Source organism: Streptomyces sp. cf386 (assembly GCF_900103585.1).
In the GTDB taxonomy this organism is placed as follows: Bacteria; Actinomycetota; Actinomycetes; order Streptomycetales; family Streptomycetaceae; genus Streptomyces.
In genome coordinates, this window is sequence record NZ_FNHV01000001.1 from 1 (window position 1) to 57,095 (window position 57,095).

Annotated in this window: 50 protein-coding genes and 2 pseudogenes (1 of these 52 running past the window's edge); 24 read left to right on the forward strand and 28 right to left on the reverse strand. The window is 71.0% G+C overall.

What is annotated here, in order from left to right:
* A partial coding sequence (locus tag BLU79_RS00005; protein WP_143052437.1) for a transposase occupies positions 1-313 on the forward strand: 313 nt, incomplete at its 5' end.
* A 241-nt stretch (positions 314-554) separates the two neighbouring features.
* Here the strand turns inward: BLU79_RS00005 and BLU79_RS00010 are convergent.
* From BLU79_RS00010 to BLU79_RS00030, 5 genes are all read right to left on the reverse strand, one after another.
* Positions 555-776 carry a helix-turn-helix domain-containing protein gene (locus BLU79_RS00010; protein ID WP_093903458.1) on the reverse strand — a complete coding sequence of 74 codons (222 nt, stop codon included), beginning with the start codon at positions 774-776 and terminating at the stop codon, positions 555-557.
* Positions 776-1,267, reverse strand: a complete 492-nt coding sequence (locus BLU79_RS00015) for a DUF2975 domain-containing protein (RefSeq protein ID WP_093903459.1) — start codon at positions 1,265-1,267, stop codon at positions 776-778. The genes BLU79_RS00010 and BLU79_RS00015 overlap by 1 nt, the downstream gene beginning before the upstream one ends.
* A gap of 149 nt (positions 1,268-1,416) precedes the next feature.
* Positions 1,417-1,980 carry an SMI1/KNR4 family protein gene (locus BLU79_RS00020; protein WP_256333074.1) on the reverse strand — a complete coding sequence of 188 codons (564 nt, stop codon included), beginning with the start codon at positions 1,978-1,980 and terminating at the stop codon, positions 1,417-1,419.
* A gap of 132 nt (positions 1,981-2,112) precedes the next feature.
* Entirely contained in the window at positions 2,113-2,574 is a 462-nt protein-coding gene (locus tag BLU79_RS00025; protein ID WP_143052438.1) for a hypothetical protein, read from the reverse strand.
* Between the two features lie 66 nt (positions 2,575-2,640).
* Positions 2,641-3,225 (reverse strand): hypothetical protein, encoded by a 585-nt coding sequence (locus BLU79_RS00030; RefSeq protein ID WP_256333075.1) that lies wholly within the window; start codon positions 3,223-3,225, stop codon positions 2,641-2,643.
* Between the two features lie 46 nt (positions 3,226-3,271).
* Between BLU79_RS00030 and BLU79_RS00035 the strand changes: the two genes are divergently transcribed.
* From BLU79_RS00035 to BLU79_RS47985, 3 genes are all read left to right on the forward strand, one after another.
* Positions 3,272-3,808 (forward strand): dihydrofolate reductase family protein, encoded by a 537-nt coding sequence (locus tag BLU79_RS00035; protein WP_093903461.1) that lies wholly within the window; start codon positions 3,272-3,274, stop codon positions 3,806-3,808.
* Positions 3,809-4,098: 290 nt separating this feature from the next.
* Positions 4,099-4,569, forward strand: a complete 471-nt coding sequence (locus BLU79_RS00040) for a tyrosine-type recombinase/integrase (protein WP_177000810.1) — start codon at positions 4,099-4,101, stop codon at positions 4,567-4,569.
* Positions 4,570-4,858: 289 nt separating this feature from the next.
* A complete protein-coding gene (locus BLU79_RS47985) occupies positions 4,859-5,569 on the forward strand; it encodes a hypothetical protein (RefSeq protein WP_177000811.1) in 711 nt (236 codons plus the stop codon).
* A gap of 533 nt (positions 5,570-6,102) precedes the next feature.
* On the opposite strand, the pseudogene BLU79_RS00050 reads toward BLU79_RS47985, so the two are convergent.
* A pseudogene (locus BLU79_RS00050) lies at positions 6,103-6,273 on the reverse strand (transposase); the annotation flags it as partial.
* Between the two features lie 107 nt (positions 6,274-6,380).
* Between BLU79_RS00050 and BLU79_RS00055 the strand changes: the two are divergent.
* Positions 6,381-7,628: pseudogene (locus BLU79_RS00055) on the forward strand (MFS transporter); the annotation flags it as partial.
* On the opposite strand, the gene BLU79_RS00060 reads toward BLU79_RS00055, so the two are convergent.
* Positions 7,516-8,529: a TerC family protein gene (locus BLU79_RS00060; RefSeq protein WP_093903463.1), complete on the reverse strand. Its 1,014-nt coding sequence runs from the start codon at positions 8,527-8,529 to the stop codon at positions 7,516-7,518. The pseudogene BLU79_RS00055 and the gene BLU79_RS00060 overlap by 113 nt on opposite strands.
* A 266-nt stretch (positions 8,530-8,795) precedes the next feature.
* Between BLU79_RS00060 and BLU79_RS00065 the strand changes: the two genes are divergently transcribed.
* From BLU79_RS00065 to BLU79_RS00080, 4 genes are all read left to right on the forward strand, one after another.
* The gene (locus BLU79_RS00065) at positions 8,796-9,770 is read left to right on the forward strand and encodes an alpha/beta hydrolase (protein ID WP_093903464.1); all 975 of its coding nucleotides are present in this window, start codon (positions 8,796-8,798) and stop codon (positions 9,768-9,770) included.
* Between the two features lie 460 nt (positions 9,771-10,230).
* Entirely contained in the window at positions 10,231-11,223 is a 993-nt protein-coding gene (locus BLU79_RS00070; protein WP_093903465.1) for a helix-turn-helix domain-containing protein, read from the forward strand.
* A 254-nt stretch (positions 11,224-11,477) separates the two neighbouring features.
* A complete protein-coding gene (locus BLU79_RS00075) occupies positions 11,478-11,936 on the forward strand; it encodes a MarR family winged helix-turn-helix transcriptional regulator (RefSeq protein WP_093904151.1) in 459 nt (152 codons plus the stop codon).
* 83 nt (positions 11,937-12,019) lie between these two features.
* Positions 12,020-13,213 carry a CaiB/BaiF CoA transferase family protein gene (locus BLU79_RS00080; protein ID WP_093903466.1) on the forward strand — a complete coding sequence of 398 codons (1,194 nt, stop codon included), beginning with the start codon at positions 12,020-12,022 and terminating at the stop codon, positions 13,211-13,213.
* 69 nt (positions 13,214-13,282) lie between these two features.
* Here BLU79_RS00080 and BLU79_RS00085 read toward each other — a convergent pair whose 3' ends face one another.
* The gene (locus BLU79_RS00085; protein WP_093903467.1) at positions 13,283-13,990 is read right to left on the reverse strand and encodes an SDR family oxidoreductase; all 708 of its coding nucleotides are present in this window, start codon (positions 13,988-13,990) and stop codon (positions 13,283-13,285) included.
* Positions 13,991-14,092: 102 nt separating this feature from the next.
* Between BLU79_RS00085 and BLU79_RS00090 the strand changes: the two genes are divergently transcribed.
* Together BLU79_RS00090 and BLU79_RS00095 are read left to right on the forward strand one after the other, a co-directional pair.
* Positions 14,093-14,929: a helix-turn-helix transcriptional regulator gene (locus BLU79_RS00090; protein WP_093903468.1), complete on the forward strand. Its 837-nt coding sequence runs from the start codon at positions 14,093-14,095 to the stop codon at positions 14,927-14,929.
* A gap of 92 nt (positions 14,930-15,021) precedes the next feature.
* On the forward strand, positions 15,022-15,897 hold the full coding sequence (locus BLU79_RS00095) for a hypothetical protein (protein WP_093903469.1): 876 nt from the start codon (positions 15,022-15,024) through the stop codon (positions 15,895-15,897).
* A gap of 1 nt (position 15,898) precedes the next feature.
* Here the strand turns inward: BLU79_RS00095 and BLU79_RS00100 are convergent, their stop codons facing one another.
* The 9 genes from BLU79_RS00100 to BLU79_RS00140 form a co-directional block, all read right to left on the reverse strand.
* A complete protein-coding gene (locus BLU79_RS00100; RefSeq protein WP_093903470.1) occupies positions 15,899-17,956 on the reverse strand; it encodes a beta-galactosidase in 2,058 nt (685 codons plus the stop codon).
* A 51-nt stretch (positions 17,957-18,007) separates the two neighbouring features.
* Positions 18,008-18,823, reverse strand: coding sequence for a carbohydrate ABC transporter permease (locus BLU79_RS00105; RefSeq protein ID WP_256333076.1), 816 nt, complete (start codon positions 18,821-18,823; stop codon positions 18,008-18,010).
* Positions 18,823-19,710, reverse strand: a complete 888-nt coding sequence (locus BLU79_RS00110; protein ID WP_093903471.1) for a carbohydrate ABC transporter permease — start codon at positions 19,708-19,710, stop codon at positions 18,823-18,825. Before BLU79_RS00110 ends, BLU79_RS00105 begins: the two co-directional genes overlap by 1 nt.
* Positions 19,711-19,725: 15 nt before the next feature.
* Positions 19,726-21,066 carry an ABC transporter substrate-binding protein gene (locus BLU79_RS00115; RefSeq protein WP_093903472.1) on the reverse strand — a complete coding sequence of 447 codons (1,341 nt, stop codon included), beginning with the start codon at positions 21,064-21,066 and terminating at the stop codon, positions 19,726-19,728.
* An 81-nt stretch (positions 21,067-21,147) separates the two neighbouring features.
* A complete protein-coding gene (locus BLU79_RS00120; protein WP_256333077.1) occupies positions 21,148-22,146 on the reverse strand; it encodes a LacI family DNA-binding transcriptional regulator in 999 nt (332 codons plus the stop codon).
* Between the two features lie 137 nt (positions 22,147-22,283).
* Positions 22,284-23,153 carry a fructosamine kinase family protein gene (locus tag BLU79_RS00125; RefSeq protein WP_256333078.1) on the reverse strand — a complete coding sequence of 290 codons (870 nt, stop codon included), beginning with the start codon at positions 23,151-23,153 and terminating at the stop codon, positions 22,284-22,286.
* Between the two features lie 20 nt (positions 23,154-23,173).
* Positions 23,174-23,629, reverse strand: coding sequence for a (2Fe-2S)-binding protein (locus BLU79_RS00130; protein WP_093903474.1), 456 nt, complete (start codon positions 23,627-23,629; stop codon positions 23,174-23,176).
* A 21-nt stretch (positions 23,630-23,650) separates the two neighbouring features.
* Positions 23,651-25,729 (reverse strand): xanthine dehydrogenase family protein molybdopterin-binding subunit, encoded by a 2,079-nt coding sequence (locus BLU79_RS00135; protein WP_093904154.1) that lies wholly within the window; start codon positions 25,727-25,729, stop codon positions 23,651-23,653.
* A 151-nt stretch (positions 25,730-25,880) separates the two neighbouring features.
* Positions 25,881-28,766: an nSTAND1 domain-containing NTPase gene (locus BLU79_RS00140; RefSeq protein ID WP_143052439.1), complete on the reverse strand. Its 2,886-nt coding sequence runs from the start codon at positions 28,764-28,766 to the stop codon at positions 25,881-25,883.
* A gap of 160 nt (positions 28,767-28,926) precedes the next feature.
* On the opposite strand from BLU79_RS00140, the gene BLU79_RS00145 reads away from it, so the two are divergent.
* From BLU79_RS00145 to BLU79_RS00155, 3 genes are all read left to right on the forward strand, one after another.
* Positions 28,927-30,177, forward strand: coding sequence for a tryptophan dimethylallyltransferase family protein (locus BLU79_RS00145; RefSeq protein ID WP_093903476.1), 1,251 nt, complete (start codon positions 28,927-28,929; stop codon positions 30,175-30,177).
* A 75-nt stretch (positions 30,178-30,252) separates the two neighbouring features.
* A complete protein-coding gene (locus tag BLU79_RS00150; RefSeq protein ID WP_093903477.1) occupies positions 30,253-31,620 on the forward strand; it encodes a tryptophanase in 1,368 nt (455 codons plus the stop codon).
* A 49-nt stretch (positions 31,621-31,669) separates the two neighbouring features.
* Entirely contained in the window at positions 31,670-32,515 is an 846-nt protein-coding gene (locus BLU79_RS00155) for an SAM-dependent methyltransferase (protein ID WP_093903478.1), read from the forward strand.
* A 29-nt stretch (positions 32,516-32,544) separates the two neighbouring features.
* On the opposite strand, the gene BLU79_RS00160 is transcribed toward BLU79_RS00155, so the two are convergent.
* Positions 32,545-33,702 carry an FAD-dependent oxidoreductase gene (locus tag BLU79_RS00160; protein WP_093904155.1) on the reverse strand — a complete coding sequence of 386 codons (1,158 nt, stop codon included), beginning with the start codon at positions 33,700-33,702 and terminating at the stop codon, positions 32,545-32,547.
* A 238-nt stretch (positions 33,703-33,940) separates the two neighbouring features.
* Here BLU79_RS00160 and BLU79_RS00165 point away from each other — a divergent pair, with 238 nt between their 5' ends.
* Positions 33,941-34,483, forward strand: coding sequence for an AMIN-like domain-containing (lipo)protein (locus BLU79_RS00165; RefSeq protein WP_256333079.1), 543 nt, complete (start codon positions 33,941-33,943; stop codon positions 34,481-34,483).
* A 49-nt stretch (positions 34,484-34,532) separates the two neighbouring features.
* Here BLU79_RS00165 and BLU79_RS00170 read toward each other — a convergent pair whose 3' ends face one another.
* Positions 34,533-35,189 carry a GNAT family N-acetyltransferase gene (locus BLU79_RS00170; RefSeq protein ID WP_093903480.1) on the reverse strand — a complete coding sequence of 219 codons (657 nt, stop codon included), beginning with the start codon at positions 35,187-35,189 and terminating at the stop codon, positions 34,533-34,535.
* A 76-nt stretch (positions 35,190-35,265) separates the two neighbouring features.
* On the reverse strand, positions 35,266-37,056 hold the full coding sequence (locus BLU79_RS00175; protein ID WP_093903481.1) for a helix-turn-helix domain-containing protein: 1,791 nt from the start codon (positions 37,054-37,056) through the stop codon (positions 35,266-35,268).
* A gap of 172 nt (positions 37,057-37,228) precedes the next feature.
* Between BLU79_RS00175 and BLU79_RS00180 the strand changes: the two genes are divergently transcribed.
* The 5 genes from BLU79_RS00180 to BLU79_RS00200 all read left to right on the forward strand — a co-directional run bounded on the left by BLU79_RS00180 (position 37,229) and on the right by BLU79_RS00200 (position 42,426).
* Entirely contained in the window at positions 37,229-38,977 is a 1,749-nt protein-coding gene (locus BLU79_RS00180) for an FAD-dependent oxidoreductase (RefSeq protein ID WP_093903482.1), read from the forward strand.
* A 51-nt stretch (positions 38,978-39,028) separates the two neighbouring features.
* The gene (locus BLU79_RS00185) at positions 39,029-39,886 is read left to right on the forward strand and encodes an intradiol ring-cleavage dioxygenase (protein WP_093903483.1); all 858 of its coding nucleotides are present in this window, start codon (positions 39,029-39,031) and stop codon (positions 39,884-39,886) included.
* Entirely contained in the window at positions 39,883-40,965 is a 1,083-nt protein-coding gene (locus BLU79_RS00190; RefSeq protein WP_093903484.1) for a maleylacetate reductase, read from the forward strand. The genes BLU79_RS00185 and BLU79_RS00190 overlap by 4 nt, the downstream gene beginning before the upstream one ends.
* A gap of 57 nt (positions 40,966-41,022) precedes the next feature.
* Complete coding sequence (locus tag BLU79_RS00195) at positions 41,023-41,925, forward strand: YceI family protein (RefSeq protein WP_093903485.1); 903 nt, start codon at positions 41,023-41,025, stop codon at positions 41,923-41,925.
* Positions 41,926-42,027: 102 nt separating this feature from the next.
* Positions 42,028-42,426, forward strand: coding sequence for a luciferase domain-containing protein (locus tag BLU79_RS00200; protein ID WP_093903486.1), 399 nt, complete (start codon positions 42,028-42,030; stop codon positions 42,424-42,426).
* Positions 42,427-42,429: 3 nt separating this feature from the next.
* On the opposite strand, the gene ppk2 is transcribed toward BLU79_RS00200, so the two are convergent.
* From ppk2 to BLU79_RS00215, 3 genes are all read right to left on the reverse strand, one after another.
* On the reverse strand, positions 42,430-43,323 hold the full coding sequence (gene ppk2 / locus BLU79_RS00205; protein ID WP_093903487.1) for a polyphosphate kinase 2: 894 nt from the start codon (positions 43,321-43,323) through the stop codon (positions 42,430-42,432).
* Positions 43,324-43,374: 51 nt separating this feature from the next.
* Positions 43,375-44,112, reverse strand: coding sequence for a pectate lyase (locus BLU79_RS00210; protein WP_256333126.1), 738 nt, complete (start codon positions 44,110-44,112; stop codon positions 43,375-43,377).
* A gap of 413 nt (positions 44,113-44,525) precedes the next feature.
* Positions 44,526-44,990, reverse strand: coding sequence for an SRPBCC domain-containing protein (locus tag BLU79_RS00215; RefSeq protein ID WP_093903488.1), 465 nt, complete (start codon positions 44,988-44,990; stop codon positions 44,526-44,528).
* 100 nt (positions 44,991-45,090) lie between these two features.
* Between BLU79_RS00215 and BLU79_RS00220 the strand changes: the two genes are divergently transcribed.
* Positions 45,091-45,903: an amidohydrolase family protein gene (locus tag BLU79_RS00220; RefSeq protein ID WP_093903489.1), complete on the forward strand. Its 813-nt coding sequence runs from the start codon at positions 45,091-45,093 to the stop codon at positions 45,901-45,903.
* A 21-nt stretch (positions 45,904-45,924) separates the two neighbouring features.
* On the opposite strand, the gene BLU79_RS00225 is transcribed toward BLU79_RS00220, so the two are convergent.
* The 3 genes from BLU79_RS00225 to BLU79_RS00235 all read right to left on the reverse strand — a co-directional run bounded on the left by BLU79_RS00225 (position 45,925) and on the right by BLU79_RS00235 (position 49,270).
* Positions 45,925-47,253, reverse strand: a complete 1,329-nt coding sequence (locus tag BLU79_RS00225) for an enolase C-terminal domain-like protein (RefSeq protein ID WP_093903490.1) — start codon at positions 47,251-47,253, stop codon at positions 45,925-45,927.
* A gap of 83 nt (positions 47,254-47,336) precedes the next feature.
* A complete protein-coding gene (locus BLU79_RS00230) occupies positions 47,337-48,734 on the reverse strand; it encodes a gluconate:H+ symporter (RefSeq protein WP_371131787.1) in 1,398 nt (465 codons plus the stop codon).
* Between the two features lie 77 nt (positions 48,735-48,811).
* On the reverse strand, positions 48,812-49,270 hold the full coding sequence (locus tag BLU79_RS00235; protein ID WP_093903492.1) for a TIGR03668 family PPOX class F420-dependent oxidoreductase: 459 nt from the start codon (positions 49,268-49,270) through the stop codon (positions 48,812-48,814).
* A gap of 101 nt (positions 49,271-49,371) precedes the next feature.
* On the opposite strand from BLU79_RS00235, the gene BLU79_RS00240 reads away from it, so the two are divergent.
* On the forward strand, positions 49,372-49,827 hold the full coding sequence (locus tag BLU79_RS00240) for an archease (protein WP_093903493.1): 456 nt from the start codon (positions 49,372-49,374) through the stop codon (positions 49,825-49,827).
* A 100-nt stretch (positions 49,828-49,927) separates the two neighbouring features.
* On the opposite strand, the gene BLU79_RS00245 is transcribed toward BLU79_RS00240, so the two are convergent.
* Entirely contained in the window at positions 49,928-51,340 is a 1,413-nt protein-coding gene (locus BLU79_RS00245) for an RtcB family protein (protein ID WP_093904157.1), read from the reverse strand.
* 871 nt (positions 51,341-52,211) lie between these two features.
* Here BLU79_RS00245 and BLU79_RS00250 point away from each other — a divergent pair.
* Complete coding sequence (locus BLU79_RS00250; RefSeq protein ID WP_093903494.1) at positions 52,212-53,336, forward strand: CapA family protein; 1,125 nt, start codon at positions 52,212-52,214, stop codon at positions 53,334-53,336.
* A gap of 74 nt (positions 53,337-53,410) precedes the next feature.
* On the opposite strand, the gene BLU79_RS00255 is transcribed toward BLU79_RS00250, so the two are convergent.
* Positions 53,411-54,052 carry a phosphoribosyltransferase gene (locus BLU79_RS00255; RefSeq protein WP_093903495.1) on the reverse strand — a complete coding sequence of 214 codons (642 nt, stop codon included), beginning with the start codon at positions 54,050-54,052 and terminating at the stop codon, positions 53,411-53,413.
* A 304-nt stretch (positions 54,053-54,356) separates the two neighbouring features.
* On the opposite strand from BLU79_RS00255, the gene BLU79_RS00260 reads away from it, so the two are divergent.
* Positions 54,357-57,095 carry the 5' portion of a glycosyl hydrolase 115 family protein gene (locus BLU79_RS00260; protein ID WP_093904158.1) on the forward strand. Its footprint extends 162 nt past the window's final position, so only the first 2,739 of its 2,901 coding nucleotides appear in the window; it begins with the start codon at positions 54,357-54,359; the stop codon falls past the right edge of the window.

Sequence of the window (57,095 nt, forward strand, 5' to 3'; positions counted from 1 at the left end):
AACGAGACACGACCCCTACCGCGGCCGGTACTTCAAGCCTCAGCGCCTGCACGCGGACAAAGCCTACGACCGTGCCGACCTGCGCAGATGGCTGCGATGGAAGCGGATCGGAGTACGCATCGCCCGCAAAGGGATCGAATCCAGCGAACGATTAGGACGCCGCCGCTGGGTCATCGAGCGGACCATGTCCTGGTTGTCCGGCTACCGAAGACTCAGCCCCCGCTACGAACGCAATCCCCGCAACTACCTGGCCTTTCTTGGACTGGCCGCTGCCCTGTGCTGCTACAAACGGCTCGCCCGCCTCACCACGTAGGACACGGTCTAAAGGGGAACGCAAGACGTTCTCCCGCCCCGTTCAGGTGAAACAAGGCCCGCCAGCGGATTTGCCGGGCAACCCGGAAGGCGCCTGACAGCCTCCTGGACCGCGAGTGCCTCAACGTCAAGGAAGCAGAAGCCGAGAGGACCAAGCCCGCACACTCACCCCGGAACAACACGGACGACCAGGTCCACGTCTACGAGCAAATCGACTGCGAGGGCGGCGTGAAAAGGGCGCGTCATCCGCCTGCGGCGTCCTCGGCCTCCCAGCGCAGCAGGTCGCCGGGCTGGCACTTGAGTACCTCGCAGAGCGCGGCGAGTGTCGTGAAGCGCACCGCCTTGGCGCGGCCGTTCTTGAGTACCGCCAGGTTGGCGGGCGTGATCCCTACGCGGTCCGCGAGCTCGCCCACGGACATCTTCCGCTTGGCCAGCATCACGTCGATGTCGACGGCGATCGGCATCAGATCACTTCGTCCAACTCGGTCTGCATCTGCGCCGCCTCGACGTCGCGGGCGACGGCTTGGGCGAGCAGCATCCGCAGCACGAGCACGATGAGCGCGACCCCCAGGATGGCCACGCCGACTCCGCCCATGATGACGGTGACGCCCGGGTCGTCCCGCTGGCCCGGCGCATTGATGACCGTGACCGCGAACCACACGAGGGCAGCCGCCACCATCGCGCCGATCACGCCGTCCACGTACCGGAAGGCGGCGTGGGAGAACACGGTTCCGCGTCGCACCATCGTCACCAGCCGCCATACGCAGACCAGGGCGACCTGGACCGACACCATGCCCAGGATCGTGATCACGCGCAGTGGGGTCAGGGGGAGCGACCCGTCCTCCGGGTCGCTCCCGCTCACCAACGCCCACACCATCCCCGCCTGTACGAACACGGTGCCGGCGAGCATCACCACGAGCACGGCGCGCAGTGCACGCACTGTCAGCTTTCCCACGACCCATCCTTCCATCGAATGACAATGGGAATCTATCGAAATTCGATAGATGAAACAAGGGCTGGGATGGTGAGTGGTGGCAGGTTCTCGCGATGGCGGGACGCCGCCGTCTCTGCAGCGAGCCAGGTCGTCGGGAGCGGCCGACGGGGTCACTGCCCGGTCGTTCCAAGGGTCTGGTCGGCCGTTGCGAAGCGGTGCTCCGTCGGCTTCAGCACTTCGTAGAGGTGGCCGAAGTACTCCGTTTCCGCCGTTTTGGTGAGTACCGCCAGAAGGAAGGCGAGGCACCCCATGTCGTGGTGCTCCCACAAGGGGCCGCGCCCCTCGTTGTAGAGCACGGTCCAGTCGTCGGGGTGCTGACCGGGCCGCGCCAGCCAGTACAGGAACGCTCCCGTACCCTCCTCGAATGCCCACGGCAGGACCCTCGCCCCCGCCTCCTGCAGGCCGGCGGGCTTGTCCTCGAACTCCCACAGGTCGGCCAGGATCTCGTGCCGTTCCGTCATCTGCGCGTGCAGGTCGCAGTCGTCGTAGGCTGAGTCGGGGACGAGCAGCCAGATCGTCTCGTCGAAGATGCCGTCGCCGTATGTCTCGACGAGCTGCTTGTAGTCGGCGGGCAGAGCCAGCCCGAGGGCCTGCTCGGCTTGTGCCCAGTCCACCGCGGGTGGCGGACTGGCGGGCGGCGGGCAGAGGCGGACGAGCGCATCGAGGGCGACCATGGAACGGACGCTAGCGGGACACCAGCCGGTACCCGTGGGAGGGTCGACAGGCCAGGCGAAGACCGGCAGCGGAACCCGGCCCCGGTACGCCCCAAATACCGCACTGCCAAACCCTCAGCCAAATGACCCGGATCAGTCCCACCAGTTGAACATCAGCTCTCCGACCGTGCTGGGACGCCAGTAACGCATCTGTTCCAGCTCTGCTTCGGCGAGCTCGCTGGTGTCAGCCGAGGCCAGCGGCATGTCCAGTTCTCCGACATCCAGCAGCCGGAAACCGCTCAGCTCAAATGCGTCCGCCCACGCCGGTGGGGATATGAAGTCCGCCAGAGGCGCACCAGCCCGCGGAGGACTCGCCACGAAGGCAACGACCGGGAGTAGCTCGTGGGACAAGACGGTCCACCGAATGCCTGGGGCGGTGATCAGAACCGTATGGAAACTCGGCGTGACTCCGGCCGGAGTCACATCGCCGACCGTGGCCCGAATCGACCGGGCCACCGCATGGCACGCGGATTTGAAGGCCCCGACGTCCACCTGCGGCAACGGGTCATCGCCTTGCCCCCAGAACCCGGTGGCTCCTCGCGCGACACGGATCAACGAACGACTCGACTCTCATTCCGTCCGTCAGGTCTGACAAGGATGCCACGCGACCGGGCCGAGTGATCACGCACCGACTGGGCGATGGGTGGGCGGTCGGTCCGACGGTCCGAAGACCGGCGGCAGTTGCCGCCTCGTGGGGAATCGAGCCGGGCTAGTAGTGCGCCGATTGCAGAGGAAGCAGCCGTCCCAGAGCGGGAGCGCGCTGAGGACGCGGTGGCGCACGCACGAGGCCATCGCGGCCTCGTCCGGGCCGGGGAAGCCGCGTGCGGCGCTGCTGTCGGCGGGCGGGGTGCAGGACTCCACCATGGTTGTGAAGCGGTGCAGGTAGTCATGCACGCGGGGCGGGTGGTAGCCCAGCTCGCTCCAGCGATGTCCGACCGCCGCGAGTGCTGTGGCACGCAGCACGAAGTCCTTCGCGCGGGCGCGTTCCTGCTCCGTCGCACCCCAGTCGAACTCCGCCAGGTCGAACCCGACGGCACCGCGCCCCATGACGTTCTGGTCCTGCAGGGTCAGCAGCGCCGCGAAGCGGAAGTCCCAGTCCTCGGAGGCGAGATCGGACACGGCCACCATCAGCACGTCGATGAACACCGCGGTGGCGCCATTGGACAGGTCCAGGTCGTGGCTACCGCCGGAGAAGATGTTGCTCACCGACCTATGATGCGATCCCGGCCCTCCACCTGCTTGGAGAAGACGCATGACGGATGCGAGCACCGGCAAAGTGGTCGTGAACAGGGTGATGTCCCTCGATGGGTTCATCGCCGGTCCCGGCCACACGATGGACTGGATCTTCGAGCACATGACGTCGGCGACGTTCCCGGAGGTCATGGCGGCCACGGGCGCCATGCTCATCGGCCGGGGCACGTACGAGGTCGGCAAGCGCATGTCCGACGAGAACACCGACTACGACGGCGGGGCGCAGTTCGTCCTCACCCACCGCCCGCCCGACGAGCCGGACCCCAACGTCACCTTCCTCACCTGCGACATCGAGGAAGCCGTGGCCACGGCACGCCGCGCCGCCGGCGACAAGAACCTGGAGATCCTCGGCGCCGACGTGGCCGCCCAGTGCCTGCAGCGCGGCCTCGTCGACGAGATCCTGGTGTACGTGCTGCCGGTGCTGCTCGGCGACGGCGTCCGCTTCGCGCCGCCGGGCCTCGACCGGATCGACCTGGAACCGTTCAGCAACGTCCAGTCGGGCGGGGTCACCATGCTGCGCTTCCACGTGCGCAAGTAGGCACGCTCGCAACTACTGGCCTGCTGTCATGGCCCCCATCCCGTGGGGCAAGTTCCCCACTCTCGCTGAACATCAACTGGCCCGACGGTGGCTGCAGTTCATGGCGAACATCGGTCGGGCTTCCAACATGATCGACGCGTACGGGCGGGCGGTCGAGGACCACCTGCGGTTCTGTGCAGTTGAAGGCACGGATCCCGCACTGGCCGGTGCGGACACGGTTGCCGCCTGGATCAGGGACATGCCGTCGAGGGCAGTCGAGCCGCCGTGGCCGTCCTCCTCGGCAGGGGCTCGTGCGGCGCCTCGAGCAGGCACCTTGGATCCCCAACGAGGACGTCTGGCAGCGGATCCTCTTTGCGTGCGCCGAGCAGTCACTACGCAACCGGCTCATGGTCACGCTCGCCCATGACGGTGCCTTGCGCCGAGAGGAGTTGGTCCAACTCGATGTCGGGGACTTCGAGCACGCGCACCGCCTGATCCATCTGCGGGCAGAGACGACCAAGTTCCAGCGGGCCAGGGAAGTCGCCTTCGGCGTCACCTCGTCTCAGCTGTTCTTGGCCTACCTCAACGAACGACGCGGCATGTTCGGCCGTATCGACGGACCGCTCTTCCGATCCGCCTCCAACCGCAACTACGGCAAGCCGCTGGGGCCTTCCACCTGGTCAAAGACCGTCGAAGGCATCGCCCGCAGGGCCGGTGCCGCACGGCTGTCCACTCACACCTTCCGGCATCTGAGGCAGACCGATCTGGCCCGCGCCGACTGAACCATCGACCAGATCGCCCAGTACGCCGGCCACCGAGACTTGGCTACCACCATGCGTTACCTCCATCTGTCCGGCCGGGAGCTTGCTGCTCGGCTGCACCGCGCGTCCGCATCGATCAGCAGGACAGGGAGAACCTGCTGGCAGCACTGGCGGCAGTCCGGTGAGCGCGACCGAACGGCCAGCACCTGCCTCGCTTGCGCAGTACTGCGCCAAAACCGCTACTCAGAGCCCAGTTCTGACTGCAGAAGAACGGGCGGCCCTCGGCCGCCTGGCCGGGCTGGATCATCAGGTGATCCACGAGCGAAACCGTGTCGCTCCGGCCCGGCTGATCGATCCGCTGGAGGCGGTCTCGACTCGGTGGGGCAACGCGGTGACCGACTCGGCCCGCAACATGCTCCTGATGGAAGTCGGCCGACGCTCCCTGGCCTACTGGGCCTGGGACGAGCAGACCTGGACAGCATTTGTCGCCTCCGTCACGGGCGAGATCCGTCACCGGCGCCGGGCCCACCTGGTGGCCTGGGGCTACCTCTTCGGCGGACACCGACGACTCCACCGGGTCCAGATGCCCAAACTGCGCCCGCTGGCCGACTTCGTCTTCGGCCACGGGGCCGTCGATCCCGCGCTGGAGCAGGTCTGCACGCTGCTGGAACGCTGGGAGACCTCGCCGAAACCGCAGCCGGAGTCGGTCCGTTCCTCCGTGATCGAGGCCCTACTCAGCGCCGGCAGCCCGCACCTGAAGGACGTGACTCTGGAACTGGTGCAGGACCTGGACGCCGACCATCCCGTATCCAGTGCACGACGCCGCGGGTTCTTCGAGATGTCCCGGGTCCTGGCGGCCAACGGCTGCATTCCCGAGCCGTTGGTCAACGGGCACCAGCAGCGCGGAACGCGTCCGGAGACCGTGGCCTCGGTCCCGCCGGAGTGGTTGGAGCCCTGTCGGTCCGGGCCGGCCGCGACCCAGACCCCCGGATCATCGACGATGCCGCATGGGCCAAGCTGATGGCCGCCGGGCTGACGCTGACCACCGACGACTTGCGCGCATACGGGACCCCGCGGGCGAAGGCTGCCGGATGGCACGCGAACTCCTACCCGATCGAAATGATCCGTGCCCTGGTCGGGTGTGGTTGTTCGGCGGTCTACAGATGGACGAGATCCGTCGACTCGAACTCGAATGCGTCCGCTGGGACCAGGCCACCGACCCCGACAGCGGCGAGACCTACCGCGTCTGCCTGTTGCACATTCCGGCGAACAAGACGACGGCAGCGTTCTCCAAGCCAGTCGACCCCATCGTTGGTGAGCTCATCGACGCCCGGAACGTCCGCACCATCCAGGTCCTCATCGACCGTGAATCCATCCTCACGGGCGCTGCCGCCAGCGGCGAGCAGCCGTGGAAGTACTACGCCCTGGGTGAGGGCTACTGCTCTTACGACTTCTTCGCCAAGTGCCCCCACCGGCTGGCCTGCGCGCGCTGCCCGTTCTACGTCCCCAAGACCTCCAGCCGAGGCCAGCTCCTGGCCGTCAAGGACGGCATCGAAGAACTTGCCAGGTACAGCCCGTCGTGGCCACGAACAGGATCGCCGCGAGCACTTCGCGATCACCGTACCGTCGTCGACCACCGCCCTGCGGACGCACCGGAGCAGCCGGGACCACCCGCTGAAACAACTCCCACGGCCCGTCCGGAACCAGACGCCCCACCCACGCCATCACAACGGCCCGCCTAGTGATCAAGCCAGTTGAGACAGTTGAGACGACCTGTAAGCCCCCAGCTACATCCTTTGGCACCTTCCCGTCGCCGCCGTGTACTTCGGGCTATGACGGATCACGGACAACCGCAGACCACCTCGGCGATCGCGCTGCTCGCCTTCGCGTGCGGGGTCGCGGTGGGCAATGTCTACTTCCCGCAGGCGATCGGCCCGTTGGTGGCCTCGGGGCTGGGCATCTCCCCCGCTGCCGCCACCACGGTGGTCACCGCGACCCAGTTCGGCTACGCGGCCGGCATCTTCCTGCTCGTCCCGCTCGGCGACCGGCTGCCGCCCCGCCGGCTCCTCGTCACCCTCCTCACCCTGACCGGCCTCGCCCTGCTCGCCGCGAGCACGGCACAGGCGCGGATGCCGCTGCTCGCCGCCAGCGTCCTCGTCGGCACGGCCACGGTCATCGCCCCGCTCGCCGGTCCGCTGGCGGCCGGACTGGTGCCCGCCGAGCGCCGGGGAGTCGTCGGCGGCACCCTGCTCAGCGGCGCCCTCGCCGGCATGCTGCTGTCCCGCGCCGTCGGCGGCGCCCTCGGCGACTGGCTGGGCTGGCGGGCGCCGTACGTCCTCGCCGCCGCGCTCTCCCTCACGGTCGCCGCTCTGCTGTCCCGCCTGCTGCCGGCGCTGCCCCCGGCCGCCGCGACGCCCTACCCGGCCCTTCTCGCCGCACCGCTGCGCCTGCTGCGCACCGAGCCCGAACTGCGCCGTTCGTGCCTGTACCAGGCCACGGTGTTCGCCGGGTTCTCCGCCGTGTGGACGGGCGTCGCGCTGCTGCTCACCGGACCGGTCTACGGCATGAGCGCGAAGGCGACCGGGCTGCTGGCCCTCGTCAACGCGGCGACGATGCTGTGCACGCCGGTCGCGGGGCGGCTGGTGGACCGCCGGGGGCCGGACCGGGTCAACCTCGTGTGCTTCCTGGTGGTCGGCGTGTCGGCGGTGGTGCTGGCGTTCGGCGGGCTCGGCGGCGCGCCCGGGCTGACCGCGCTGGTCGTCGGCACGCTGCTGCTCGACGTCGGCATGCAGTCCGGGATGGTCGCCAACCAGGTGCGGATCTACGACCTCGGCGCGGACGTCCGCAGCCGCCTCAACACCGCGTACATGACCTGCGTCTACCTCGGCGGCACGGCCGGCTCATGGCTGGGCGCCCGCGCCTACGGCCGGTTCGGGTGGACCGGCGTGTGCGTGCTGGTTGCCGCGCTCACGGCCGTGGCCCTCGCTCGGCACCTGTGTCCAGGCGTGCGGCGTCGGTTCCCACGCGCTCCGCTGCCTGCTCCTGCGTCTTCGAAGCGCGCAGGCTGGTCACCGTCGTCACCGCCAGAACGAGCACGATGAAGCCGAGCGAGAAGGGGATGCTGATCTCGGGGACGTGGACCCCGGACTCGTGCAGCGCGTGCAGGACAAGCTTGACACCGATGAAGCCGAGGATGATCGACAGGCCGTAGCTGAGGTGGACCAGCTTCTTCAGCAGACCGCCGATGAGGAAGTACAGCTGCCTCAGGCCCATCAGCGCGAAGGCGTTCGCGGTGAAGACGATGTACGGGTCCTGGGTCAGCCCGTAGATGGCGGGAATGGAGTCGAGGGCGAACAGGACGTCGGTCGAACCGATCGCCAGCATCACGACCAGCATCGGGGTCATGATCCGCTTGCCGTTCTCGGTGATGAACAGCTTCGTGCCGTGGTAGCGGTCCGCCACGCCGAAACGCTTCTCCGCCATCTTCAGCAGCTTGTTCTCCTGGTACTCCTCCTCGTGCTCCTCCTTGCGGGCGTCCTGGATCAGCTTCCAGGCAGTCCACATCAGGAAGGCGCCGAAGAGATAGAACACCCAGGAGAACGTGGAGATGATCGCCGCGCCGGCCGCGATGAATCCGGCGCGCAGCACCAGAGCCATGATCACGCCGACCATCAGGACGCGCTGCTGGTACTGCGAGGGCACCGCGAATTTGCCCATGATCAGGACGAAGACGAAGAGGTTGTCGACGCTGAGCGACTTCTCGGTGATGTACCCGGCGAAGAACTCACCCGTCGGCTGCCCGCCGCCGTAGTAGAACAGGCCGAGGCCGAACAGACAGGCCAGCACTATCCAGACGATCGTCCAGGTGCCCGCTTCCCTGATGGAAACGTCGTGGGGTTTGCGACCGATGAAGAAGTCCACGGCGACCAGCGCGCACAGGGCCATGATGGTCAGCAGCCAGACGGAGAGGGAGACGTTCACGGGGTGTTACTCCTGGTGCAGGTGGGGGACTTGATAGCGTTGTCGCCTTTTGGTGATTCCTTCCACCTACGGCAGGTGAACAGAGAGTCATGTCCTGGCAATCTCCCGGACGTGAGGGAGCCACCCGCCGGACGGCGGGCAGGTTCCGCCGAACGGCGGCCCTCCGGTCGGGGGCGGGTACGCGGATCATGGCCGCAAGCTGCGGAGCTACAGAGTTACTGAGCCGCAGATCCGCTGCGCACGCGTGCCCCGTATGAGGAGAAGCCATGACCCAGGTCCCGCCACCGTTCGATCCGGAGCTCGCAGCCGCCCTGGAGCTCATCAAGGACGTGATCTCGCCGAGCCTGACGATGGACGAGATCGCCGACGTCCGTCAGGGTGCGGGGATCCAGATGCTGGCCGAGTTGGACCTGACCATGGACGGCTACTTCGACGTCGAGGACCGGGCGGTGCCCGGCCCCGGGGGCGCCCCCGAGATCTCCCTGCTGATCTGCCGGCCGGCCGGCTCTGCCGAGGCGGGCCCGCGACCCGTGATCTACCACGTCCACGGTGGTGGCATGGTCATCGGCAACAACCGGGTCGGTGTGGACGTGCCGCTGTCCTGGGCCAAGGAGGTGGACGCGGTCGTGGTGTCCGTGGAGTACCGCTTGGCGCCCGAGGACCCTTACCCCGCGCAGATCGAGGACGTGTACGCCGGTCTGGAGTGGACCGCGAAGCACGCGGCCGAACTCGGCGGCGACCCGCAGCGGATCGTCGTCGCCGGTGCCAGTGCGGGCGGCGGGCTGTCCGCGGCGCTGGCCCTGCTCACCCGGGACCGCAAAGGCCCCGAGCTGATCGGCCAGCTCCTGATGTGCCCGATGCTGGACGACCGCAACGACACCCCGTCCGCCCACCAGATGGCGGGCCTCGGCATCTGGGACCGTACGGCCAACGAGACCGGCTGGACGGCGCTGCTCGGCGCCCGCCGCGGCGGCCCCGACGTCCCCGCGTACGCGGCACCGGCCCGCGCCGAGGACCTGTCCGGCCTGCCCCCGGCCTTCCTGGACGTCGGCTCCGCGGAAACCTTCCGCGACGAGGCCGTCGCCTACGCCTCCCGCATCTGGCAGTCCGGCGGGGCGGCCGAGCTGCACGTGTGGCCCGGAGGCTTCCACGGCTTCGACGGCTTCGCCCCACAGGCGGCACTGTCGCAGGCTTGCCGGGCGGAGCAGCTGGGTTGGCTGAAGAGGCTGTTGGGGGGCTGAGGGGGGCGGCGGGGGGCTGACTTGAGGTGTGGGGAGGTGGGCGGGGGCGGGGGCCTTGGAGATCAGGCGGGTTGAGCCGGGTGGCCGGCAGGCTGTCGGGGTTGCCAGGGAATCTGCGGCGCTGAGCGGGGATTCGCCGACAGGTCCGCCGTGCTGAGCAGGGCCAGTCGCAGCCCTATGGCCGGAACGGGCCGAGGCAGCGGAGCCCGGCCCGGGAGCCTGCCTCGGCACGGCGGGAGCCGGTGCGCGGACGGCAGGGACGGCACCCACGGCACCGGCCATGGGCAGGCTCTCGGCCACGTGACTCGGACTCCCCCACCACGCTCCCCGCTCACTCCCACCACCCTCCCCGCTCACTCCCACCACCCTCCCCGTTCACTCCAGGCCCAACGACCCCTGACTCCCCCTCGCCTCAACCACGACCTCCCCATCCCCCACCCCCATACCGCACCATGGGCCTATGAAAGAGCTGGCCGGACGACTGACCGCGCTGGATCCGGACGCCGGGGCGGCCGTCAGGGTCATCGCCTACTTCGATCAGCTTGCCGAGGCACGGGCCGGGCTGGAGACGCTGGTGCGTGGGGCCGCCGTGCTGGCCGGGGTGCCGGCGCGGCTGGTGGACGCGGATCGGCGGGTGCATGTCCGGGTCGAGGCCGATGGGACGCGCCGGGAGAGCGGGGTGCCGGTGGATCCCGCCTGGCCGTCCGCCGCGCTGACGCCGGGCGGCGATCCGGCGCTGTGGCTGGAGCGGGCCGAGGCGGCGGAGCCGAGTGTCGTCGACGCGGTGATTCTGGAGCGGGCCGCCGGTGCCGTACGGCTCGTGCTCGACCGGACGCGCGGGCGGGCGCCGGCCGATGATCCCGCCCTGGCCGAGACCGTTCTCGACGCCACGGCTCCGGAGGCGGCACGGCTGCACGCGGCCCGCCGGCTCGGGCTCGACCCCGCCGCACCGGCCCGCGTCCTCGCCCCGCTGGACGGCCGCCCCCGTATCGTCCCCGCGCACCCGGAGGCCGAGGCGCCCGCCGGCCGAGTGGGCGTGGGTCCCGCCGTCCCGGTGCTCGACCTGCCGCGCTCCTGGACGCAGGCCCGCGTCGCGCTCCGCTTCACGGCCGAGGGCACCGCGCAGGACCCCGGCCCGGGTGTCGTCCACGCCGACGAGCTGGGCGGCATCGCGCTCCTCGCCGACCTCGTCGCACCGGGCGCCGAGCCGCCGCCCGACGTACAGGCCCTGGAAGCGGCTGCGGCTGCCGCCCCCTGGCTGCTCGCCACGCTGCACGCCGTCGCCTCGACGGTGAGCCTGCGGGCGGCGGCGGCCGAGATCAACATCCACCACTCCACGCTCCAGGAGCGACTGGCACACGCCGAGCACCTGCTGGGCTGGCCGCTGCGCACACCGCAGGGCAGGTTCAGGCTGGGCCTGGCGCTGACGATGCGGCACCTGGCACGGCCCTGACGGTAGTCGTTCCAGTAGGTCCAGCAGGCCCAGCAGGCCCAGTGGGTCCAGTAGGTCCAGTAGGTCCAGCCCGGGCGATCCTCAGCTCCGGCAGTGGAGCAAGTGCTTGCACGCGCGCTCTACACGCATTCGCTGGAAATTTCACGGATGCCCTATCCTGGAGGACACTGCCCGGGGCCTCCCAGGGCGCCCTCAGGACACCTCACCGGATCACTCACCAGGACACCCACATCGGGATGGAGGACACCGGCGCCATGACCGCCACGGACCCCGCGCTCACCGCCCTCGCCCAGGGCTGGTGCGCCCTCTCCCTGTTGCACGGGAGGATCGAGGCGCACATCGAGCGCGCCCTGCAGGCCGGGCACGACCTCAGCGTGCGCGAGTACTCCCTGCTCGACGTCCTCAGCCGCCAGCACGACGGCGAAGGCGGCCACCTGCAGATGAAGCAGGTCGCCGACGCGGTCGTCCTCAGCCAGAGCGCCACCACCCGCCTCGTCACCCGACTCGAGGACCGCGGCCTGCTCTCCCGCTACCTCTGCCCCACCGACCGCCGCGGCATCTACACCAACGTCACCGAAACAGGACTCACCCTCCTGGAAGAGGCCCGCCCCACCAACGAGGCCGCCTTGCGCGAGGCCCTCGACGAGGCCGCAGGGAATCCCGAACTGGCCCCGCTGGTACGAGCCGTGGAGACCCTCCGCGTCCCCGTCTGAGGCGGCCCGCAGCAGCCCGCCCCCTCGGCCTCCGAGGGGCCTCCATTGACGCGATCTCCGTCGTGGCCGTACACATGGCCCCTATGAGCGCGCCCCACCTCCCCCTGTCCGGCATCACCGTGGTCAGCCTCGAGCAGGCCGTGGCCGCCCCGTACGCCACCCGGCAGCTCGCCGACCTCGGTGCGCGTGTGATCAAGGTCGAGCGGCCCGGCGACGGGGACTTCGCCCGCCGGTACGACACGACGGTGCACGGGCAGTCCAGCTATTTCGTCTGGCTCAACCGGTCCAAGGAATCCCTCACGCTGGATCTGAAGGCCCCCCGAGGCCGGGAGATCCTGCACCAACTCCTCGACGGCGCCGACGTGTTCGTGCAGAACCTGGCGCCGGGTGCCGTGGACCGGCTCGGCCTGGGTGTCGAGGTGCTCCGCGAGCGGTGGCCGCGGCTGATCCCGTGCACGATCTCGGGGTACGGCACCTCGGGGCCGTGGGCCGACCGGAAGTCGTACGACCTGCTGGTGCAGTGCCAGACCGGACTGGTGTCGCTGACCGGCACCCCCGAGGAGACCGCGCGCGTCGGCATCTCGGTCGCCGACATCGCCGCCGGGATGTACGCGTACAGCGGCATCCTCACCGCCCTGTTCACCCGTGCCACCACCGGTACGGCCCACCCGGTGGAGGTGTCCCTGTTCGAGGCGCTGGCGGAGTGGATGGGCCAGCCCGCCTACTACACGCGGTACGGCGGCACCCAGCCCGCGCGTCTGGGCACCCAGCACCCCACCCTCGCTCCGTACGGCGCCTTCACGGCCGCCGACGGCAAGGAGATCCTCTTCTCCATCCAGAACGAGCGCGAGTGGGCCGTCCTGTGCGCCGAGTTCCTGGGGCGGCCCGAGCTGACGGACGACCCCCGCTTCGCCACGAGCTCCGCCCGCGTGGCCCACCGCGACGAACTCAACACGATCGTCGCCGAGCGCTGCGCCCGCTCCGACGCCGAGGAGATCCTCAAGGACCTGGAGTCCGTCGCCATCGCCTGCGCCGGGGTCAACGACGTCGCCGCGTTCCTGGACCACCCGGTCCTCGCCGCCCGCGGCCGCTGGGCCGACGTCGCCGTGCCCGGCGGTGCGGCGGTGCAGGCCCTGCTGCCGCCGGCCGACCTCGCGGGAGTGCCCTCGCGCATGGACCCGGTGCCGGGGGTGGGCGAGCACACCGAGGCGATCCTCGCCGAACTCGGCCGTACCGCCGAGGAGATCGAGGCCTTGCGCGCCGACGCCGTCATCTGAGAGCCCCGAAAGGGATCGATCTGAGGATCCCGACAGGGCTCGAAACCTATGGCCCGACAAGGCTCGGCGTCACCAGGGAATCGGTCCCTCGACGTCGACATAGCCGCCGGTCGGGCCGTCGGGGCCGATCTGTGCCATACGGACGATGATCTCCGCCCCTTGCTCGACGGTCTGCGTGCCGGTACGCCCGTTGAGGTCCGTGGAGGTGAAGCCGGGCTCGACGGCGTTGATCCGCATGTCCGGGAACGCCTTGGCGTACTGCACGGTGATCATGTTGACCGCCGTCTTCGAGGTCGGGTAGGCGATGGCCTGGTAGAAGTGGGCCGGTGAATCCGGGTCGGACAGCCGGGTCAGTGAGCCGAGACCGCTACTCACGTTCACCACGACAGGGGCCGGGGACCGCTGGAGCAGGGGCAGGAAGGCGTGGGTGACACGGACGACGCCGAAGACGTTCGTCTCGAACACCGTGCGCAGCTCGTCGGCGGTGGTGTCCGCGGCGGCGGGGATGCCGTTGTTCTCGCCCCGCACTTCGATGCCGGCGTTGTTGATCAGTACGTCGAGCCCGCCCTCGGCCTCGACGGTCTTCACGGCGGCCTGGACGGAGGCGTCGTCGGTGACGTCGAGGTGGACGAACCGTGCGCCCAGCCGCTCGGCGGCCCGGCGTCCGCGCTCGGGGTCGCGGCTGCCGACGTAGACGGTGTGGCCTGCGGCGACGAGTCGACGTGCGGTCTCGAAGCCGAGGCCCTTGTTCGCTCCGGTGATGAGTGTGGTCGTCATGCCGTACACACTCCTGCGCGGTGCGGCCCGCAGCCAGTCGTCGCGTCTTCCTGGGACCGGGAGTACCAGGCATGTGCCTGCCCGACCGTGTTCACTGGAGGCATGACAGCGACGGAACTCGGCCAGGCCCTGCGCCGCTGGCGCGACCGGGTCCCGCCGGAGACGGCGGGGCTGCCTGCGGGCGGGCATCGGCGGGCGGCGGGGCTGCGCCGCGAGGAGTTGGCGCTGCTGGCCGGGATCTCGGTCGACTACGTCACCCGGCTCGAACAGGGCCGGGCGAGCAATCCGTCCGGGCAGATCGTCGAGGCCCTGGCCCGGGCGCTTCGGTTGTCGACGGACGAGCGCGCGCATCTGTTCCGGCTGGCCGGACTGGTGCCGCCGGGCCCGGAGACGGTCCCCGCGCACATCACGCCGAGCGTGCAGCGCCTGCTGGACCGGCTGAACGGCACGCCCGTCGGGGTCTACGACGCGGCGTGGACGCTGCTCATGGCCAACCCCCTGTACGCCGCGCTGATGGGAGACCCGTCCGCCTGGCACGGCTTCGAGCGCAACGGCGTGTGGCGTGCCTTCCTCGGATCGGGCAGCCGGGTCCGACAGACACCGGGCGAGCGACGCGCGTTCGAGGCCGGGATCGTCGCCGACCTCCGCGCGACTGCGAGCCGGTATGCGTCGGATCCTCAACTGCGGTTCCTGGTCAGGGAGTTGCGTACCCACAGCGACCGGTTCGCCGAGCTGTGGGACACGGGCGCCGTCGGGCGCCACGAGGCCGGCCGCAAGGTCGTCGAGCACCCGCAGGTCGGTCCGTTGACCCTGGACTGCGACATCCTCGCCGTGGCCGGCAGCGACCTGCGTCTGATGGTCTACACGGCCGACCCCGGCACCGAGGACGCGGAACGCCTCGCGCTGCTCGCCGTGCTCGGCACGCAGTCGCTGGTCTGACCGAACGCGGCACCCCTTTCATGCGTCACAGTGTCGGGGCGTCCGCGACACCGCCCCTCCCGCGTACCCGTCGCCGTCCGTTCGGGGGATCCATGCGTACGACCGCTTCACGCACCGTCTCACGTACCGTCCAGTTGCTCATCGTGCTCGGCCTGCTCAGCGCCGGATGCGGCGCCGACAAGGCGGGTTCGAGCGAGTCCGAACCGGCGCCGAACACCCGGCCTCGTGCCCTTGAGGTCGCGAAGGCCTGGGACGGTTCACCGGCCGCCGACACCTGGCGCGAGGGCTACTACCCGATGGGCGACCCGGTCCAACTGCCCGAGGACGCCTTCCACAACGCCGCCGACAAGGAGGCGTACACCACCCAGAACTTCGTGCTGCGCGGCGACCTCCCCAAGACCCCGGAGAAGGACGCGAAGGTGCGGTGGCGGGACGGTGACTCGCTCACCCTGCCGCTCGTGGGGGCGCGGGCGGCGTACGAGAAACTGGGCGGCGACAACGGCTCCGGGCCGCGTCTGACCGTGACCGGGGCGAAGCTGGGCGAGATGACGCTGGCCACCAGCCGCGGCCCGGCCACCGTCCCGGCCTGGCTGTTCACGATCGAGGGCTACGACACCCCGCTGAAGCGCGTCGCCCTCGGCTCCTCGAAGCAGCCGAAGCCGCCCATCGGACCGGCCGGCTCCGTCAGCGGCGCGCTGTGGGACCTCGACAAGCTGGTCGAGGTGTCCGCCGACGGCCGGTCCGTCACCGTGCTGGCCCACCACGGGGCGTGCGACGACGGACCCGCCGTGGACGTACTGGAGACGGACGGCAGTGTGGTGCTGTCCGGTTACTGGGTCGGAACCCGGGACGGTGTCTGCACGCTCCAACTCCTCTCCAAGAAGGTGAAGGTCGCACTGGACCGCCCGCTCGGCGACCGGGTCCTGCTGGACGCGTTCACGGGCGCCCCGGTGCACGGCGCCGAATGAGTCACCGGCCCTGAAGGACCTTCACATCCCATGGTCCGAGCAGTACTTCGGTGGCGTACTCGGCACCGGAGAGGACATCCCGCACACCTTTGGGCACGGGTACGGTCACCTCCTCCCACGACCAGTTGTGCAGGAAGCGCACCCGGCGGCCGTCGCGGGAGCGGGCCGAGGTCGACGTCACGCTCGGGTGCGCCTGGCGCCAGGAGTAGTCGGTCGGGGTCGCCCACTGCAGCAGTGCCTGGGCGAAGGCCGGGTCCGGGACGGTGCCTACGTAGGTGATGCGGCCGGCGCCGTGCCGGTGCGTCGTGACGGCGGGCCAGCGTCCGAAGTGCGGGTGCTCGTAGGTCGCCAACTCCTCGGCGCCCTGCGGCTGGAGACCGTCGGCCCAGTGCAGGGCACGGGCCTCGGGTGGGAGAGCGAGGCCGCCGGTGCCGGTCACGGGCAGCGGGGCGTCCAGGTTGCTGAACTCGTCGTACGTCACCCCGGCCGCCTCGGCGAGCCGGGCGGGCTGCGCTTCGGTGCGGGCCCGCGCCTCCAGGTCGCCGTAGGCCGTGCGGGGGCCGAGCACCAGGTGGCCGCCCTGCTCGGCGTAGGCCTTCAGCCGGTCCAGGGTGGCGTCGTCGGCGGCGTAATAGGCGGGGACGACGAGGACGGGCGGCAGTTCGGCGCCGGGGAGTTGGCCGGGGTGGAGGATGCGGGACTGGAGCCCGGCATCGAAGGCGCCCCGGTAGAAGGCGTCGAAGAGCGTCTCGTACGACCGCTGGTCCGCGTCTCCGTCGGGTGCGGCCAGCGGTGGCTGCGCCTGGAGTGCCCACTTGCTGGGGCCGTCGTAGAGGAAGGCGACGTCGGCGTCCGGGGTGAGGGCGGCCACCAGGTCGCCGGCCTTCTCCAACTCCTTCCCCAGTAGGGCGAGTTCGCGGTAGATCCGGCCGGGGCGGCCATGGTGCGGGAGGATGCCGCCCCAGTAGGTCTCGGTGCCGAAGTGCAGGGTGTGCCAGTGCCAGTACTCGATCATCGAGGCGCCGCGCGCGATGAGCGCCCAGGCGGCCTGGCGGTACTGGCCGTCGTAGGCGGGGCGGTTGTTCCAGGGCCCGCCGATGGCCTGCGCGTTGGTCTCCGTGACCAGGAAGGGCTCCTGGCGGGAGGAGTACATGCGGTCGGCGCTACGGTACAGCGCCCAGGTGCCGTTGGTCGTCCAGTCCTGGCCGGAGCGGCCCCGGTCGGGCAGGGCGAGGGCGTCCTGCATGGTGTAGTACGGGTTGCCGGCGGTGAGGTCGAGCCGCTCGGTCAGCTTGTCGTCCTCGACGCCCTGGCGGTCGTAGGAGATGCAGGTGGTGACGAACTGGTCGGGGCGGGCGTACTCGCGCACGATCTCGGCCTGCCAGGCGATGAACTCGGTGGTGAGCTTGGCCTGGAAGCGCCGCCACGCCAGGTCGTACTGCGGCTGCGCGTTGCCGTCGGGGGTCCACAGGTCGGCCCAGGTGGACAGCCGGTGCGACCAGTAGACGAGGCCCCATGCGCGGTTGAGGGTCTCGACGTCGCCGTACCGCTCACGCAGTTCGTCGGTGAAGCGCTGGAAGACGCCGTGGTTGTGGAAGAGGTGCAGGCCCGGTTCGTTGTCAACCTGGAAGCCGATCACGGCCGCGTGGTCGGCGTAGCGGCCGATGATCTTGCGGATGATCCGCTCGGCGTGGAAGCGGAACGCCGGGTGGGTGAAGTCGACCTCCTGGCGGGCGCCCCAGCCGTGGCGCTCGCCGGTGCGGTACTCCCCCGCGATCTCCGGGTACTGCCGGGCCAGCCACGGCGGCACGGCGTACGTCGGAGTCCCGAGGATCACCGAGATGCCCCGCTCGTGGGCGCCGTCCAGCACGGGCTGCAGCCAGTCGAGGTCGAAGCGGCCGCTCGTAGGCTCCCAGGTCGACCAGACGGACTCGCCGACCCGGATCACGGTGAAGCGGGCCTCGGCCATCAGGTCGAGGTCGTCCTTGAGGCGTTCGTGCGGCTGGTACTCGTGGTAGTAGGCGGCGCCGAACAGGACCCGGGGTGGAAGCGCGAACATCCTTCTCCAATACGGTGGTTGAGTGTGCCGGAAGTGGATCGGGCAGTGGCGTCAGCCCTTGACGGCACCCGTGGACAGGCCTTCGAGGAGCTGTTTGCGCAGGACGACGAAGAGGGCGACGGCAGGGACGACGGCGAGGACCGCTCCGGCGAGGACGAGGTCGTACTGCCGTTGCTCCGACACGAACAGGGTCTGCAGGCCGAGCGGGAGGGTGTACTGGGAGCTGTCGGAGACCAGCACCAGCGGCCACAGGAAGCTGTTGTAGCTCTGCAGGAACTGCCAGACGGCGAGTGCGCCGAGCGCGGGGCGCAGCAGGGGCAGCACGATGGTCCGGAAGATCCCGAACTCGCTCGCCCCGTCGATGCGGGCGGCCTCCAGCACCGAGTCCGGGATGGACTGCACGATGTACTGCTGCATCATGAAGATCCCGAACGCGGGCGCCACCCAGGGCACGATCAGCGCGAACCACGGACTGCCAAGACCGGTCTTGACGAGGACCACGAACAGCGGCACGAGGATCACCGCGAACGGGATGGACAGCGAGCTGAACATCACGCCGAAGAGAAGCTTCTTCCCGGCGAAGCGGAACTTGGCGAAGCCGTAGCCGGCCAGGGCGCAGACGAAGACGGACACGGCGGTGGCGGTCAGGGCGACGACCGTGCTCATCAGGAACCAGCGCCAGAACGGCTGTCCGGAGAACAGGCGCTGGTAGTTGTCGAGGGTGAACGGGTCGGGGATCAGCCGCGGCGGGTAGCCGAAGATGTCGCCGCGCGGTTTGAACGAGCCGCTCAGGGCCCACAGAAGTGGGGCGAGGAAGGCCAGCGACAGCAGGACCAGTACGCCGTACAGAGGCACGCGGGTGCGCATCAGTTGGCCCTCCCGATACCGAGGAGTCGGTTGACGAGCTGGCTGAGCCCGAAGACGAGGACGAAGAGCACGACGGCCGCCGCGGCGGCGTAGCCGAACTGCTGGCGCTGGAAGGCGGCCCGGTAGATGAACATCGTGACCGAGAGGGTCGATTCGGCCGGTCCGCCACCGGTCAGCAGATACGGCTCCTCGAAGATCTGGGCCGCGCCGATGAAGGACGTCACGACGACGAAGGCGGTCACCGGCTTCAACGCGGGCAACGTGACGGTGGTGAAGGTGCGCAGGCGTCCGGCGCCGTCGAGGGCGGCGGCCTCGTACAACTCCCTCGGCACGTTCTGGAGTCCGGCGAGGAAGAACACGGTCAGGTAGCCGGTCCAGCGCCACAGCATCACCACCGCGATGCTCACCTTGGCCAGGCCCGGATCGCCCAGCCAGTCGACGCCACCCGCGCCGAACAGGGCGCGCAGCACCGAGTTCGCGAGGCCGAACTGCCGGTCGAAGACCAGGCCGAAGATGAGCGCGACGAGGATCGGGGAGACGACGACGGGCACGAAGTACGCCGTGCGCCACAGGTCCCGCACACGCAGGCCGCGGGTGTTGAGCGCCTGGGCGATCAGCAGGGCGGCGGGGACGACGACGCAGACCGCGACGAGCACGAAGACGGCCGTGTTGCCGAGGGCCCGGTGGAAGCTGATGTCGGTGGCGAGGAGGCGGTAGTTGCGCAGGCCCACCCAGTGCGGGGTGCCGAGGCCGACCCACTCGGTGAGGCTCAGCCAGAGGGAGACCGCGACGGGGACCAGCATGAACAGGACGTAGAGGAGATAGAAGGGCGAGATGAAGAGGTACGGCGCCCAGGACTTCTTCCGGCCGACTGCGGCGGTGGTCATGGTGGGTGGGTCCTCCTAACGGCCGGCCTGGTCGCGGAAGTCGGCTGCGGTCTGTTTCAGGGCCTGACGTGGGCTCAGATCACCGTGGTAGGCGCGCAGGAGGTTGCCGGCGAGGACGTCGTAGAGGATCGACTGGTCGGGGCTCTGGTGGAACGGGGGCACCTGGGGCAGCAGGTCGCGGTAGAGCGGGAAAAGCCGCTGGCCGCCGCAGAAGTCGTCCCGGGCGGTGCTCAGGCGGGGATCGTCGTAGACCGAGCGACGGGTGGGGAGGTAGCCGGTCTCGGTGAAGCGGCGGACCTGGCCCTCATGGGTGAGCCAGGTGCGGAACAGGAACTCCTTGGCGGCCCGCGTGTGGGGCTTGTCCTCGATGACGCCGAAGCCGGTGCCGCCCGCGGCGGCCGTGACCGCGCCGCCCCTTTCGAACCGGGGCAGGGCCTTGACCCGCCATCTCCCCTTCTGCTCGGGCACGTTGGGTGCCAGGCCGTAGTTCTTGTACCAGATGGCCATGGGCAGTCCGATGACCCGGCCCTGCTTCAGGGCGGTCTGCATGGCGGCCCCGTAGTAGTCGGAGATGTCGATGACGAAGCCGGTGCGCAGGCCCTCGCAGAGGAAGCGCAAGACCTCCTCGGCCTCCGGTGAGTCGAGGACGAGGTTCTGGTCGGCGTCGAAGAAGGCGCCGCCGCGTTGGTAGAGCAGCATCTGGAAGGACTGCACGACCTGGCCGGCGTCACTGCCGGCCGTGGAGACGACGCACATCGAGGCGCCGTGGTCGCGGTGGACGCGGGCTCCGTGTTCGGCGAACTCCTCCCAAGTGGGCGTGTCCTTGGGGAGGTTGTACCGGTCGAAGAGATCGTCCCGGTAGAAGTAGACGACCATCGGGGTGTCCGAGTCGAGGGCGTAGACCTTGCCGTCCTTGCTGAAGGGGGCGGTGCGGGCGGGCAGCAGGTCGTCCTTGAGGTCGGGGACGGCGGCGATGTCGTCGGTGAGGTCGTACAGCAGCCGTTCGGATATGTCGCCGCGGAGCATGCGCGGGAAGCTGCCGATCTCGAAGCCCACGAGGTCGGGGGTGCCGCGTCCGGCGACGGCCTGCGCGAGGAGCTTGGTGACCACGTCGGACGCTCCGGCGCGGGTGACCTTCAGGTGGTAGCGGAAGTCGGTGAGCCGGTCGGCCTCGGGGATGCCCTTCTCGAAGAAGGACTCGTAGCCCGGGTCGTGGGTCCACAGGGCGAGGGTGACATCGCCGGAGGTGAGGGCGGTGGAGCTGCCTCCTCCGCAGGCGGAGAGGACGGCGGCCGTGCTCAGTCCCAGGGCGCCGCGCAGGACAGCGCGGCGGGGCGGACGGGGTGGCGGGTACACACGTGACTCCTCACGTGGTGCGGCTACGGGGGTATGGGCGTGCGGCGGCGGTCCCGTGCCGCGCACGCGGGGGGGGCACAGTCAGTCGGAGGCGGGTCCGGTGGAGGCCCGTACGGTCAACTCGACGGCAGATTCGGGGTGTTCGGCAGCGGCCGGACGGCCCTCGATCAGGGCGATCAGGTGGTCGACGGCGCGTTCGGCGATGGCGGCGAAGTTCTGCCGGACGGTGGTCAGGGGCGGGGAGAGGTAGGCGGCGGCGGGGATGTCGTCGTAGCCCACGACGCTGACGTCGCCGGGGACGCTGCGGCCCGCCTCGGCGAAGGCGTGCAGGGCGCCGATCGCCATGTCGTCGTTGGCGGCGAACACGGCGGTGACGTCGGCGAGTCGGGCCAGCTGTCGGCCGGCCGCGTATCCGGCGGCCGGGCTCCAGTCGCCCTCCGTGGCAAGCGGTGGCTCGGGGGCGCCCGCTGCGGCGAGGGCCTCGCGCCAGCCCCGGAGGCGGTCGCGGGCGGCCCACCAGTTCTGCGGGCCGGGGAGGTGCCAGACGGTGCGGTGGCCCAGGGCGAGCAGGTGCTCGGTGGCGATCCGGGCGGCCCGGACCCCGTCGGCGCCGACGACCGCGCCCACACCGTCGGTGAGTTCGACGCCCTCGCCGAGGCTGATCACCGGGACGTCCGCGCTGAGTCGGAGCGGGGTGCCGTCGTCGATGGGCTCGGACAGCACGATCCCGTCGACGCCCTGCTCCAGCAGCGCCTCGACGGCGACCGAGACCCTCTGCCCCTCCAGGGTGCTGGCCAGGGCGAAGGAGTACCCCGCCCGCTGCATCGCCCGCTCCAGTGCGATCAGCAGCGTCGACGGGCCGTACAGGGCCGTGCCCAGCGAGACGACGCCGATGCGCCGGTAGCGGCCGAGGAGCAGGGCGCGCGCCGCGTTGTTCGGGCGGTAGTCCAGCTCCCGGATGACCCGGAGCACGCGGTCGCGGACCTCCGGGCTGACGTGCGGTTCGCCGTTGACGACCCGGGACACCGTCTTCTGGGAGACACCGGCGACGCGGGCGACCTCGGTCATCGTCGTCGCCATGGGAGCTCCCGGATGGTGGCGGGTTGATCGGCTGTTGACTACGTAGTCGGCTGCAAGGACATTCGCATGACCGCTGTACTGACTACGTAGTCATGCCAGTGTCGAGAGCCTGCGGCGTCCCGTCAATGGTTCGTGCGTCAACAAGTACGCAGAATCGTCCTGGCCGCCGTGAGGGCCTGGTCCCCGTAAGCGCTGCCGAAGAGGACGGCGTGCACCAGCAGGGGGAAGAGCTGGTGCAGGGCGATGCGTTCGGTCCAGCCGTCGGCCAGCGGTGCCGTCTGCTGGTAGCCGTCCAGGATCCGGTTCAGGTGGGGACAGCCGAAGAGGTGGAGCATCGCCAGGTCGGTCTCGCGGTGGCCGCCGTGTGCGGCCGGGTCGATGAGCCAGGCGTGCCCGTCGGCGCCCCACAGGACGTTGCCGTTCCAGAGGTCGCCGTGCAGTCGGGCGGGCGGCTCGGCGGGGCCGGCCAGTTCGGGGAGCCGCTCGCAGACCTGCTCGATGACGGGCGCCTCCGTGCCGCGGAGGGTGCCGTCGTCGACCGCGCGGCGCAGATACGGCAGCACCCGGTACTCGGCGTACCAGCGGGGCCAGTCGGGGCCGGTGACGTTGCGCATCGGGGCGAGACCGATGTACGCGTCCTCGGGGCCGCCGGGCGGTGGGGCGCCGAACGCGGGTGCGCCGGTGGCGTGCAGGGCGGCCAGTTCACGGCCGAGGCGCTCCGCCGCCGCGGGGCCGGGCCGGCCGGTGGCCACGCGGTCGGTGACCAGCCACTGCCCGTCGTGTCCGTGCACGGCCGGGATGCGGACCGTGCCGGCGTCGGCCAGCCAGCGCAGTCCCGCCGCCTCGGCCTGTGCGGCCCGGTCGCCGTCGCCGCGCTTGACCATCACCACCCGGCCATCGTCGAGGGTGACTTCGGTGAGCGCCCCGGAGTGCCGGCGTTCGCCGGTGGCGGGGAGTCCGGTGAACCGTGCCGCTGCGGCACTCGGGCCCTCGAAGGAGTTGTGCACGGCCATCAGGGTATTCCGGGTCAGCTGTCGGCGGCGGCCTTCTTGATCGCCTCGCGGATCCGGGAGTAGGTGCCACAGCGGCAGACGTTCTCGATCCGGTCGATGTCGGCGTCCGTCGGCCGGGGCGTCTTCTTCAGCAGGGCGGCCGTGGCCATGATCTGACCCGGCTGGCAGAAGCCGCACTGGGCGACGTCGCAGTCCAGCCAGGCCTGTTGCACCGGGTGGAGGCGGTCGCCGTCGGCCAGGCCCTCGATGGTGGTGACCTCGCGGCCGGCGCAGTCGCCGACCGGGACGACGCAGGGCTGTATCTCGTCGCCGTCGAGATGGCTGGTGCAGGCGCGACAGGCGCCCACGCCGCAGCCGTACTTGGGGCCGGTGACGTTCAGCAGGTCGCGCAGCACCCAGAGCAGGGGCATGTCGGCGGGGGCGTCGACGGTGACGCGTTTGCCGTTGAGGGTGAAGGAGTAGGAGGGCATCGGTACCTTCTCGGACGTGGCTCAGAAGTCGAGGGGGAAGCGGCGCGGCTTGGTGCCGGTGGCCCGGGCATAGGCGTTGGCGACGGCGCCGGCCGCGGCCGGGACACCGAGTTCGCCGGCTCCGCCGGGGTCGCGCCGGGAGGGCATGATGTGCGCCTCGAAGTGCTGGGGGGCATGTCGCTGGCGGGCGTAGTGGAAGTCGGCGAAGCTGCTCTCGCGGACGGCGCCCTTGTCGATGTGCAGCCCGGCGCTCAGCACGGTGGAGATGCCGTCGACGGCGGTGCCCATCAGCTGGGCCTCCAGTCCGCGCGGGTTGACGGCCGTTCCGACGTCGGCGGCCATCACCACCTTGGTCACCCGGGGGTTCTTCGGATCCTCGGCGTCGATCTCGACCAGACAGGCCACACAGGAGCCGTACTCCTCGTGCACGGCGACGCCCTGGGCGTGACCCCGCGGCATGGTCCGACCCCAGTCCCCGGCCTTGGCGACCTTGTCCAGTACGGCCTTCACGGCCTTGCTCCGCAGTGTCGTACGGCGGAAGGCGACCGGATCCTTGCCGAGGCTGCGGGCGGCGTCGTCGACGACGATCTCCTCGGCGGTGCGCACCGTGCCGGAGTCCACCGAGCGCCAGGCGCCGAGCGGTATCGCCAGGTCGACCGAGCCCGAGTTCCCGGAGAGGCGCCCGAAGTTGTAGAGGCCGCTGTCGCTGGGGAGTGGAGCGGCGGCACGCACGCCGCCCTGAGCGGACATGCCCTGCTCGGAGGACTCGTTGACCGAGGCCGTCGCGTGGGCGAAGGCCACCACTCGGCCCTGGGCGTGGCTGGCCCGGATCCGGTGGTGGGAGGCCGGGCGCATACGGCCGTGCCGGATGTCGTCGGCCCGGCTCCACATCAGCTTCACCGGCCGGCGTGCCTTCTTGGAGATCAGCGCCGCCTCGATCGCGGCGTCGTAGTTCAGCCGGCGTCCGAACGACCCACCGCCGCGCAGGACATGGACCCGGACCTTCGACACCGGCAGGCCGATCCTCGCGGCGATGTCCTCGCGCGCCGACTGCGGCGTCTGGGAGGAGAACCAGATCTCGGCGCTCTGGGCGCGCACGTCCGCCACGGCGGTGAGCACCTCCATCGGCGCGTGACTGACGAAGGCGAACTCGAACTCGGCCTCCGTCTGCGCCGATCCGCGCGGCGGGCTCTCCAGCTTCGGCACGGCGGCACGCAGCCGGGCGCGGATCTCGGTGTCGGAGAGGTTCGCGAGAGGGCCCGGCGCCCACTTGATCCGGAGCGCGTCGCGGGCCTGGAAGGCGTGGTGGAAGGTCTCGGCGACCACGGCCACCCCGCCGTCGATCCGGACGACCGCGTGCACGCCGGGCATGGCGCGGGCCGCCTTGGAGTCGACCGAGACGGCCTTCCCGCCGATCGTCGGCGGCCGGGCCACGACCGTCGGCTTCGCTCCGGCCACCGCGAGGTCTCCGGTGTACTTCGCCTTGCCGGTGACGATGTCACGGGCATCGATGCGGGTCGCGGGCCGGCCGATGACCCGGTGCTTGGACGCGGGCTTGGGGTCGGTCGACACGGCCGGGCGTGTGATCCGGGCGGCGGCCCTGGTCAGCGATCCGAAGGTGGCCGAGCGCCCGTCCGGTCCGAAGACCATCGTGTCCCGGGTACGCAGGGTCCGCGCGGGGACGTGCCATTGGCGGGCCGCCGCGGTCACCAGCTTGGCGCGGGCGGTCGCGGCCAGGTGCCGGGCCGGCCCGTACAGCGAACTGACCGAGTTGGAGCCGCCGGTGAACTGGTTGCCCTTGCTGCGGGCGTCCGCGAGCGGGATGTCGACGTCGGCGAGCCGGGCATCCAGTTCCTCGGCGATCATCATCGCGACGGCGGTCGTGACGCCCTGGCCGACCTCGACGCGCGGCAGCCGTACGACGACCCTGTTGGCCGGGGTGACCTCCAGGACCAGCATCTCCTCGTCGGTGCCGGTGACCAGGACGTCGGAGGCTGCACGCCCGCCGGCCGCGGTTTCCTCGGCGCCCTGCGCGGTCGAGCCGTCGCAGCCGAGCGGTGCCGCGACGGTCAGGGTGGTCGCCGCCAGCGAGTACACCACGAACTGTCGACGGGACAACTGACTGGCCAACAGACGCTCCTCTCCGAGAACCCGGGGTGGTTCGACCTGTATGAGGGGCGAGTGCACGCCGGGGTTGCGCCGGTTGGCCGCTGCATCGATCTCCGGCCGAGTTGCGAGTGCCGGCCGACGGTCACGGGCGGGCGGTGCAGGGCGGGCGGTAGTCGAGGCCGGGGAAGTGGCGGGACCACTGGGCGCGGCTGATGGGGACACGGACGTGCGCGCAGGCGTGGGCGCGTGCCCTGGACAGGTCGGTGTTCCAGATCTCGACCGTGTGGTCGTAGGTCAGGGTGACGATCGTGCCGTGTGCCGAGAGAGGGAGTACCGTCCCGAGTCCTTGCGAGAGAGCGGTCAGCGAGGCCCGTTCGACGGGGCGCGACCGGTTGACTGCCGCCCAGAGGCGTACCGTCCCGTCCTCGCCGGCGGTGACCACCATGCGGCCATCGGGGGTGAACTCCACTGAGGTGATCACGTCGGTATGGCCTTCGAGCCGGCCCAGCCGTCGGTGGTGGCGCGGGTCGGTCACGTCCCACAGGATCGCCGTGTGGTCGTCGCTGCCGGAGAGGAGGGTGCGGCCGTCCCGGCTGTAGGCGAGGGCGTCGACGAAGTTGTCGTGGCCCTTGAGAACGGCGATGGCATGCGCGCGGCGCGGGTCGGTCACGTCCCACAGGCGGACCGTGCGGTCGTCGGAGCCGGAGGCCAGCGTGGTGCCGTCGGGGCTGAAGGCGACCGGTTTGACGTTGAGGGAGTGGCCGATCAGTTTGTTCAGGAAGCGGGGGCCGGCCGGGTCGCTCACATTCCACAGGCGGATGGTGTCGTCGTAGCTGGCGGTGGCGACCGTATGGCCGTCCGGGCTCACGGCCAGCGAGAAGATGAGTTCGGTGTGGTGCGTGCGGGCCCTTGAAAGCAGGCGCGGGTTGTGGGGGTCGGTCACGTTCCAGAGCCGGATCTCGCCGTCCTGGCCTGCGGCGATCAGTGTGTTCCCGCGGGGGCTGAAGGCCAGCGTGAAGGCGCTGTCGATGTGGCCGGCGACGGTGCCCAGACGGACGGGGTGCTGGGGATCCGTCAGGTCCCACAGCCGGAGACCGCCGTCGTCGAGCGCCGTGGCCAGAGTACGGCCGTCGGAGGTGACGGCCACAGCGTGGACGAGCCTGTCCAGCGTGCGCGGCAGCATGCTGAGGAGGCCGTTGCGGGTGGCCTCGTTCGCTTCCAACCGGTGTGCGGCCAGCGCGAGCTGGGCGGCCAGCGAGCTGTCGCGGGTCCGCAGCGCAACCGAACTGTCGACGGCCCTGAGCGCGAGGGCGTGGTTGCGCTGTGCGGTGACGATCCGCTGGGAGCGCACGGCGAAGCCGGCAGCGGTCACGGCGCAGACGAGCAGGACGACGAGGGCGGCGACGAGCCGGCGCCGACGGCGGACCCGGTGGCGCGCGCGCAGAGCCTCCGCCCGCTCCGCCGATTCGCTCGCGTCGAGGAAGGCGCGTTCCCGGGCGGTCAGGGCCTCCTTCGGGAGGTCTTTCACGGCGGCCAGACGCACTCCGCGGTAGAGGGAGTCGGGATCGCGCTCCAGTGAGTTCCAGACGGCGGTGGCCTCGGTGAGAGCGCGGTGCAGGCGCAGTTGGTCCCGGTCCTCGCTCAACCAGCCGCCCAGGCGGGGCCAGCAGCGGATCAGGGCCTCGTGGGTGATCTCGACGTGATCCCGGTCGACGGTCAGCAGGCGTGCCCGGGTGGCCTGTTCGAAAACCAGCAGGGTGTCGGAGGTGTCGTCGAGTTCGTGGCGCGGTACGCGGCGTTTGGTGTCCTCGGTGCCCTCGCCCAGGGCGATGAGGCGCAGGAAGAGCCGTCGGGTGATCTTCTGCTGCATGTCGTTCAGGCCGGAGTGGAAGGCTTCGGCGGTCTGCGCGAGGGCGCCCTCGAAACCGCCTGCCGCCTGGAACGCGGCGAGGGTCAGGGCGTTGCCCCGTCGGCGGTGCCAGGTCTCCAGGAGCGCGTGGGAGAGCAGGGGCAGCGCCCCGGGCCGACCGTGGGCGTCGGCTGTGAGGGCGGCGAGGAGGGCGCCCTCGACGGTCAGCCCGGCGCGGGCGGCGGGCCGGACGATCGCCGCCCGTAGTTCGTCGGTGGTCATCGGGCCGACGGGGACATGGGCGTCGGCCAGGGCGTCGACGAGGGTGGGGAGCCGGGTGCAGTGCGTGTAGAAATCGGACCGTACGGCCAGGACGACGCGGCAGCGGCTGTCGGAGGTCTGCGCGGCGTGCAGGAGTGCGGCGACGAAGGCGTCGCGTTCCTCCGCACTGCGGCAGAGCGTGAACACTTCCTCGAACTGGTCCACGATGACGAGGAGTTCGTCGGGCGGATTCGGTGATCGGGCCAGGATCTGCCGCACCACACGGTGCAGAGCACGCGGCTCCGACGCGAGTTCGGCGTGCAGGGGCCCTGAAGTGATGTGCGCGCGGGCCGCCAGTTGGATCGCGCATTCCTCCAAGGGGCGCGGGCCGGGAGTGAGAACCAGGGCGGGTGTTCCGGAGAACTTGGGGAGCACTCCGGCGCGCAACACCGATGACTTTCCTGATCCCGAAGCCCCGAACAGAACAAGGAATCTCTTTTTACTCAGGTGTTCGAACAGTTTGCTCGTGAGATTTTCGCGGCCGAAGAAACTGTCGGCGTCGGACTGCTGGAAAGAGGCCAGACCGACATAGGGCGCAGAGGCCGGGTCCCCGGCCCGATCCGGATCCGGATCCGGGCCGACGGTCCTGACCGTGCATGCGGCCGCCGTCCTGCGCCAGATCAGCTCCCATTCCCGCTCGTCACCGCCGCAGGCGCGGACGTAGGCGAGGGTGACGGCCAGCGTGGGCAGTTGACGCCCCGACGCGGCCCCGGAGAGCGTCGCGATCGAATAGTGCGCCCTTCGCGCGAGATCCCGGTAGGTGGGGCTGCCGGCCTGCTCCCGCACCTTTCGTAATCTTCCGGCGAATTCCAGCAGCGGCCCGCCGTCCGCTTCCAGCGGGCGCTCTCCACGTGGCACCTGTACGTACCTCCCCCGAGTCATTCGGATTGTTCACCATGCGTTTGTTCAGCGCCAGCGCGCCGATCGTGAACAACCGGCACCGGGCTACAAACGGTTCACCGGGTCCCGCACCGAGGACCGGAAATCCGTCGCGAGAACTACCGAACGGGGAGCACGCATGAACGCGTACACGCGACAGTGCGCCGGACCGCCGGGCGGGGCTGTGGGCACACCGCCCCCGGCCTTCGGCCTGCTGCCGTCAGCCACCGGGCCGGGCGCCGGGACCGCGGAGCATTCCGCGCCGGACCGGCTGGGCGAATTCATCGCCGGACAGCTGGGACGACTGTGCGACCTGGTCGGGATCGACGCGCAGCGGCGCACCGCCCACCAGCGGGTGCTGTCCGATCTGTTGGGCCCGGCCGCCGCCCGGCCGCTGGCCGACCCTCCGCCCTCGCCGTCGTTCGTCTCCGACGATCACACGCCGGTGGAGTTCTCGCTGACGTTCCCGGCCGGCGGCGACCCCGTGCTGCGGGTGCTGGTCGACCCGGGTTGCGCCGCCCGGGCGATGCCGGACAACGCCCGCACGGCATGGGCGGCCGTGGGGCGTCTGGCGGCGCAATGGGGTTTTCGCCTCGACGAGTTGACGCGGGTGAGCGACCTCTTCCTCCCGCCGGTGCCGCACGGACCGCTGTCCCTGTGGAGCGCCCTGGAACTGCGGCCGAGCGGCCCGCCAGGGCTCAAGCTGTACCTGAACGCGGGCTCGCGAGGCCCCGAGCGGGGCATGGAGACCGTCGACGAGGCCATGACCAGGCTCGGCCACGGGCAGGCGTTCGAGCCCCTGCGGTGCTACCTGAAGCCCCGCTTCCCCGAGCGGGCCACCTTCATGTTCTTCGCCCTGGACGTGGGCCCGTGGGCCGAGCCACGGGTGAAGGTCTACGTCGTCCACCACCACGCCACGGCCGACGACGCGGCGGACGCGGCCCGCCTCGTGCCCGGGGCGTGTCCGGACCGCGTGGCGGAGCTGTGCCGCCGGATCGGCGGGGACGAGCCCTTCAGCCGGCTCCCGCTCATCTCCTGCTACTCGTTCACCGGCGCGGACGCCGACCGTCCCACCGGCCACAGCATCCATGTCCCCGTCCGTGCCTACGTCCGCGACGACCGGGCGGCACGCGACCACGCCGTGCGGCTCCTGCGGCAGTACGACGTCCGCAGCGCTCCGCTCGACCGCGCCCTCGCCGCGCTCACCGCCAGGCGCCTGAGTGCGGGCGTGGGCCTGATCTCGTATCTGAGCCTTGTCCAGGCGGGCGGGCAGGCACCGCGGATCACCGCCTACCTCTCCTCCGAGGCGTACCGCGTCCTCCCGCCACGGGAGGACGCCGGACCCGGAAGTCCGGCCGATGGCCGCCGCGCCGCAGACCGCACCAGCTGAGCCCGCACCAGCCCGACCGAACCGTCGGCCGACGGGCGCCCTGAACATCCTCACCACCCTGAAGGGAAACCGACTGTGGAGCCGTACCGGATCAAGGTCGTCGAGCCGATCCCCGTCACCACCCGCGAGCAACGGCAGGCCGCCCTCGCCCGCGTCCACTACAACCTCTTCGACCTGCGGGCCGACGAGGTCACCGTCGACCTGCTCACCGACTCGGGGACCGGCGCCCTGTCCGCAGCCCAACTGGCCGCAGGGATGGCGGGCGACGAGTCGTACGCGGGGTCGCGCTCCTTCCACCGCTTCCACGACACCGTCCGGGAACTGACCGGCTACACGCACATCCTGCCGGTGCACCAAGGGCGGGCGGCCGAACGGCTGCTGGCCTCGACGCTGCTCGGCCCCGGCAAGATCTTCCTCAGCAACACGCACTTCGACACCCTGCGGGCCAACGTGGCGCTGCACGGGGGTGAGGCCTGGGACCTGCCCTGTCCCGAGGCCCGGGACCTGGACAGCACGGAGCCGTTCAAGGGGAACATCGACACCGCTCGTCTGAAGGCCGTTCTGGACGGGCCGGACGGCTCCCGCGTCGCCGCGGTGATCATGACGCTCACCAACAACGGTGGCGGCGGCCAGCCGGTGTCCATGGCCAACCTGACGCTGACCTCGTCGCTCTGCCGGGAGCGCGGCGTGCCCCTGCTCCTGGACGCGGCACGGTTCGCGGAGAACGCCTGGCTGGTCACGCAGCGGGAGGCCGCGTACCGCGACCACAGCCCGCGGCAGGTCGCCGAGGAGGCGTTCCGGCTCGCCGACGGCTGCGCGATGAGCGCGAAGAAGGACGGCATCGCCCACATCGGCGGCTTCCTGGGCCTGCACGACACCGACCTCGCTCGACGCTGCGAACTGCTGCTCATCGCCACCGAGGGCTTCCCCACCTACGGCGGACTGGCCGGACGCGACCTGGACATGGTCGCCCAGGGCCTGACCGAGGTCACCGATCCGGGGTATCTGCACGCGCGGGCCGAGGACACCGCGTACCTGGCGGAGCTGGTGCGCTCGGCCGGCGTCGACATCGTCGAGCCGCCGGGGCTGCACGCGCTCTACCTCAACGCGGGCCGTCTGCTGCCGCACATCCCGCCGCACCGATTTCCCGGCCAGGCGCTGGCCTGCCAGTTGTACCTGGAGGGCGGCATCCGCAGCGTGGAGCTCGGCTCCCTCTACCTGGGCACGGAGGACGAGCACGGCGCTCCGCTCACCAGCGCCCCGTACGAGCTGGTGCGCGTGGCGGTGCCGCGCAGGACGTACACCCGCGGGCACTGGGACCACGTCGGGCGGGCGCTGGTCCGCACGGTGCGGGACGCCCACCTGATTCCCGGCATGCGCATCACCGAACAGCCCGCCTCGCTACGGCAGTTCCGGTCCAAGCTCGCCCCGGTCGCCCCGTAGGCACAGGCCCCTCGACCCGCACCGACACCCTGACGAAAGGAACTCCACCATGGGACACGAGCAGCGCGTACGCGACTTCTACGACTATGCCGGACCCGCCTACGAGGCGATCATGGACGACATCTGGCACCACGGCGACCCGGCGGCGGAGGCCCGCGGCCTGTCGCCGCAGCAGGCCGCCCGAGCACTGGCGGAACGGCTGGTCGGCCTGGCCGGGCTGCGACCGGGGGACCGGGCGCTCGACTTCGGCAGCGGAGTGGGCGGGGGCACCCTGCACATGGCCGCGTTCACGGGGGCGACCTTCGTCGGGCTGACCAACAACGAGTGGCTCTCCCAGCGGGCCCGCCGACTGGCCGAGGAGCGGGGGATGGCCGACCGGGTGCAGTTCCTCACGGTCGGTGACGAGGACTACACGACCCTGGCCGCCTGGCCCGACATGAGCTTCGACGCCATCACCTTCTACGAGTCCGTGTGCCATCTGCCGCGCAAGGAGCGGTTCTTCCGGTCGACCCACCGGCTGCTGAAACCCGGCGGGGCCCTCGTCGGCATCGACTGGCTGCAACGGCCGTTCGGCGCGCATCAGACACCGGAGGAGATCGCGCACTTCACCGACCCGGTAAACGAGACGTTCTGCCTTGCCGCTCTCGGCACCCTGCACGCCTACGAAGCGATGCTGGAGGACGCCGGGTACGTCGTCACCCTCGCCGAGGACCTCTTTCCAGGCATCCCGTGCTGGGGCAACACCCCGTCGGAGGATCGGCCGAAGTGGCTCGGCTACGACGGCCCCGGCGGCGAGCAGATCCAGGCCGGCAAGCAGGCCCTCGACGCCGCACGCGGCGCCGGTGTCTTCACCGTCGGCGCCTTCGCCGCCGTCCGCCCCGCCCCGGCGCCCTGACGGGCGTCGCCTCAGCCGCCTCAGTCGCCTCAGGACGAGAGGTCGGTGCCCCACTCCAGGTGTCGTACGAGCTCGTCGTCGCCCGGCCGGTTACCACCCGCGCCCCGACCGCCGGGACCTGACGGGGTGTGGGTACCGCGGGAGATGTTGCCACTGACCGTGATGTTGTTCTCCACGCGGGGGCGGCGGAGTCTCTCGTAGAGGGCGAGCGCGGCGTCGGTGTCCGGCGCGTCCCGCAGGGACTTGGCGAGCACCACGGCGTCCTCCAGCGCCATCGACGCGCCCTGTCCGGTGGCGGGGGACGCCGCGTGGGCCGCGTCGCCGATGACCAGGGTGCGGCCGGAGCGCCAGGACGTCCCGGTGGGGAGTTCGGTGGCGTTGGTGACCATCAGCCGGTCGGCGGTGGCCGCCACGAGGTCCGCGGCCGGGGTGGAGTCCTTGCGCAGCAGCGGCAGCAGCAGGTCACGCCACCGGGCCGGGGTGCCGTCCGCGAGGGCGTCGGCGGCCAGGGGTGCGTCGGTGACGCGCGCGAACCAGTACGTCTCCTGCGCGGGCGACACCGCGTACCCGAAGGCGACGGAGCTGCCGCGCACCATGGTGATGGTCTCGCCCTGGGTGGTCTCGGGGACGGCGTCGGTGTAGCCGTAGAAGACGTACTGTCCGGCGTACTCCGGGCGCGCGTCGGGGGCGGTGAGCCGGCGGACGGTGGAGCTCAGGCCGTCGGCCCCGATGAGCAGGTCGCCGGTGGCCGTGCTGCCGTCGGCGAAGTGGGCGGTCACGGTGTCCGGGCCGTCCTCGACCGACACCAGGCGGGCGCCGTGCCGGATGCCGATGCCCCGGCGTGTGACCTCGGCCTGCAGGGCGGCGTTGAGGTCCCCGCGCCGCAGGCACCGGTACTGAAGGTGTGCGGTGCCGGCTTCGCCGAGCGGCACCCGGGCCACCTCGGCGCCCGTGTCGTCGAGGACCCGCATCGAGGTGAGAGGGAAGCCGATCGCGGTGACCGCGGCCGAGGCGTCGACCTCCGCGAGCGCTCGCATGCCGTTGCTCGCGAGCGTGAGGAACGCGCCGATGTCCTCGGCGGAGTCCGGGTGCGCCTCGTACACCTCGACGTCTAATCCGGCCTTGTGCAGCGCGAGCGCCGCTCCCGCACCGGCGATCCCGCCCCCTACGACAATCAACCGCGTCACATCGCCCCCTAGCTCCCCGTACGGCCCCTGCCAGTCGCCGCCGTCCTTCGTGGAACGTCCCAGGTCCGGCCCCAGTTCCCGAGCGATCCGCACAATCGCCCCACCCGCCCGGAACACCGAACCGGAACGAGTGCAACCATTCCGCCAACCCGAATGTCTCCCCTAATATCAGACACATCACCTCCCGGGGGACGTAATGGTACGAAACAGAGCCGCATGGGCGACGGCGATCGCGCTCATGGCCACCACCCTGGGCGTGGCGGCGATCCCTGCCGAAGCCACCACGACCACCACCTCCCAGACCACGGCCTGCCCCACCGGCTGGGGCAGTCTGGCCAAGACCCGCTCCGCCGCCACGTCGGAGTCGGTGACGAACATCCGGACCGGCCGGCACGCCTGCTTCGACCGCATGGTCGTCGACGTCCCCGGCGCGGGCACCAGCGGCCTCGGCTATTCCGTCAGGTACGTCAGCCGCCTCCACCAGGACGGCTCGGGCACCCACATCCCCGTCGGCGGCGGGGCCGTCCTCGAGGTACGGGTGGCCGCCCCCGCCTACGACCCCGAGACCGGGAAGCCGACGTATCCCGTGCGAGCCGGTCAGCGCCTGGCGGGCGTTGATCTCAAGGGCTACCGCACCTTCAGGGACGCCCGGTTCGCCGGCAGCTTCGAAGGGGACACGCAGATCGGGCTCGGTGTCCGGGCACGGCTGCCGTTCCGGGTGTGGGTGGCGACCGACCGGGTCGTGGTCGACGTCGCGCACAACTGGACCGGGGCACGCTGAGGCACTTGCGGCTGCTCGGCAGGCAGCGACTTCCCGGCAGGCTTGCCCTTTACCGCCTGGCATCGGTGGATGCGAGGAAGACGCTGGTGAGTGGCGCGTGTGTGGTCCAGCCAAGGGACTTGTACAGACCCTGCCCCTCAATCGTCGCGGCGAGCACTCCGGTCCGCGCGCCTGCCGCGATCGCCGCGTCGGCCAAGGTGTGCATCACCGCCCGCCCCAGGCCCTGGCGACGGTGGGCAGGTGCGGTCTCTATCTGGTCGAACACGACAGAGCCGGCGCGGGCGGTGGCGGCGACCTGGCCGTGAGCGGCAAAGGCGCCGTCCATGTCACGGACGAGGGCGCGGGTGACATCACCCCGGCTCCAAGTGCGCAGCTGGTAGCCGGGAGGGAGGTCCGGGATGTCCGACAGGGACGTGTGCAGGGATGTCGACATCAGGAAACCGGGGTCGTCGAAGGTCCATGCGGGCGTGAGCCAGGGGGAAATGACCTCCGGGGCCGCCATCACCTTGAGCCAGGTGGCAGGCGCTGTGGTCGTCTGCACGAGCCTGCGGATGACCGCCTCGTCGGCGCGGGGCAGGACATGCCGGGTTACCTGCCTGGGTAGCCCGACATCGACTGTGAACCCCCAGGGCGCCTCCGTCGGAGGGGCGGCCCCACGCGAGGCGGCCCAGCCTTCGACCCAGGCTCGCACGATTTCGGTATCCATAAGCCCTCCGCGGGTAATAGGCGCCGGTGATCAAGGCACATTACGCGCCAGGAGGTTCTAGGAGGTGCCAGCGGGATCAGGGCTTCGAGGCGGTCAACCCATCGCGTCCCTGATACTCCCGCAGCTTCCGGTAAAGGGTCGCCCGGGCGATCCCCAACGCCGCCGCGGCGCGCGCCTTGTTGCCGCCGTGGCGGCGCAACGCCTCCAGGATCGCGGCCCGTTCGGCGAGCTCCATCGGGCTGAGGCCGCGTCCCGCGGGTCCCTCCCGGACGGGGTCCGGCAGTTCACCGCGCCGCACCGGCCCGAAGACCCGGCGCTGACTCGCGAGCGCCCGTACGAGGTGGGCGAGTTCGGTGACGTTGCCCGGCCAGGGATGCTGTTCCAGCGCCCGTAGCGCATCCAGCGTCCAGGTCAGCGGTGGGCTGCCGGGAGCCGGCCTGGGCGCCAGGGCCGGGAGCAGCTCCCTGATGTCCTCGGTGCGTTCCCGCAAGGCCGGCAACGTCACCGAGCGGGCCGCGAGTGTGTCGAGGAGGCGCTGGAGGCAGGGGCCGGGCGAGGTTCCGGGCGTGTACGTGACGACCAGGCGGGCGTCCGGGTGCTCGTCCAGGAGCGAGTTGAGGGCGGCGACATCCGACTGGGCCAGCCGTTCGGCATGGCGCAGCAGCAGGGCGCGGTCGTTTGCCAACTCGTCGCCCTTGAGGCCGAGTTCGGGGGCCTCTGCGGCGTCCACGACCAACGGGGCCGTGCCGTCGAGGAGTTCGAGAGCGAGCGTCGTCTTGCCCGTCCCCCGCTCGCCCACCACCAGCAGGGGTCCCGCGGTACGCGCCAGCGCCGCCGCCCGCGCGACCGCGTGCCGCCACGGCACCGAGTCTCCCACCAGCGCAGCGGCCGGGCACGGGGGCGACGGCACCGGGTCCACGGGACGGGGTTCCAGCACCGCGACCAGACCGAGAGCGCGGCCTTCGTGCCGTACCGGAGTGATCTCGACCGTGCACCCGGCGTCCTCGGGGAGCGGGATCTCGTACGACCCACCCGACCCCGACCCCGCCCCGGACCCCGTGCCTGTCTCCTCGCTGGTCGGCGCCCCCTCACCGCTCCCCCAGGCTCGCGCACCCCGCTCCAACGCCTCCAGCACCTGCGGTGAGGCAAGGCGCACGGCCGCCTCGCTGACGAGGCGGTTGCGGCCGTCCAGCGCGACGACCGCACGCTCGCGCCCGCGCGCGGCCCGCTCATAGGCGTCGAGCAGTACGCGCTCTGCGGTACGCGCGCGTGCGCGCAGTTCGGCCTCCACCGCGGTGGCCGCCGCCTCGGCGAGGGCGGCGCCGGGGTGGGGTCGGCAGCCGGCGCACAGGCCGGAGGCGACCGTCACGGTGCCGAGTGCCTGGCCGGTCTCCGGGGAGAGCAGCGGCACGCTGACCGCGGAGACGTCCTGCCACACGTCGAGGAAATGCTCGGGGCCGTGCACCTCGGCCCGTCGCAGGGTGCGCAGGGCGAGTGCGGCGCTGTTGTGGCCGACCTCCCGCTCGGAGAGGTCGCGGCAGGTGTCGTCGCCGGGCGCGCTGCCGGCCGACCACAGCACCCTGAGCCGCTCGTCGGTGAGCACGAACGCGGCCCCTGCGGCGTCTAGGGCCGGGGCGAGGCGGGTCAGCACGGGACGCGCCGCCTCCAGCAGGGGCGAGTCGGCCGGGCCTGTGCTCAACTCCCGTACCGGACCGCCGAGATCGGGCCGTACGCCGAAGAAGCGGGCGCGCCGCCAGGCCGCGACGACGTCGTCCGGCACGCCGTCCGGGAGCGGTCGGCCTGTCAGGAACCGCTGGCGGGCCTGGCGGAGAGGGGCGAGGGCAGGGGGATCTTCCACGGTGGTCATGGCGTCCTCACCGTATCGGGGGCTTCACGCGCGGGGCGACGGTGGGTTGTCTCGTAATGAGACACCCACGATCGACCGCACCACTCCATGATCTTGAAGGTCGGAGGCCTGTTCTCACCTCCGGTCTCATCTCCTGTCTCATCTCCTGTCTCATCTCCTGGAGCGTTCTGTCGTGCACACCGTCGTCGAGACCGATGTACTGATCGTGGGCAGCGGCCCGGCGGGCGCATCGGCCGCGCTCGCCCTGAGCACCTACGGCGTGCGCAACATGGTCGTCACCCGGTACGCGAGTCTCGCCGACACCCCCCGTGCGCACATCACCAACCAGCGCACCATGGAGGTGCTGCGCGATCTGGGCGTCGAGGAGGACGTCATCGCCAAGGCGACGCCCCAGCATCTGATGGGCAACACGACCTTCTGCACCAGCCTGGCCGGCGAGGAGCTGGGCCGGGTCCGCTCCTGGGGCAACGATCCGCTCGTGCAGGCCGCGCACGAGCTGGCCAGCCCGACCCGCATGTGCGACATGCCGCAGCACCTGATGGAACCGGTGCTGGTGGACGCGGCGATCGCGCGCGGCACCGACCTCCGGTTCAGCACCGTCTACAAGTCCTTCGTCCAGGACGAGGGCGGCGTGACGGTCACGGTCGAGGACCGGCTGCGCGGCGACGAGTACCGGATCCGCGCCAAGTACCTGATCGGCGCGGACGGCGGCCGGTCGAAGGTCGCCGAGGACGCGGGGCTGCCGATGGGCGGGCAGATGGGTGTCGCGGGCAGTATCAACATCGTCTTCGACGCCGATCTGACCAAGTACACCGCGCACCGCCCCTCCACCCTCTACTGGGTGCTCGCCCCCGGCGCCACGGTCGGCGGCATCGGCGCGGGCCTGGTGCGCAACGTCCGCCCGTGGAACGAGTGGATGATCGTCTGGGGATACGACGTCACCGCGGGCGCACCCGACCTCACCGAGGAGTACGCCCTGTCCGTCGTACGCCAGCTGGTCGGCGACGACGAGATCCCGGTGACCATCAAGTCGTCCTCGGCGTGGACCGTGAACGAGATGTACGCCGAGACGTACGCCAACGGCCGCGTCTTCTGCGCCGGTGACGCCGTGCACCGCCACCCGCCGTCCAACGGGCTCGGCTCCAACACCTCCATCCAGGACTCCTACAACCTGGCCTGGAAGCTGAAGCTCGTCCTCGACGGGGTCGCCTCGCCGAAGCTCCTCGACACCTACGACGCCGAGCGGGCTCCGGTCGGGAAGCAGATCGTGACCCGCGCCAACAAGTCCATCGGCGAGACCGCCCCGATCTTCGAGGCGCTGGACGGCCTCTCGCCGCAGACGCCCGAGCAGCTGTGGGCCAACATCGCCGCACGCAAGGACGCCACGGAAGCGGCCGAGAAGCAGCGGGCCGCGCTGCGCGAGGCGATCGCCTTCAAGGTGTACGAGTTCAACGCGCACGGCGTCGACCTCAACCAGCGCTATCCCGCCGACAGCTCTGCCGCGGTCGTCCCGGACGGCACGCCCGACCCCGGCTTCACCCGCGACCCCGAGCTGCACCACCAGCCCTCCTCCCGCCCCGGCGCCAAGCTCCCGCACGCCTGGATCACCTCGGGGACCCGGACCCTGTCCACCCTCGACACCGTCGGCAAGGGCCGTTTCACGCTGCTCACCGGCATCGGCGGCGAGGCGTGGGTGCGGGCCGCCGAGGCCCAGCCCCTCGACATCGCCACGGTGGTGGTCGGACCGGGGCAGGAGTACGAGGACCCGTACGGCGACTGGGCGGGCCTGAGCGAGATCTCCGACGCGGGCGCACTCCTCGTACGCCCCGACGGGTATGTGGCGTTCCGGCACGCCGACGCGGCCGAGAACGCCGAAGGGGTGCTCACGGACGCGCTGCGGCGGATTCTCGGGCACGGTTGAGATGTGCACCCAGGAACCCAGAGAAGGACAGGAAGCCGGAAAGGAGCCGACATGACCGGCGAACCGACGGTCACCGACGAGGCCGTCGCCAGTCTGCACGGGACCGCCGATCCGCGCCTGCGGGAGCTGCTGACCGGCCTGATCCGGCATCTGCACGCCTTCGCACGGGAGTCACGGCTGACTCAGGAGGAGTGGGAGCGGGCGATCGGGTTCCTGACCGCGACCGGGCAGTCGTGCACGGACACCCGGCAGGAGTTCATCCTGCTGTCGGACGTGCTCGGGCTGTCGATGCTCGTGGAGACGATCAACGAGCGGCAGGGCGCGGGCGCCACCGAGTCGACGGTGCTGGGCCCGTTCCACATGACCGAGTCGCCGGTGCGGGAACTCGGCGCGGCCATCGACCTGATCGGGGACGGCGAGCCGTGCGTGGTCAGCGGCCGGGTGCTGTCCCGGGACGGCGGCCCGCTGCCCGGCGCGGTGATCGACGTCTGGCAGGCCGACGCGCACGGCTTCTACGACGTGCAGCGCCCGGACGTACAGCCGCCGGGCAACGGGCGGGGCCTGTTCACGGCGGACTCCGAGGGCCGCTTCTGGTTCCGGACCTGTGTGCCGAGCCCGTATCCGATCCCGACGGACGGCCCGGTCGGCGACCTGTTGCTGGCCACCGGTCGGCACCCCTACCGCCCGGCCCACATCCACTTCATCGCCTCGGCCGCCGGCCACACGCCGGTGACCACGCACATCTTCGTGGCGGGCAGCGAGTACCTGGACTCCGACGCGGTGTTCGCCGTCAAGCCGAGCCTGGTGCAGGACTTCGAGACGGCCGACGACCCGTCCCTGGCCCGGGAGTTCGGGGTCGACACCCCCTTCCGGCACGCCCGGTTCGACCTCGTGCTGGAGCGGGCGTGACAGGCTTCCTCGACTTCTCGTACGAGAGCCGGCCCGTGCGGGTCGTCTTCCGGCCCGGTGCGGCCGTGTCGGCGACGCCCGGTGAGGCCGAACACCTCGGTCTGCGGCGGCTGTTGGTGGTGTGCGGTGCGCGCGGGGCGGACACGGCCCGGGCGGTGGCGGGCGCGCTGGGTCCGGCCTGTGCGGGTCTGCACGACGAGGCCCGGATGCATGTGCCCGTCGAGGTGGCCGACCGGGCCGTGGAGGTGGCCCGGGCGGCGGGCGCCGACGGGTGCGTGGCGGTCGGCGGCGGCTCGTCGATCGGGCTGGGCAAGGCGATCGCCCTGCGCACCGGACTGCCGCTGATCGCGGTGCCGTCCACCTACTCCGGCTCGGAGATGACCGACGTCTGGGGCCTGACCGAGCACGGCGCCAAGCGCACCGGCCGCGACCCGAAGGTGCTGCCCCGCAGCGTCGTCTACGACCCCGAGCTCACCCTTTCCCTGCCCGTACCGCTCTCCGTGACCAGCGGCGTCAACGCGATCGCGCACGCCGTCGAGGCGCTCTACGCGCCGGACGCCTCGCCCCTGGTGGCGCTGATGGCCGAGGAGGGCGTACGGGCGATGGCGCGGGCGCTGCCGGAGGTGGCCGCGGAGCCGACGTCCGTTCAGGCGCGCGGGCGTGCGCTGTACGGCGCCTGGCTGTGCGGGTCCTGCCTGGGCGCCACCACCATGGGCCTGCATCACAAGCTGTGCCATGTCCTGGGCGGCACCTTCGGCCTGCCGCACGCCGAGACGCACACGGTGGTCCTGCCGTACGCCCTGGCCCACAACGCGCCCGCCGCGCCGGACGCCGCCGCCAGCGTGGCCCGCGCCCTGGACGCCGATGACGCGCCGACGGCCCTGTGGGAACTGTCCGGACGTCTCGGCGCCCCCCGCTCCCTGGCCGAACTGGGCCTCTCGGAAGCCGACTTGGCCAGGGCCGCCGCACAGACCGCGGGCCAGGCGTACGCCAATCCCCGCCCGGTGACGGCCGACGGCGTGCTCGCGCTCCTGCGTGCGGCGTTCGAAGGCGCACCGCCGACGGCGGCAGTCCAGTAATTCCCCTCGCGTTCCCCCCACTCACACTCCCCCCACCCTCGAAGAAAGGTGATCGCCATGCCCCTCGGACTGCTCAGGAGTCGACGCTCCCGGGGGGTGCCCGCCGCGGCGTTTCCCGTGCCGTCCGGTGCGGGCGGCGTGGCCCGCGAGGTCGTGGATCCGGTGGGACTGCCGATGCGGGGCGCCGATGTGACGGTGACGGCGATGGACTCGCACGAGGTCGTGGTGCGGGGCACCACGGATCCGTACGGGCTGTTCTTCGCCGCGCTTCCGCCGGGCCACTACGGCCTGCGGATCACCGCCGAGGGCCTCACCCCGCACCAGGAGACCGTGGACGTCGTAGGCGGCACGACGCCTCCCACCGCGCGGGTCCAGCTGGTGTCGGGACGGCAGCTGGACCTCCCGGTGCCGGGGACCTGGCTCTTCGACCCGCCGCACACGGCGATCCGGTTCATCGCCAAGCACGTCGGCATGGCGCACGTCCACGGCCGCTTCGAGCGCTTCACCGGCGGCATACGCGTCGAACCCGACATGGGCGCCTCCCGGGTGTCGGTACGCATCGAGGCCGCGAGCATCACCACGGGCAACAACACCCGGGACAACCATCTGCGCTCCGGCGACTTCCTGGACGTCGAGCGCTACCCGTACATCGACTTCACCAGCACGCGTTTCGCGTACCGGGGCGGCACCAAGTGGACGCTCCACGGCTCCCTGACCATGCACGGGATCAGCCGCTCCGTCGAGCTGGACACCACCTACCTGGGCTCCGTCAACGGCGGATACGGCGAGGAACTGCGCTGCGCGGCCCTGGCCAAGGCGGAGCTGCACCGTGAGGACTACACGCTGAACTGGCGCAGCATGCTCGCGCGCGGTATCGCGGTGGTCGGTCCCACGGTCCAGCTGGAGCTGGACGTACAGGCGATGTACCGCACGCACGACACCCCGACGCCGCCGAAGTAGGCCCTCACAGGGGGTAATGGGCCGGTGTCGGGCTACCTCACGCCACGGTTACAGTTCGCTCAACCTCTGGTTGCGACGCGGTGATCGGGTGACTATGGGGACATGACACTGGCCCAGCGCGCCATGGAGCAACTGGAAGTCTGGCCCGATCTGAGTGCGGGCCCGGCCGGTTGCGGCGCAGGGCGGGCACTGAGCACCGTCCACAGCGAGATCGTGCACTTCCACTCCGACCGGGACGTGGACCTGCATCTCACGCTCCCGGCCATCCAGCGCATCCACGGCGACCTCAAGGAATCGACCGCGGTCAGGCTGGTGCCGGGCTCCCGTTGGGTGACCGTTCACCTGGACTGCGACGCGGACGTGGACCTGCTGATGAGCCTGGTCAGCGTCGCCCTCAAGGCCCATCAGACCGGGCCGTCCCCCACCGGCCACCAGGCCCGGTCCGAGTGCAACTTCCGGCGCGTCACGGTGCTGCCCCGCGCCGAGGCCGGGAGCTGCTGAGCCTCAGCTCTCGTCCCCGGAGTCGTCCTCCCCCGCCTCCAGCAGGCCCGCGGCCGCGCCGACGATCCGGGGGTCGGCGGTGCCGACGACCTCCTCGTCCTTGTCGCCGTAGTCGAAGCGGGCCAGCACACTGCGCATGGCCTCGACGCGGGCCCGCTTCTTGTCGTTGCTCTTGACCACCGTCCAGGGCGCGTGGTCGGTGTCCGTCTCGCGGAACATGGCGACCTTGGCGGCGGTGTAGTCGCTCCATCGGTCCAGGGACGCCAGGTCCATCGGGCTCAGCTTCCACTGGCGTACGGGGTCGACCTGGCGGATGGTGAACCGGGTGCGCTGCTCGCCCTGGGACACCGAGAACCAGAACTTGATCAGGTCCACGCCGTCGTCCACGAGCATCCGCTCGAAGGCGGGCGCCTGCCGCATGAAGCGCCGGTACTCGTCGTCGGTGCAGAAGCCCATCACGCGCTCCACGCCGGCCCGGTTGTACCAGGACCGGTCGAACAGCACGATCTCGCCCGCGGTCGGCAGATGTTCCACGTACCTCTGGAAGTACCACTGCCCGCGTTCCCGCTCGGTCGGCTTCTCCAGGGCCACCACGCGGGCACCGCGCGGATTGAGGTGCTCCGTGAACCGCTTGATCGTGCCGCCCTTGCCGGCCGCGTCCCGCCCCTCGAAGACGATGACGAGACGCCGGCCGCTCTCCTTGATCCAGCTCTGCAGCTTCAGCAGTTCGATCTGCTGGAGCCGCTTGTGCCACTCGTACTCCGGACGCTCCATGCGCTGCTCGTACGGGTAGTTCTCGCGCCAGGTGTCCACCAGGCTGCCGTCCGGCCTGATCAGCACGGGGTCGTCCTGATCGGTGTAGTCGACGCGCAGCCCTGACAACAGTTCGGTTTCCATACACCGATGCAAGCGAGCGCTTTCGTACGCCCGGCTAACCCCAGGCAAAGATCAGCTATAGGAGACGTCCGATGTGCTGTACCGGCAGTGCGTGCCGTCGGGTCCGCTGCCGGTCTCGCTGGGTTCGTCGCCGCTGTCGTTGCCCTGGAAACGGTCGCAGACGGTGATGTCCCTGCCGCTGTCGCCGGTGATCGTCACGCCCGAGAGGGTGGCCGTGTCGCCGTAGTTGGCGTTGATCCCGGCTATGGCGTTGCCCGGGCCGGTCACCTGCACGCCGCTGATGACGACGTGGCGTCGGTACTGGGTGCCGCAGTTGCCGCACGAGCGGTAGAGCTTGCCGAAGTCCGCGACCTGGAAGTCCGTGATGGTCACGGTTCCGGCGCCGTTGTGCTGGAAGACCTTGTCGTCCGCGTGCCGCGCACCGCCGCCCAGGACGCGGTACGTCGCCGCCGCGGACGCCCCCTTGAAGGTGGCCGCGTCCTCGCCGACGTCTTCCCACCACACGTTCCGCAGGGTGCAACTGCCCAGGCAGTGCACTCCGTCGGCGGCCGGGGCGCCGAGGACCACGTTCTTCAAGGTCGCCCCGTCGGCGAGTTCGAAGAGCGGGTCCTGGTCCTCGTCCTGGCCGTCACCGCCGAGGGCTCCCGAGCCGCGGAAGCGCTTGAGGCCGCCGTCATAGCTGCCGGAGACCTCGATGGTGGCGGTCACCGGCCGGTCGGTCGTGGGGGTGGGCCAGGCGGCGAAGGCGGTGGACGGGCGAGCGGCGGCGGTCGGCTTCGCCGAGGGGATGACGCTCCTGCGGGGCGACGCCTTCGAGGGGGACGGGGACGCCGACGACTTGGACGGCGACGGGGAGACCGAGGTGGGCGTCGAGGACGCGGTCGGGCGGGGGCCGCTCGCCTCCTGGAGCGTCGAGTTCCCGCCCTTCGCCGGGTCCGCCCCGGAGTCGGGCCTGGCCATCAGCAGTGCGGCCGCAGCGATCACGGTGATGGTCAACGCGCCGATCAGCAGGGGGCGGCGGTCGGGTCTCCTACGGTGCTGGCTGCGCCTGCGCGGGGTCGCTCCGGTACTCATGCGGTGGCTCTCGTTCGGTCTCGGGGAGGCGGCGGGAAGCCTCCTCGACCGACAGTCGCCGCCGAGCGCTCAGAGGTTGCCGATCAGTTTCCGGGCGAGATCACCATGATCGGGTCGCGGTGATCGAGTCACCGTGATGCGGACTCGACGAGCCGGGCGAGGTTGGCCAGCGCCATGCGCGTGCCCGTCTCGTTGTCCTCGGCCGGTACGGCGTCGGGGATGCCCTCGTGCACGACGAGGGCGTCCGTGCCGCCGTCGGCGTCGGTGAGGGTGGTGGTCATCGTCATCGTGCCGCCCAGGGCGGGGTCGTCGGTCTCGAACTCGACCGCCTCGACCACCCGCTCGTCCGGCACGAGCCGCACGAAGTGACCGTGATAGGTGTCGGTGTGCGGGGCCGACTTCCCGGTCCCGGTCGGCAGGTCGTACGTCAGCGAGACGCGGAACGCCCCTCCTTCGCGGGCGTCGAACGCGTGCACCCGGGCGGTCATGCCGTCCGGCACCCGCCACCGCGCGACGGCGTCCGCGTCCAGCAGGGCCCGGTAGACGGCCGCACGCGAGGCGTTCACATGCCAGGAGACCCGCGTCGAGTACATGGCCTCACGATAGGGGTGCGCATGGTGTGCCGCTCCCCGGACGGGAAGGGTTGGATGTGTGTGACGTCCGCGTTCCGACCCCTCCCGAGAGGCGGCACCCATGCCCGTCATCGACGCCTGGATGCAGCATCCGACGCCGCGCCACGCCAACCACGAGATGTTCGAGTCGCTGCGCCGGTGGACCGGTATGGAGACGCTCGACAAGCCGCTGCCGGTCGAGGTCACGGTGGCGGCGCTGGAGGCCGCGGACGTGGAGATCGGCCTCGCCGCCGCCTGGTACGGGCCGCAGGGCGCGCTGATCGACAACGACGAGGTGGCCGCCTTCGTCGAGCAGTCCGGCGGGCGGCTGCGCGCAGTGGCGGGCGCCGATCTCGCCCGGCCGATGGCCGCCGTACGGGAACTGCGGCGCGCCGTCGAGGAGTCGGGCTTCGTGGCGCTGCGCGTCATCCCGTGGCTGTGGGAACTGCCGCCCACGGACCGGCTGTACTACCCGCTGTACGCGGCCTGCGTGGACCTCGGCGTGCCGTTCTGCACCCAGGTCGGGCACACCGGTCCGCTGCGGCCGTCGGAGACGGGGCGGCCGATCCCGTACATCGACCAGGTCGCCCTGGACTTCCCCGAGCTCACCATCGTGTGCGGGCACATCGGCTACCCGTGGACGACGGAGATGATCGCGGTCGCCGACAAGCACGCGAACGTCTTCATCGACACCAGCGCCTACACCGCCCGCCGCTATCCGCCGGAACTGGTGGAGTACCTGCGCGGCCGGGGCCGCCGCAAGGTCCTGTTCGGCTCCAACTACCCGATGATCACGCCGAGTCGGGCCCTGGAGCACCTGGACGCCCTGAACCTGGACGAGGAGACGCGGGAGCTGTTCCTGCACGGCAACGCCCGCCGCGTCTTCGCCCTCTGACGGCGGCCCCCGAAACCCGGCTCAGCGCACCAGACAGGGCCGCTTCGCGTCGAAGGTCCAGCCCTCGATCAGGTACTGCATCCCGGCCGCGTCGTTCCGTCCCGACAGCGCCTTCTCCTGGTACAGCTCATGCGCGGCGAGGAGCCGCTCCCTGTCCAGGCGGACTCCCAGTCCGGGTGTGTCCGGTACGGCGACCTCGCCGCCCGCGATCCTGGGCGGTTCCACGGTGAGCCGTTCCCGTCCCTCCTGCCAGATCCAGTGTGTGTCCAGGGCGTTGTACTCACCGGGGGCCGCCGCTCCGCAGTGGGCCATCATCGCCAGGGAGATGTCGAAGTGGTTGTTGGAGTGGCAGCCCCAGGTCAGCCCCATTGCGTTGCAGAGCTGGGCGACGCGCACCGAGCCCTGCATGGTCCAGAAGTGCGGGTCGGCGAGCGGGATGGACACCGACTGCAGAGCCAGGGCGTGGGTCAGCTGGCGCCAGTCCGTGGCGATCATGTTGGTCGCCGTGGGCAGCCCGGTGGCCCGGCGGAACTCGGCGAGGATCTCCCGGCCCGAGTACCCGCCCTCTGCTCCGCAGGGGTCCTCGGCGTAGGCGAGCGTGCCGACGAGCGGGCGGCACAGCTCGACGGCCTCGCGCAGGGACCAGGCACCGTTGGGGTCGAGGGTGATGCGCGCCTCGGGGAAGCGCTCCTTGAGCGCCCGTACGGCCTTGACCTCCTCCGCGCCCGGCAGGACACCGCCCTTGAGCTTGAAGTCGCGGAAGCCGTAGTGGTCGTAGGTGGCCTCGGCCTGTCGGACGATCGCCTCGGGGGTCAGCGCCTCCTCGTGCCGGACGCGGTACCACCCGACGGCCGAGTCGGGATCGCGGACGTAGTCCAGGTCGGTGCGGTCCGGGTCGCCGACGTAGAAGAGATACCCGAGCACCCGTACGGCGTCGCGCTGTTGGCCGTCGCCGAGCAGGGCGGCGACCGGGACTTCCAGGTGCTGGCCGAGCAGGTCGAGGAGGGCCGACTCGACGGCGGTCACCGCGTGCACCGTCGTCCGCAGGTCGAAGGTCTGCGCGCCGCGACCGCCCGAGTCGCGGTCGGCGAAGGTCGCCTCGATCGCGCGCAGGACACGCTTGTAGTCGCCGACGCGGGCGCCGACGACGAGCGGTTCGGCGTCGCGCAGGGTCTGGGTGATCTTCTCCCCGCCGGGCACCTCGCCCAGGCCGGTACGGCCCTCGGAGTCCTCCAGAACGACGACGTTGCGTGTGAAGTACGGGGCGTGGGCCCCGGAGAGGTTGAGGAGCATCGAGTCGCGGCCGGCGACCGGATAGACGGAGAGGCGGGTGACGACGGGCTGACTCATGGCTGGGCGGATGCCGTTCTCGTGAGGGGGTGGTGGGCGGTCGAGGGGTGGTGGGACATCCAGGTGAGGGATGGTGGGCGGGGTCAGATGCTGAGGGCGTCCAGGACCTGTTCCAGGACGAGTACACCGCCCAGGCCCAGGATCGCCAGGACCGTCGTGTACGTCGTACGGGCCTTGATGGCGTCCAGGACGGAGAGGTTGAAGTACTCCTTGAACATCCAGAAGCCCGGGTCGTTGACGTGGGAGAAGGCGATCGAGCCGCAGGAGACGGCGAGCACCATGACCTCGGGGTGGACCCCGCTGCCCGCGAGCAGGGGCAGGGCCACGCCGGAGGCGGTGACGACGGCGACGGTCGCGGAGCCGAGGGCCACGCGGAGGATGGCGGCGATCAGCCAGGCCAGGATGATCGGCGAGATGGACCAACCGTCGGTCGCGTCCTTGATGTAGTCGGAAATCCCGCCCTCGACAAGGACGTTCTTGAAGGCGCCGCCCGCGCCGATGACCAGCAGGATCATCGCCATCGCCTGGGCGGCCTCCTTGCAGGAGGCGCTGACCTCGGCCAGGCTGCGGCCGATGCGCGGGCCGAACGCCCAGATCGCCACGAGCAGGGTGAGCAGCAGGGCGATCGGCGCGGAGCCGATGAAGGCGATGAAGTGCAGCAGGCCGTTGTCGCCGGAGGCCGCCAGGTCGGTCACCGCGGCGCCGGCGATCAGCACCACCGGCAGCAGGGCGACGGACAGCGACCATCCCAGGCCCGGCATCTCGTCGTCCTCGAAGACCCGCTCGCTCACCAGGCCCTTGGGGATGGCCGGGTTCATCGCCCGCACGAAGGGCAGGCGCGGCCACAGCAGGGCGATGAGGGCGCCGACCGGGACGGCGATGAACAGGCCGTAGAACAGGGTCAGTCCGACGGACGCGTGGAAGGTGGCGGCCACCGCGGTGGGGCCGGGGTGCGGCGGCAGGAAGCTGTGCATGGTGGACAGGGCGATCGACATGGGCAGGCCCACCCACAGCAGGTTCGCCCGGGTGACCCGGACGAGGGTGAAGGCGATCGGGACGATGATGACGAAGGCGACCTCGTAGAACATCGTCACGCCGATGAGCATGGCGGTCAGCACCATGGCCACCTGGACCCAGCGGGGCCCGCACACCTCCAGGAGCTTGCCGGCTATGCGCTGGGCGGCTCCGGAGTCCCCCATCACCCGGCCGACCATGGCGCCGAGGCCGATGGTGAGCATGGTGTCGCCTATCTGGCCGCCGATGCCCTCGGCGAGCACGTCCGGGATCTTCTCCACCCCGATGCCCTGCACCAGGCCGACGCCCACGGCCACCAGAAGCAGGGCGGCGAAGCCGTTCAGCCTGAGCTTGGTCATCAGGAAGAGCAGGACCAGGACACTGATCCCGACCACCACGAGCGGCATATGTCGGTTCTCCTTTGAACGTCGGCCGCTTCTGTCCAACCCACTGAATGGGGTCCTCACATGAAGACGCCGTCTACATATGAAGACGGAGATTATGGTCGTGGATGGTCAAGGTCAATGGGTCTGCATGGGTGGATTCACTCGGCGGCCGGCGCGAAGGCCTGCCAACCGCTCCAGTGCTGGACGGTGATCACGATCACCGGTCCGTCCGGCGGCTGCCGCCGGTACTGGGGGTACTTCTGCCGCAGCAACTCGATGGCGGCGGCGTACTCGTCGGGTGCGTCCGGTGGTTCGGGTGCGTCGGGCGGCAGGATCCGGGCGCCGCCGTCCACCCTGACCCACCACAGGCGGTCCCAGTCGTCGTCGTACGCGTCCGCCAACAGGCAGACGGCCGGGCGGACGGCGATGTTGTGCAGCCGCCTGAGCTGGCGCGACCGCTTCGGCTTGCCGTCGACGGCGGTGACGATCTCGTCGCCGCGCACCGCGAAGACGACCGGCACCAGATGCGGACGGCCCTCGGGGTCGACCGTGGCCAGCCGTGCCACCGGCGCCGCGGTGAACCGCCCGCGTGCCTCGTCCCGCTCCATGTCCGGCATCTCGGCTCCCTCGGTCGCGGCGGTACGGCCTGCCCCGTCTCGGGTACCCCTATCCGTGTAACGCCCTCCTCGGGCACGACTCGGCGGATCAGGTGGTACCGATGGTCGGTGACCCGGACGACGACATCGAGACACGCCGGAGCGGTGGCAGCGGCCATCGGACGGTGCCGCACACGGCCGACGTGCGGATCGAGGCATGGGGCGTGAGCCGGGAGCGCTGTCTGGTGGAGGCCGCGCTCGGGATGGTGGAGTGCTTCGCGGACCTCACGGCGGTACGGCCCACCTCGGTGGAGCGGGTGCGCCTCGAGGAGGACAGCGACGAGGAACTGCTGACCGCGCTCCTCGACGAGGTCGTCTTCCGCCTCGACGTGGACGGCCGGGTCCCCGTCGACCTGGAGGCGGACACCACGGACGGCGACCTCGACGTACGGCTCGCACTCGCCGACCTGGCGGACGTGGAGGTCACCGGCGCCACGCCGAAGGGAATCTCGTGGCACGGGCTGCACTTCGGGCCGGGTCCGTATGGGTGGTCGTGTGCGGTGACGGTAGACGTGTGAGACGTTCGAGACGTGTGAGACGTGTGAGGGATACGGCCGTGCAGGCGCCGTGAGGGCCGTACGACCCCGCCCGACGTCAGGCCTTCCCCTCCAGGCGGCCTCAGCCCTTCACCACCCCCAGAGGCACCAGCCGGGCCACCGTCCGGCACAACCCCGCACCCTCGCTCGCGGCCACCACCTCGCCGACGTCCTTGTACGCCTCGGGCGTCTCCTCCGCGAGGCCCCGCAGCGATCGTGGACGCACCGCGATTCCCGCCGCCTCCAAGCGGTCCCACAGCTCTTGGCCGCTCACCGTGCGCGCGGCCCTGTGGCGGCTGAGGACCCGGCCGGCGCCGTGGCAGGTGGAGGAGAACGCGCCTCCGCCGGCCACGCCGACCAGGACGTACGAGGCGGTGCCCATCGTGCCGGGGATCAGCACCGGCTGGCCGACCTCGCGCAGGTCGTCGGGCAGCTCCGGATGGCCGGGCGGGAAGGCGCGGGTCGCGCCCTTGCGGTGGACGCACAGGGTGCGGCGGGCTCCGTCCACCGCGTGGGTCTCGATCTTGGCGAGGTTGTGGGAGACGTCGTACACCAGCGACAGCCGGGTGCCCGCGGTGTGGCGGAAGATCCGGCGGGTCGCGTCGGACAGCAACTGGCGGTTGGCGCGGCCGTAGTTGGCGGCGGCGGCCATCGCGCCGAGGTAGCGCTGTCCCTCCGGAGACTCGACCGGAGTGCAGGCCAGTTGGCGGTCGGGGACGTCGATGCCGTGGCGGGACATCGCGCGGTCCATCAGCCGGACGTGATCGGTGCAGATCTGGTGGCCGAGGCCGCGGGAGCCGCAGTGGATCATCACGCACACCTGGCCGACGGCGAGCCCGAACGCGGCGGCGGCCGTCGCGTCGTACACCTCGTCGACGCGCTGCACCTCCAGGAAGTGGTTGGCGGACCCGAGGCTGCCGACCTGGCCGAGGCCGCGCTCCCGCGCGCGTGCGCTCACCTGGTCCACATCGGCGTCCGCGACCGCCCCGCCGTCCTCGCAGCGCGTCAGGTCGCGCTCCTCGCCGTGCCCCTCCTGCACCGCGTACCGGGAACCGCCGCGCAGGATCCGCTCCAGCCGGCCGGGGCCGGTCAGGTGCCACACCCCGCCGGGCCCGGCGCCGCGCGGGATCGCCCGGTCCAGGCCGTCCATCACGGCGGGCAGCGCCGACGCCAGCGCCTTGCCGTCGGTGTCGGCGGCGAGCAGGCGTACGCCGCAGGAGATGTCGAAGCCGACCCCGCCCGGCGAGACGACCCCGCCTTCGGCCACGTCGGTCGCGGCGACGCCGCCGATGGGGAAGCCGTAGCCCCAGTGGATGTCCGGCATGGCGTACGACGCGCCGACGATGCCGGGCAGCGTGGCCACGTTGGCCACCTGCTCCAGCGACTTCTCCGCGTCCCTCAGCAACGCCCGGGACGCGAAGACCACGCCGGGCACCCGCATCCGACCGTGCGGGTCCATACGGAAGCGATGGGGAGCCTCCTCGACCAGTTCCATGACAGCCTCCCGCGCCTCGACCGACAGCCTCGCCACGCCGGGCACGCAGGTGCGGGGTACCCGCGCGGGGGCGTCCGTATCGCGTTGGGCGCGGCGGTTCACCGAGAGACGTCCTCGGGGTTCAGCAGGCGCCGCCGCGCGGCCATGCACCCGGTGCCTGCCCCACGAGAGCTCAAGAGCCCACCCCGCACCTCGGCCGACGGCCCCGTGCGCCCGGCGCGAGGGTACGGGGTACCCGCGCGGGGCTGTCGGCCGAGGCGCGGTGGTTCACCGGGGGGAAAAGTCCCCCAGGGGTTCGCGGCTATGCACCCGGGCCCGCCCCACGACAGCTCGAAGGCCCCCTCACACCCGGCACCCGGCACCCGGCACCCGGCACCCGGCACCCAAGTGCGGGGTACCCGCGCGGGGGCGTCCATATTGCGCCGGGCACGACGGTTCACCGAGGGGCTCTCCCGCAAGGAGTCACCAAGGGCCCCCAGGCAATCCCCGGGACCCACCCCGCAGCAGCTCAAGGACCCGTCCCGCGCCTCGCCCGACGGCCCCCTCGCGCCCGGCACGCAAGTGCGGGGTAGCCGCGCGGGCGTCCATATCGCGCTGGGCACGGCTGTTCACCGGGAGCCGTCCCGCAGGGAGTCGCCAGGGGCCGACCCGCGGCAGCTCAAGAGCCGCCCCCACGGCGGTCCCTCCGCAGACCGTCCCGCAGGGAGTCACCAGGAGCCGCCCCACTGCGACGCCAGGGCGTGCCAGGGCCCGCCCCGCCGCAGCTCAAGAGACCCGCCCCACGACGGTCCCCCACAGGCCGCCCCGCAGGGAGTCACCGACTGACCCTCCGAACAAGGCCACCCACCCCACGACCTCGTACCGTTGAGACATGAGCGGCGGCACTGTGACGCTCTTCCTCTGCGGCGACGTGATGCTCGGACGCGGCGTCGATCAGATCCTGGCACGGCCCGGCGACCCCGGGCTGCGGGAGGGGTACGTCGCGGACGCTCGGGCGTATGTGAGCATGGCGGAGGCGGTGAGCGGGCCGATTCCGGCGCCGGTGGACCCGTCCTGGCCGTGGGGCGAGGCGCTGGGGCTGCTGGAGGCGAGCGCGCCCGACGTCCGGATCGTCAATCTGGAGACGTCGGTCACGCGCAGCAACGCGTTCGAGCCCGGCAAGGCGGTGCACTACCGCATGCATCCGGCCAACCTCCCCGCCCTCACCGTGGCCCGGCCCGACGTCTGCGTCCTGGCCAACAACCATGTGCGGGACTTCGGCCGACCTGGCCTGGAGGAGACCCTCGCCGTGCTGCACGGCGCCGGTCTGCGGACGGCGGGCGCGGGGCGGAGTGCCGAGGAGGCGTACGCGCCCGTCGCGCTCCCGCTCCCCCACGGCGGCCGTGTGCTCGTCTTCGCCCTCGGCGTCGCCAACAGCGGTATCCCGCCCGGCTGGGCGGCCACGTCCGAGCAGCCCGGCGTCGCCCATGTGCCCGAACTCTCGCCGACCCCGGCCGCCGCCGCGGTGCGGCACATCCGGCAGGTGAAGCGGGCCGGCGACATCGTGGTCGTGTCCGTGCACTGGGGGTCCAACTGGGGCTACCTCGTCCCCCGCGACCAACGCCGCTTCGCGCACGCCCTGGTGGACGGCGGCGCCGACATCGTCCACGGCCACTCCTCGCACCATCCCCGCCCCGTCGAGCTCTACCGCAACCGGCTGATCCTGCACGGCTGCGGCGACTTCATCGACGACTACGAGGGCATCCCCGGCTACGAGGAGTACCGCGACGACCTGCGCATCGCCTACTTCGTGACGGTCGCGGCGGACACCGGCGCCCTCACCGACCTGCGTATGTCACCCCTGCACGCCCGCCGGATGCGCCTGGAACACGCGCCGCCCGAGGACCGCGCCTGGCTGCGGAGCACCCTGGACCGCATCAGTTACGGCGCCCACGTCACCCTGGGCGGAGACGGCGCGCTCACTCTGACGAAGGGCACCGCCCGATCCGCTCGGTGAGCCTCCCCAGCCTCCCGAACCACTGTGAACGCGACTCGCCGCCCGAGCCACCGTAAGCCTCACCCGCCGCAGCCTCACTCGCCGCGCAGCGCCTCCAGCACATCGGCGTCGGTCAGCTGTCCGAAGTCCTCGTACCACTCCCCCACCGAGCTGAACAGCCTCGGCTCGTGCAGGCAGACGAACTCGTCGACCTCCCGGCGCAGTTCCTCGGCCGCCTCCGGCGCACAGACCGGTACGGCCAGCACCAGGCGCTCGGGGTTCCGGTTCCGTACGGCGCGCAGGGCGGCCCGTGCCGTCGAGCCGGTCGCGACCCCGTCGTCGACCACGACGGCGGTACGGCCGCGCAGCTCCGTGGCCGGCCGGCCCTCCCGATACCGCTCCTCACGCCGCCGCAGCTCCTTGCGCTCCCGCTCCACCACCGACGCCAGATCGGCCTCGCTCAGCCCCAGCCGGTCCAGCGTCGCCTCGTCGAAGAGCGGAGGGTCGTCGCCCGCGAGCGCGCCGACCCCGAACTCCTGATGGAACGGGGCGCCGATCTTGCGTACGACGAGCACGTCCAGCGGGGCCTCCAACACCAGGGCGATCTCCCGGGCGACCGCGACACCGCCCCTGGGCAGCGCGAGGACGACGGGGTGCGCGAGGATGCCCTTGTCCTGCCGGATGCGCAGCTGCTCCGCCAGCTCCCGCCCGGCCTCCTGGCGGTCACGGAACTGCATGGCTTCCCCTTCCGTCCGTCGCCGCGTACCCCACCCACAGGAATCGGACACACCACGGTGCTCGGCGGACACATCGCGGCACTCCCGTCTTCTCCTCCGCACGGGTCTGGACCCCCTGATGGACCTGGCCTAGGGTTCCCAACAGCAAGCGCTTTCTAGCCTGACCATGCCAACTCACCCATGGCCATGTCGGACATTCCCCCTTCAGTCATGTGAGGAAAGGAAGCGTCTCGTGCCGCACCACGACTCGCCCCGCCCGCCCCGCCCGTCCCACCTCTGGACCCGCAAGTCCTTCCTGCGGGGAATGGCCGCCGCGGGAGCGGCCCCACTGCTGCCAGGCCTTCTCCCCACGACCGCCGCTGCCGCGCCGAACCGTCCCGACTTCCCGCTGCTGCACGGCGGCACCGCCGTCGACCTGTACGTCGACGCGGCCGACGACCCCGCCGTGATCCGCGCGGCCGGCGATCTCCAGGCGGACGTCGAACGGGTCGGCGGAGTACGGCCGGAGCTGCGCCACACCCTCCCGGAGACTTCTGCCGCGGGCCTCGTCCTGATCGGCACCCTCGGCGCCAGCCCGGTCGTCGACCGGCTCGTCGCGCAGGGGCGCCTGGACGTCTCGCGGGTGAAGGGGCGCTGGGAGGCGTCGGTGACGCAGGTGGTGGAACGTCCACTGCCCGGGGTGGAACGGGCCCTGGTGATCGCGGGCAGCGACCGGCGCGGCACCATCTACGGCGTCTACGACATCTCGGAGCGCATCGGGGTCTCCCCGTGGTACTGGTGGGCCGACGTCCCCGTGCCCCGACGCGACACGGTGGCCGTGCCCGCCGGACCGCTCAAGCGGTACGAGCCGTCGGTGCGTTACCGGGGCATCTTCATCAACGACGAGCAGAACCTCACCACTTGGTCGCACCGCACCCAGGAGCCGGACAAGAACATCGGCCCGGAGACGTACAAGCGCGTCTTCGAGCTGCTGCTCCGCCTCAAGGCCAACTACCTGTGGCCGGCGATGCATCCGTACTCCGACTTCTTCAACAAGCACCGCGAGAACCCCGAACTGGCCGACCGCTACGGCATCGTCGTCGGCTCCAGCCACCCCGAGGCCCTGCTGCGCAACGGCGTGCACGAGTGGGCGCCTTGGGCGGAGGAGCACCGCGGCGTGGACGGCACCCTGCCGGTGTACGACTACACGGTGAACCCCGCCGTCATCTCCGACTACTGGAGAGCCCGGGCGAGACAGAACGCCGGGTACGAGAGCAGCTGGACGATCGGGATGCGCGGGCTGCACGACAGCGCCCTGGAGACCAAGTACGCCACGACGATCCCCGAGAAGGTGGCGGTGATGAACGACATCGTCGCCGACCAGCGCCGCATCCTGGCCGAGGAGGTCGGGGCGGCCGTCGAGCCGCAGATCTTCATCCCGTACAAGGAGGTCCTGGAGCTGTACAACGCGGGCGTCCAGGTCCCCGACGACGTCACGCTGATCTGGCCGGACGACAACCACGGCAACATGCGCCAGCTCCCGAACGACGCCGAGCGGGGACGCGCGGGCGGCAACGGGATCTACTACCACCTCTCCTACTGGGGCCGCCCGAAGAGCTATCTGTGGCTGGACACCACCCAACTGGCCAAGGTCTGGCAGGAGTTGCGGCGGGTGTACGAGCACGGCGTCGACCGGATGTGGATCTTCAACGTCGGTGACATCAAGTCGATCGAGACCGGGCTGTCCTTCTCCATGGACATGGCCTGGGACGTGGACCGGTGGGGCGCCGACGACGTCGAGGACTTCCTCGCGGAGTGGGCCGGGCGGCAGTTCGGGCACCGCCACGGTCGGGAGATCGCCGCGATCCGCACCGAGTACTACCGGCTCGCGGCCGAACTGCGCCCGGAGTTCATCGCCGGCGGACTGATCTCCACGATCCACCACGGCGATGAGGCGGGCGTCCGCATGGCCGCGTACGAGCGGCTACTGGAGCGGATCCGGGCGGTGGGGGCCAAGTTGCCGGAGACCTACCGGGACGCCTTCTACCAACTGGTCGAATACCCGGTGCACGGCGCGTACTTGATGAACCTGAAGTACTACTGGGCGGACCGCAACGCGCTCGCGGTCCGGCAGGGACGAGGGGCCGGGACCAACCGTTTCGCCGACCTGGCGGAGGCGGCCCATGCCAAGGAGGCTGCGCTCACCAAGCGGTACAACACCGAGGTGGCGGGCGGGAAATGGGACGGGATCGTCAATCCGTACCCCTCGCAGATCCCGAAGGCCCCGGGCCGCCCGGCCGTCACCAGGATCGCCCGGCAGGAGACCTCGGGGCTGGGTGTGGCCGCCGAGGGCAACGAGACGGGCGCGGGCCGACCGCTGTCCTTCTCCTCCTACACCCGGGACAGCCGTTTCCTCGACGTCTTCAACACCGGTTTCCTGCCGCTCGACTGGTCGGCCGAGGCAAGCCGGCCTTGGGTGCTGCTGAGCACGGCGGGCGGTTCGGTGGCCGAGCAGACCCGGGTGTGGGTGGCGATCGACTGGGCGCGGATTCCCGAGGGCACGTACGACGCGACGGTCGCCGTGAGCGGGGCCGGGCAGCGGGTCGAGGTGCCGTTGCGGGTGGTCAACGACGGTGAGCGGGAGCGGCGACGGGCGCGTGGGTTCGTGGAGGCCCACGGGTACGTCTCGATCGACGCCGTGCATGCCGACCACCGGGTGGCGCGTGGCGGGGCCCGCTGGCGTGTGGTGCGCGGGCTGGGCCGCCGTACCGGTGCCATGGAGGCGGTGCCGTCGACGGCGGCCCCGGTGACCGCCGACTTCGCCGCCAGGGCACCGGAGTTGAGGTACCGGGTGCGTTTCGGCGGCACCGGTCGCTTCCCGGTCACCGTCTTCCGGCTGCCGTCCCTCGATGAGCGCGGGCACCGGCGGCTGGCCCTCGCGCTCGACGACCAGCCGGCCACCGTCCTCACCGGACAGGCCGTCGCCACCGGCAACCGGGGTGACGCCTGGGCCCGCAATGTGGAGGACGGTGTGGAGAAGCTGACCGCGACCGTGACGGTGACC

Excerpts from the sequence above, each read along its gene's own strand:
- BLU79_RS00010 (WP_093903458.1), bottom strand. The coding sequence starts at position 776 with ATGCCGATCGCCGTCGACATCGACGTGATGCTGGCCAAGCGGAAGATG.
- BLU79_RS00020 (WP_256333074.1), bottom strand. The coding sequence starts at position 1,980 with ATGGTCGCCCTCGATGCGCTCGTCCGCCTCTGCCCGCCGCCCGCCAGT.
- BLU79_RS00035 (WP_093903461.1), top strand. The coding sequence starts at position 3,272 with ATGACGGATGCGAGCACCGGCAAAGTGGTCGTGAACAGGGTGATGTCC.
- BLU79_RS00065 (WP_093903464.1), top strand. The coding sequence starts at position 8,796 with ATGACCCAGGTCCCGCCACCGTTCGATCCGGAGCTCGCAGCCGCCCTG.
- BLU79_RS00070 (WP_093903465.1), top strand. The coding sequence starts at position 10,231 with ATGAAAGAGCTGGCCGGACGACTGACCGCGCTGGATCCGGACGCCGGG.
- BLU79_RS00075 (WP_093904151.1), top strand. The coding sequence starts at position 11,478 with ATGACCGCCACGGACCCCGCGCTCACCGCCCTCGCCCAGGGCTGGTGC.
- BLU79_RS00080 (WP_093903466.1), top strand. The coding sequence starts at position 12,020 with ATGAGCGCGCCCCACCTCCCCCTGTCCGGCATCACCGTGGTCAGCCTC.
- BLU79_RS00085 (WP_093903467.1), bottom strand. The coding sequence starts at position 13,990 with ATGACGACCACACTCATCACCGGAGCGAACAAGGGCCTCGGCTTCGAG.
- BLU79_RS00090 (WP_093903468.1), top strand. The coding sequence starts at position 14,093 with ATGACAGCGACGGAACTCGGCCAGGCCCTGCGCCGCTGGCGCGACCGG.
- BLU79_RS00095 (WP_093903469.1), top strand. The coding sequence starts at position 15,022 with ATGCGTACGACCGCTTCACGCACCGTCTCACGTACCGTCCAGTTGCTC.
- BLU79_RS00100 (WP_093903470.1), bottom strand. The coding sequence starts at position 17,956 with ATGTTCGCGCTTCCACCCCGGGTCCTGTTCGGCGCCGCCTACTACCAC.
- BLU79_RS00105 (WP_256333076.1), bottom strand. The coding sequence starts at position 18,823 with ATGCGCACCCGCGTGCCTCTGTACGGCGTACTGGTCCTGCTGTCGCTG.
- BLU79_RS00110 (WP_093903471.1), bottom strand. The coding sequence starts at position 19,710 with ATGACCACCGCCGCAGTCGGCCGGAAGAAGTCCTGGGCGCCGTACCTC.
- BLU79_RS00120 (WP_256333077.1), bottom strand. The coding sequence starts at position 22,146 with ATGGCGACGACGATGACCGAGGTCGCCCGCGTCGCCGGTGTCTCCCAG.
- BLU79_RS00130 (WP_093903474.1), bottom strand. The coding sequence starts at position 23,629 with ATGCCCTCCTACTCCTTCACCCTCAACGGCAAACGCGTCACCGTCGAC.
- BLU79_RS00145 (WP_093903476.1), top strand. The coding sequence starts at position 28,927 with ATGAACGCGTACACGCGACAGTGCGCCGGACCGCCGGGCGGGGCTGTG.
- BLU79_RS00155 (WP_093903478.1), top strand. The coding sequence starts at position 31,670 with ATGGGACACGAGCAGCGCGTACGCGACTTCTACGACTATGCCGGACCC.
- BLU79_RS00165 (WP_256333079.1), top strand. The coding sequence starts at position 33,941 with ATGGCCACCACCCTGGGCGTGGCGGCGATCCCTGCCGAAGCCACCACG.
- BLU79_RS00170 (WP_093903480.1), bottom strand. The coding sequence starts at position 35,189 with ATGGATACCGAAATCGTGCGAGCCTGGGTCGAAGGCTGGGCCGCCTCG.
- BLU79_RS00175 (WP_093903481.1), bottom strand. The coding sequence starts at position 37,056 with ATGACCACCGTGGAAGATCCCCCTGCCCTCGCCCCTCTCCGCCAGGCC.
- BLU79_RS00185 (WP_093903483.1), top strand. The coding sequence starts at position 39,029 with ATGACCGGCGAACCGACGGTCACCGACGAGGCCGTCGCCAGTCTGCAC.
- BLU79_RS00195 (WP_093903485.1), top strand. The coding sequence starts at position 41,023 with ATGCCCCTCGGACTGCTCAGGAGTCGACGCTCCCGGGGGGTGCCCGCC.
- BLU79_RS00200 (WP_093903486.1), top strand. The coding sequence starts at position 42,028 with ATGACACTGGCCCAGCGCGCCATGGAGCAACTGGAAGTCTGGCCCGAT.
- ppk2 (WP_093903487.1), bottom strand. The coding sequence starts at position 43,323 with ATGGAAACCGAACTGTTGTCAGGGCTGCGCGTCGACTACACCGATCAG.
- BLU79_RS00215 (WP_093903488.1), bottom strand. The coding sequence starts at position 44,990 with ATGTACTCGACGCGGGTCTCCTGGCATGTGAACGCCTCGCGTGCGGCC.
- BLU79_RS00220 (WP_093903489.1), top strand. The coding sequence starts at position 45,091 with ATGCCCGTCATCGACGCCTGGATGCAGCATCCGACGCCGCGCCACGCC.
- BLU79_RS00225 (WP_093903490.1), bottom strand. The coding sequence starts at position 47,253 with ATGAGTCAGCCCGTCGTCACCCGCCTCTCCGTCTATCCGGTCGCCGGC.
- BLU79_RS00235 (WP_093903492.1), bottom strand. The coding sequence starts at position 49,270 with ATGCCGGACATGGAGCGGGACGAGGCACGCGGGCGGTTCACCGCGGCG.
- BLU79_RS00240 (WP_093903493.1), top strand. The coding sequence starts at position 49,372 with ATGGTCGGTGACCCGGACGACGACATCGAGACACGCCGGAGCGGTGGC.
- BLU79_RS00245 (WP_093904157.1), bottom strand. The coding sequence starts at position 51,340 with ATGGAACTGGTCGAGGAGGCTCCCCATCGCTTCCGTATGGACCCGCAC.
- BLU79_RS00250 (WP_093903494.1), top strand. The coding sequence starts at position 52,212 with ATGAGCGGCGGCACTGTGACGCTCTTCCTCTGCGGCGACGTGATGCTC.
- BLU79_RS00255 (WP_093903495.1), bottom strand. The coding sequence starts at position 54,052 with ATGCAGTTCCGTGACCGCCAGGAGGCCGGGCGGGAGCTGGCGGAGCAG.